50 protein-coding genes (2 of these 50 cut by a window edge) are annotated in these 57353 nt (G+C 72.6%); 13 read left to right on the plus strand and 37 right to left on the minus strand.

The features are described 5' to 3' along the window. The 6 genes in view from paaB to paaN are tightly spaced (at most 5 nt apart) and all read right to left on the minus strand, a layout consistent with a single transcriptional unit that may run on beyond the window. Positions 1–64 carry the start of a 1,2-phenylacetyl-CoA epoxidase subunit PaaB gene (gene paaB, locus AB0B58_RS22170; protein ID WP_360226455.1) on the minus strand. Its footprint begins 233 nt before the window's first position, so 64 of the gene's 297 nt are visible here — the first part of the coding sequence; its start codon is at positions 62–64; its stop codon lies off the left edge, out of view. Further along, positions 61–984, minus strand: a complete 924-nt coding sequence (paaA, locus tag AB0B58_RS22175) for a 1,2-phenylacetyl-CoA epoxidase subunit PaaA (protein WP_360226458.1) — start codon at positions 982–984, stop codon at positions 61–63. Before paaA ends, paaB begins: the two co-directional genes overlap by 4 nt. Continuing rightward, complete coding sequence (locus AB0B58_RS22180) at positions 981–1832, minus strand: 3-hydroxyacyl-CoA dehydrogenase family protein (RefSeq protein WP_360226678.1); 852 nt, start codon at positions 1830–1832, stop codon at positions 981–983. Before AB0B58_RS22180 ends, paaA begins: the two co-directional genes overlap by 4 nt. Positions 1833–1837: 5 nt before the next feature. Further along, positions 1838–2578, minus strand: a complete 741-nt coding sequence (locus AB0B58_RS22185; protein ID WP_360226461.1) for an enoyl-CoA hydratase/isomerase family protein — start codon at positions 2576–2578, stop codon at positions 1838–1840. After that, complete coding sequence (locus AB0B58_RS22190) at positions 2578–3792, minus strand: thiolase family protein (RefSeq protein WP_360226464.1); 1215 nt, start codon at positions 3790–3792, stop codon at positions 2578–2580. The genes AB0B58_RS22185 and AB0B58_RS22190 overlap by 1 nt, the downstream gene beginning before the upstream one ends. After that, on the minus strand, positions 3785–5473 hold the full coding sequence (gene paaN / locus AB0B58_RS22195; protein ID WP_360226467.1) for a phenylacetic acid degradation protein PaaN: 1689 nt from the start codon (positions 5471–5473) through the stop codon (positions 3785–3787). Before paaN ends, AB0B58_RS22190 begins: the two co-directional genes overlap by 8 nt. Positions 5474–5557: 84 nt before the next feature. Between paaN and AB0B58_RS22200 the strand changes: the two genes are divergently transcribed. After that, positions 5558–6208, plus strand: coding sequence for a TetR/AcrR family transcriptional regulator (locus tag AB0B58_RS22200; protein ID WP_360226470.1), 651 nt, complete (start codon positions 5558–5560; stop codon positions 6206–6208). Between the two features lie 274 nt (positions 6209–6482). Then, a complete protein-coding gene (locus AB0B58_RS22205; RefSeq protein ID WP_360226473.1) occupies positions 6483–7163 on the plus strand; it encodes a DUF4190 domain-containing protein in 681 nt (226 codons plus the stop codon). 62 nt (positions 7164–7225) lie between these two features. On the opposite strand, the gene AB0B58_RS22210 is transcribed toward AB0B58_RS22205, so the two are convergent. Genes AB0B58_RS22210 through AB0B58_RS22245 form a run of 8 tightly spaced genes read right to left on the minus strand, consistent with a single transcriptional unit; the run spans position 7226 to position 15105 of the window. After that, positions 7226–8296, minus strand: a complete 1071-nt coding sequence (locus AB0B58_RS22210) for a polyprenyl synthetase family protein (protein ID WP_360226476.1) — start codon at positions 8294–8296, stop codon at positions 7226–7228. After that, positions 8293–9675: a nucleotide pyrophosphatase/phosphodiesterase family protein gene (locus tag AB0B58_RS22215; protein ID WP_360226479.1), complete on the minus strand. Its 1383-nt coding sequence runs from the start codon at positions 9673–9675 to the stop codon at positions 8293–8295. Before AB0B58_RS22215 ends, AB0B58_RS22210 begins: the two co-directional genes overlap by 4 nt. Further along, positions 9672–10823, minus strand: coding sequence for a metabolite traffic protein EboE (gene eboE, locus AB0B58_RS22220; RefSeq protein WP_360226482.1), 1152 nt, complete (start codon positions 10821–10823; stop codon positions 9672–9674). Before eboE ends, AB0B58_RS22215 begins: the two co-directional genes overlap by 4 nt. Continuing rightward, on the minus strand, positions 10823–11671 hold the full coding sequence (locus tag AB0B58_RS22225; RefSeq protein ID WP_360226485.1) for a TatD family hydrolase: 849 nt from the start codon (positions 11669–11671) through the stop codon (positions 10823–10825). Before AB0B58_RS22225 ends, eboE begins: the two co-directional genes overlap by 1 nt. Further along, positions 11671–12288, minus strand: a complete 618-nt coding sequence (locus tag AB0B58_RS22230) for an EboA domain-containing protein (protein ID WP_360226488.1) — start codon at positions 12286–12288, stop codon at positions 11671–11673. The genes AB0B58_RS22225 and AB0B58_RS22230 overlap by 1 nt, the downstream gene beginning before the upstream one ends. Beyond that, positions 12285–13127 (minus strand): sugar phosphate isomerase/epimerase family protein, encoded by an 843-nt coding sequence (locus AB0B58_RS22235; RefSeq protein WP_360226491.1) that lies wholly within the window; start codon positions 13125–13127, stop codon positions 12285–12287. Before AB0B58_RS22235 ends, AB0B58_RS22230 begins: the two co-directional genes overlap by 4 nt. Then, a complete protein-coding gene (locus tag AB0B58_RS22240) occupies positions 13124–13972 on the minus strand; it encodes an SCO3242 family prenyltransferase (RefSeq protein ID WP_360226494.1) in 849 nt (282 codons plus the stop codon). The genes AB0B58_RS22235 and AB0B58_RS22240 overlap by 4 nt, the downstream gene beginning before the upstream one ends. Continuing rightward, positions 13969–15105: an inositol-3-phosphate synthase gene (locus AB0B58_RS22245; RefSeq protein ID WP_360226497.1), complete on the minus strand. Its 1137-nt coding sequence runs from the start codon at positions 15103–15105 to the stop codon at positions 13969–13971. Before AB0B58_RS22245 ends, AB0B58_RS22240 begins: the two co-directional genes overlap by 4 nt. Positions 15106–15337: 232 nt before the next feature. On the opposite strand from AB0B58_RS22245, the gene AB0B58_RS22250 reads away from it, so the two are divergent. Beyond that, complete coding sequence (locus AB0B58_RS22250) at positions 15338–16852, plus strand: GGDEF domain-containing protein (RefSeq protein WP_360226500.1); 1515 nt, start codon at positions 15338–15340, stop codon at positions 16850–16852. A gap of 18 nt (positions 16853–16870) precedes the next feature. Here the strand turns inward: AB0B58_RS22250 and AB0B58_RS22255 are convergent, their stop codons facing one another. Further along, positions 16871–17455: a hypothetical protein gene (locus AB0B58_RS22255; RefSeq protein ID WP_360226503.1), complete on the minus strand. Its 585-nt coding sequence runs from the start codon at positions 17453–17455 to the stop codon at positions 16871–16873. Between the two features lie 102 nt (positions 17456–17557). Between AB0B58_RS22255 and AB0B58_RS22260 the strand changes: the two genes are divergently transcribed. Beyond that, positions 17558–18940, plus strand: coding sequence for a glycoside hydrolase family 43 protein (locus tag AB0B58_RS22260; protein WP_360226505.1), 1383 nt, complete (start codon positions 17558–17560; stop codon positions 18938–18940). Positions 18941–18960: 20 nt separating this feature from the next. Continuing rightward, complete coding sequence (locus AB0B58_RS22265; protein WP_360226508.1) at positions 18961–19794, plus strand: PIG-L family deacetylase; 834 nt, start codon at positions 18961–18963, stop codon at positions 19792–19794. A gap of 45 nt (positions 19795–19839) precedes the next feature. Here AB0B58_RS22265 and yjfF read toward each other — a convergent pair whose 3' ends face one another. From yjfF to AB0B58_RS22285, 4 genes are all read right to left on the minus strand, one after another. Next, complete coding sequence (gene yjfF, locus AB0B58_RS22270) at positions 19840–20853, minus strand: galactofuranose ABC transporter, permease protein YjfF (protein ID WP_360226511.1); 1014 nt, start codon at positions 20851–20853, stop codon at positions 19840–19842. Further along, a complete protein-coding gene (locus AB0B58_RS22275) occupies positions 20850–21881 on the minus strand; it encodes an ABC transporter permease (protein WP_360226514.1) in 1032 nt (343 codons plus the stop codon). The genes yjfF and AB0B58_RS22275 overlap by 4 nt, the downstream gene beginning before the upstream one ends. After that, a complete protein-coding gene (locus AB0B58_RS22280) occupies positions 21878–23401 on the minus strand; it encodes a sugar ABC transporter ATP-binding protein (protein ID WP_360226517.1) in 1524 nt (507 codons plus the stop codon). Before AB0B58_RS22280 ends, AB0B58_RS22275 begins: the two co-directional genes overlap by 4 nt. A gap of 67 nt (positions 23402–23468) precedes the next feature. Beyond that, positions 23469–24467, minus strand: a complete 999-nt coding sequence (locus AB0B58_RS22285; RefSeq protein ID WP_360226520.1) for an ABC transporter substrate-binding protein — start codon at positions 24465–24467, stop codon at positions 23469–23471. Between the two features lie 319 nt (positions 24468–24786). On the opposite strand from AB0B58_RS22285, the gene AB0B58_RS22290 reads away from it, so the two are divergent. Next, the gene (locus AB0B58_RS22290; protein WP_360226523.1) at positions 24787–25806 is read left to right on the plus strand and encodes a LacI family DNA-binding transcriptional regulator; all 1020 of its coding nucleotides are present in this window, start codon (positions 24787–24789) and stop codon (positions 25804–25806) included. A gap of 44 nt (positions 25807–25850) precedes the next feature. Here the strand turns inward: AB0B58_RS22290 and AB0B58_RS22295 are convergent, their stop codons facing one another. From AB0B58_RS22295 to AB0B58_RS22305, 3 genes are read right to left on the minus strand one after another with little or no spacing between them, the layout of a single operon-like run. Then, complete coding sequence (locus AB0B58_RS22295; protein ID WP_360226526.1) at positions 25851–26933, minus strand: lytic polysaccharide monooxygenase; 1083 nt, start codon at positions 26931–26933, stop codon at positions 25851–25853. Between the two features lie 11 nt (positions 26934–26944). Then, positions 26945–29869, minus strand: coding sequence for a glycoside hydrolase family 48 protein (locus AB0B58_RS22300; RefSeq protein ID WP_360226529.1), 2925 nt, complete (start codon positions 29867–29869; stop codon positions 26945–26947). A 28-nt stretch (positions 29870–29897) separates the two neighbouring features. Next, the gene (locus tag AB0B58_RS22305) at positions 29898–32552 is read right to left on the minus strand and encodes a cellulose binding domain-containing protein (RefSeq protein WP_360226532.1); all 2655 of its coding nucleotides are present in this window, start codon (positions 32550–32552) and stop codon (positions 29898–29900) included. Between the two features lie 243 nt (positions 32553–32795). On the opposite strand from AB0B58_RS22305, the gene AB0B58_RS22310 reads away from it, so the two are divergent. Both AB0B58_RS22310 and AB0B58_RS22315 read left to right on the plus strand, forming a co-directional pair. Then, a complete protein-coding gene (locus tag AB0B58_RS22310) occupies positions 32796–34160 on the plus strand; it encodes a cellulase family glycosylhydrolase (RefSeq protein ID WP_360226535.1) in 1365 nt (454 codons plus the stop codon). A 140-nt stretch (positions 34161–34300) separates the two neighbouring features. Beyond that, the gene (locus tag AB0B58_RS22315; protein ID WP_360226538.1) at positions 34301–35878 is read left to right on the plus strand and encodes a tetratricopeptide repeat-containing diguanylate cyclase; all 1578 of its coding nucleotides are present in this window, start codon (positions 34301–34303) and stop codon (positions 35876–35878) included. Here the strand turns inward: AB0B58_RS22315 and AB0B58_RS22320 are convergent. The 6 genes from AB0B58_RS22320 to AB0B58_RS22345 all read right to left on the minus strand — a co-directional run bounded on the left by AB0B58_RS22320 (position 35865) and on the right by AB0B58_RS22345 (position 42582). Then, positions 35865–36635, minus strand: coding sequence for a hypothetical protein (locus AB0B58_RS22320; RefSeq protein ID WP_360226541.1), 771 nt, complete (start codon positions 36633–36635; stop codon positions 35865–35867). The two genes, AB0B58_RS22315 and AB0B58_RS22320, sit on opposite strands and share 14 nt — an antisense overlap. Beyond that, complete coding sequence (locus AB0B58_RS22325) at positions 36622–37146, minus strand: SigE family RNA polymerase sigma factor (RefSeq protein ID WP_360226544.1); 525 nt, start codon at positions 37144–37146, stop codon at positions 36622–36624. The genes AB0B58_RS22320 and AB0B58_RS22325 overlap by 14 nt, the downstream gene beginning before the upstream one ends. Before the next feature lie 311 nt (positions 37147–37457). Then, positions 37458–39455: a beta-galactosidase gene (locus tag AB0B58_RS22330; protein ID WP_360226547.1), complete on the minus strand. Its 1998-nt coding sequence runs from the start codon at positions 39453–39455 to the stop codon at positions 37458–37460. Positions 39456–39475: 20 nt separating this feature from the next. Beyond that, positions 39476–40819: an extracellular solute-binding protein gene (locus AB0B58_RS22335; RefSeq protein WP_360226550.1), complete on the minus strand. Its 1344-nt coding sequence runs from the start codon at positions 40817–40819 to the stop codon at positions 39476–39478. Positions 40820–40830: 11 nt separating this feature from the next. Beyond that, positions 40831–41691, minus strand: coding sequence for a carbohydrate ABC transporter permease (locus AB0B58_RS22340; RefSeq protein WP_360226553.1), 861 nt, complete (start codon positions 41689–41691; stop codon positions 40831–40833). Between the two features lie 3 nt (positions 41692–41694). Continuing rightward, on the minus strand, positions 41695–42582 hold the full coding sequence (locus AB0B58_RS22345; RefSeq protein WP_360226556.1) for a sugar ABC transporter permease: 888 nt from the start codon (positions 42580–42582) through the stop codon (positions 41695–41697). Between the two features lie 169 nt (positions 42583–42751). On the opposite strand from AB0B58_RS22345, the gene AB0B58_RS22350 reads away from it, so the two are divergent. After that, complete coding sequence (locus AB0B58_RS22350; RefSeq protein WP_360226559.1) at positions 42752–43783, plus strand: LacI family DNA-binding transcriptional regulator; 1032 nt, start codon at positions 42752–42754, stop codon at positions 43781–43783. Positions 43784–43898: 115 nt separating this feature from the next. Here the strand turns inward: AB0B58_RS22350 and AB0B58_RS22355 are convergent, their stop codons facing one another. The 6 genes from AB0B58_RS22355 to AB0B58_RS22380 form a co-directional block, all read right to left on the minus strand. Then, positions 43899–46568, minus strand: coding sequence for a DUF6493 family protein (locus AB0B58_RS22355; RefSeq protein ID WP_360226562.1), 2670 nt, complete (start codon positions 46566–46568; stop codon positions 43899–43901). Then, positions 46565–47899 (minus strand): SWIM zinc finger family protein, encoded by a 1335-nt coding sequence (locus AB0B58_RS22360; RefSeq protein ID WP_360226565.1) that lies wholly within the window; start codon positions 47897–47899, stop codon positions 46565–46567. Before AB0B58_RS22360 ends, AB0B58_RS22355 begins: the two co-directional genes overlap by 4 nt. A 45-nt stretch (positions 47900–47944) precedes the next feature. Next, complete coding sequence (menC, locus tag AB0B58_RS22365) at positions 47945–49051, minus strand: o-succinylbenzoate synthase (RefSeq protein ID WP_360226568.1); 1107 nt, start codon at positions 49049–49051, stop codon at positions 47945–47947. Beyond that, entirely contained in the window at positions 49048–49905 is an 858-nt protein-coding gene (locus AB0B58_RS22370; RefSeq protein WP_360226571.1) for a GNAT family N-acetyltransferase, read from the minus strand. The genes menC and AB0B58_RS22370 overlap by 4 nt, the downstream gene beginning before the upstream one ends. A 144-nt stretch (positions 49906–50049) precedes the next feature. Beyond that, positions 50050–51135, minus strand: a complete 1086-nt coding sequence (locus AB0B58_RS22375; protein ID WP_360226573.1) for a glycosyl hydrolase — start codon at positions 51133–51135, stop codon at positions 50050–50052. 301 nt (positions 51136–51436) lie between these two features. Further along, positions 51437–52009 carry a DUF6642 family protein gene (locus tag AB0B58_RS22380; protein ID WP_360226576.1) on the minus strand — a complete coding sequence of 191 codons (573 nt, stop codon included), beginning with the start codon at positions 52007–52009 and terminating at the stop codon, positions 51437–51439. A 170-nt stretch (positions 52010–52179) separates the two neighbouring features. Here AB0B58_RS22380 and AB0B58_RS22385 point away from each other — a divergent pair, with 170 nt between their 5' ends. After that, positions 52180–52350: a hypothetical protein gene (locus tag AB0B58_RS22385; protein WP_360226579.1), complete on the plus strand. Its 171-nt coding sequence runs from the start codon at positions 52180–52182 to the stop codon at positions 52348–52350. Between the two features lie 181 nt (positions 52351–52531). On the opposite strand, the gene AB0B58_RS22390 is transcribed toward AB0B58_RS22385, so the two are convergent. Then, positions 52532–53164, minus strand: coding sequence for a hypothetical protein (locus tag AB0B58_RS22390; protein ID WP_360226582.1), 633 nt, complete (start codon positions 53162–53164; stop codon positions 52532–52534). Between the two features lie 159 nt (positions 53165–53323). Continuing rightward, positions 53324–54208: a diiron oxygenase gene (locus AB0B58_RS22395; protein WP_360226585.1), complete on the minus strand. Its 885-nt coding sequence runs from the start codon at positions 54206–54208 to the stop codon at positions 53324–53326. Positions 54209–54259: 51 nt separating this feature from the next. Between AB0B58_RS22395 and AB0B58_RS22400 the strand changes: the two genes are divergently transcribed. Together AB0B58_RS22400 and AB0B58_RS22405 are read left to right on the plus strand one after the other, a co-directional pair. Then, entirely contained in the window at positions 54260–54946 is a 687-nt protein-coding gene (locus tag AB0B58_RS22400) for a TetR family transcriptional regulator (protein ID WP_360226588.1), read from the plus strand. Further along, positions 54943–55233, plus strand: a complete 291-nt coding sequence (locus tag AB0B58_RS22405; RefSeq protein ID WP_360226591.1) for a DUF4873 domain-containing protein — start codon at positions 54943–54945, stop codon at positions 55231–55233. The genes AB0B58_RS22400 and AB0B58_RS22405 overlap by 4 nt, the downstream gene beginning before the upstream one ends. Here the strand turns inward: AB0B58_RS22405 and AB0B58_RS22410 are convergent. Further along, positions 55187–56203 (minus strand): AraC family transcriptional regulator, encoded by a 1017-nt coding sequence (locus AB0B58_RS22410; RefSeq protein ID WP_360226594.1) that lies wholly within the window; start codon positions 56201–56203, stop codon positions 55187–55189. The genes AB0B58_RS22405 and AB0B58_RS22410 overlap by 47 nt on opposite strands. An 89-nt stretch (positions 56204–56292) precedes the next feature. Here AB0B58_RS22410 and AB0B58_RS22415 point away from each other — a divergent pair, with 89 nt between their 5' ends. Further along, positions 56293–57353, plus strand: the 5' portion of a protein-coding gene (locus AB0B58_RS22415; protein WP_360226597.1) for an NAD(P)/FAD-dependent oxidoreductase. Its footprint extends 391 nt past the window's final position; only the first 1061 of its 1452 coding nucleotides appear in the window; the start codon lies at positions 56293–56295; its stop codon lies off the right edge, out of view.

Genomic DNA, 57353 nt, shown 5'->3' on the forward strand with positions numbered 1-57353 from the left:
GGCCGCGCTTGGCCCGGACGAAGACCTCGAACAACGGCCACTCGTGCTTGATCTCTTCGGTCATGGTGCTACCTCCTGACGGCGGGCGGCGTGTGCCGCGGCCGCCTCGCGGACCCAGGCGCCCTCGGAGTCGGCGCGGCGCCGGTTCTCGATGCGCAGGGCGTTGCACGGGCCGTCGCCCGAGATGACGCGCTTGAGCTCGTCCCAGTCGATGGCGCCGAAGTCCCAGTGCCCGCGCTCGTCGTTCCAGCGCAGGTCCGGGTCCGGCAGGGTGACCCCGAGCGCCTCGGCCTGCGGCACGCTCATGTCGACGTAGCGCTGCCGCAGCTCGTCGTTGGTGTGCCGCTTGATCTTCCAGGCCATGGACTGCGCCGAGTTCGGCGACTGGTCGTCGGGCGGCCCGAACATCATCAGCGACGGCCACCACCAGCGGTTGACGGCGTCCTGCACCATCTCCCGCTGCGCGTCGGTGCCGCCCATCATCGTCATCAGCAGCTCGTAGCCCTGCCGCTGGTGGAAGGACTCCTCCTTGCAGATCCGGATCATCGCCCGGGCGTACGGGCCGAAGGAGCTGCGGCACAGCGGCACCTGGTTGCAGATCGCGGCGCCGTCGACAAGCCAGCCGATGACGCCGACGTCGGCGAAGGACAGGGTCGGGTAATTGAAGATCGACGAGTACTTCTGCCGGCCCTCGATGAGCCGGCGGGTCAGGTCGCCGCGGTCGGCGCCGAGGGTCTCGGCCGCCGAGTAGAGGTAGAGGCCGTGCCCCGCCTCGTCCTGCACCTTGGCGAGCAGGATCGCCTTGCGCCGCAGCGACGGCGCACGGGTGATCCACTCGCCCTCGGGCTGCATGCCGATGATCTCCGAGTGCGCGTGCTGCGCGATCTGCCGGATCATCGTCCTGCGGTAGCCGTCCGGCATCCAGTCCCGCGGCTCGACCCGCTGATCCTTCGCGATGGTCTCCGCGAAAGTAGCCTCGGTCATCGGTTCACCTCCCAGGTGTGGAAGCCCTGTCCGGTCTTGCGGCCCAGCTCTCCACGGGCCACCTTGTCACGCAGAAGTTGCGGCGGCGCGAACCGCTCGCCGAGCTCGCGGTGCAGGTGCTCGGCGATCGCGAGCCGCACGTCGAGGCCGACAAGGTCGGTGGAGCGCAGCGGGCCCATCGGGTGCCGGTAGCCGAGCTCCATCGCCCGGTCGATCGACTCCGCGTCGGCGACGCCCTCCTCGAGCATCCGGATGGCCTCGAGGCCGAGCAGGACGCCGAGGCGGCTGGTGGCGAAGCCGGGCGAGTCGCGTACCAGGATCGCGGTCTTGCCGAGGCCCAGCGCCCAGGAATGGGCGGCGTCGCGGACCGCGTCGGCGGTCTGCGGGCCGACCACGATCTCGACGAGATCGCTGGCCGGCACCGGGTTGAAGAAGTGCATGCCGATCAGGGCCGCCGGGCGGCGCAGGCCCTCGGCGAGGCCGGCGATCGACAGCGAGCTGGTGTTGGTGGCGAGCACGGTGTGCTCGCCAGCGACCGCCTCGGCGGCGGCGAGCACGCGGATCTTGAGGGCCGCGTCCTCGGGCACCGCCTCGACGATCAGGTCGGCGGCCGGCAGGTCCGCGACCTCGCCGGCGAGGCCGACGCGGTCCAGGACCTGCGCGGCGTCCCCGGCGAGCTTGCCCCGCTCGGCGGCGCGGCGCACGCCTGTGCCGACCCGCTCCAGGGCGGCCGCGCCCGCGGCCGGGTCCCGCTCGACGATGGTCACGCAGGCGCCGGCGACGGCGAAGACCTGGGCGATGCCCGCGCCCATCCGCCCGCCGCCGATGACGCCGACGATCTTCGGCACGGCGGTCACGACCGTTCTCCGGACAGGAAGGCGTCCATGCGGGTGTGCTTCTCCTGGGACTCGAATAGGATCGCCTGAGCGAGATCGTCGGTGACCGGGTGGCCGCCCGGCGCGTCGGTGACCAGCTTGGTCAGTCGCAGCGCCAACGCTGAAGAACGCGTCATCCGGTCGAGCAACGCGTGCGCCCGCTTGAGAAGGTCGTCCGCGGGCACGACCTCGGCGACCAGTCCGAGCCGCCAGGCGTCCTCGGCGGTGAGCCGACGGCCGGCGAGCAGGACCTGCTTGGCCACCGAGGCGCCGACGAGGTCGCGCAGCCGCCACGTCGCGCCGGCCGCGGCGAGGATGCCCAGGCCCGGTTCCGGGTTGCCGAACGTCGCCGCCGGCGAGGCCAGCCGGATGTCGCACGCGTAGGCGAGCTCCGCTCCCCCGCCGAGCGCGTAGCCGTCGACCGCGGCCACCGTCGGCATCGGCAGCCGGGCGATGCGGTCGAACAGGCGGCTGTTGATGCCCTGCAGCGCCTGGTCGCGGCCGCGGGCCCGCAGCTCCGCGATGTCGGCGCCGGCGGCGAACACGCCGCCGGCCCCGGTGAGCAGCAGCAGCCTCGGGTTCTCCTCGAGGCCGGCGCAGACCTCGTGCAGCTCGCGGATCATCGCCGCGTTGATGGCGTTGCGGGCCTCCGGCCGTCGCAGCGTCACCACCACCCGGTCGTCGAGTTCCTCCACCGCGATGGTGGCGTGCGGCGTCATCAGACGCGCTCCACCAGCATGGCGACGCCCTGGCCGACGCCGACACAGAGCGTGGCGAGGCCGCGGCGGGCGTTCTCGCGCTCCATCCGGCCGAGCAGGGTGACGGTCAGGCGGGCGCCGGAGCAGCCGAGCGGGTGGCCGAGCGCGATGGCGCCGCCGTCGGCGTTGACCCGCTCCTCGTCCAGCTTCAGCCGCCGGACGACCGCCAGGGACTGCACGGCGAAGGCCTCGTTGAGCTCGACCGCCTCGACGTCGCCGACGCCCCAGCCGGCCCGGGCGAGGGCCTTCTCGGTGGCGGGCACCGGGCCGAGGCCCATGATCTGCGGCGGCACGCCCGCGCTGGCGGAGGTGACGATGCGGGCGCGCGGGGTCAGGCCGTAGCGCTTGACCGCCGCCTCGCTGGCCACCACGACGGCGGCGGCGCCGTCGGAGAGCGGCGACGACGACGCGGCGGTGACCACGCCGCCGGCGCGGAAGACCGGGCGCAGCGTGGCCAGCTTCTCGAGGCTGCCGCCACGGCGCGGGATCTCGTCGGTGGTGACCTGGCCGTCCTTGACCGGCACACCGACGATCTCGGCGTCGAAGCGGCCGGCGTCGATCGCCGCGACGGCCCGATCGTGGCTGCGCAGCGCGAAGGCGTCGCTCTCGGCGCGGGTGATGCCGTCGAGGGCGGCGACCTCCTCGGCCGTCTCACCCATGGCGAGGGTGACCCGGCGGTCCTCGGGACCGGTGCCGGCGCCGCGGTCGTGCGCGGCGAACGCCGGGTTGGTAAAGCGCCAGCCCAGCGACGAGTCGACGACCTCGCCGGGGCGCGCCCACGGCGTGCCGGGCTTGGCCATGACCCACGGCGCCCGGGTCATGGACTCGACGCCGCCGGCCACGATCACGTCGGCCTCGCCGCTGCGTACCGCCTGTGCGGCCGAGACGATCGCGGTCAGGCCGCTGGCGCAGAGCCGGTTGACGGTGTAGCCGGGCACGGCGTCGGGCAGGCCCGCGAGCAGCACGGCCATCCGCGCCACGTTGCGGTTGTCCTCGCCGGCCTGGTTCGCCGCGCCGAGGATCACCTCGTCGACCGCCTCGCCGGGCACGCCGCCGCGGCTGACGGCCGCGGCGACGACGAGCCCGGCCAGGTCGTCGGGGCGCACGCCGGCGAGCGCGCCGCCGTACTTTCCCTGCGGGGTGCGGGCGCCGCCGACCAGGTAGGCCTCAGGCATCGGCCGGCTCCGCGACGTGGTGGCGCGACTGCAGCGTGAAGAAGCGGCCGGTGACGAAGTGCGAGTCGCTCAGCGACGCGGTCGCGGCGGGGTTCGCCGGTGTGCCGTGCAGGTCGCTGAACGCGGCGGTCTGGTTGACGAACACGCCGCCGGTGAGGTTCTGCGACAGATGCACGCCGGCCTCGAGCGCCGCCTCGCGGGCCGCCTCGAGCACCTCCGGCGAGGTGGAGTAGACCGACGCGGTGAGCGCGCCGTGGTCCCGGACGGTCTCGGTGAACAGCTCGAGGCTGTGCCGGGTGGAGCCGGTGGCGATGACGAACGAGATCGGCCCGAACCACTCGCGGGTGTAGGTCTTCTCGTCGGCGGCGTCGATGCGCAGCACGACCGGCGTCCGGATGGTGGCGCCCGGGAACCCCTCGTCGGTCACCGCCGCGGAGGCGCGGATGACGCCGGGCGCGCCGCCGGCCTCGGCCAGCCGGGCCAGCACGCCGTCGTTGACGATCGCGCCGAGGGTGCCGGCCGCCCGCTTGGGGTCGCCGAGCAGCTTGTCCAGCGCGGTCGCGAGGTCGGCGCCGAACTCGTCGACGCTGCGGTGGCCCGCGTCCGTCTCGATGCCGCCCGACGGCACGAGCAGGTTCTGCGGCGTGGTGCACATCTGGCCGCTGTAGAGCGACAGGGAGAAGGCCAGGTTGCGCAGCAACCCCTTGTAGTCGTCGGTGGAGTCGACGATGACGGTGTTGAGGCCGGCCTTCTCGGTGTAGACGACCGCCTGGCGGGCGTTGGCCTCGAGCCAGTTGCCGAACTCGCTCGAGCCGGTGAAGTCGACGATGCGCACGTCGCGGTGGGTGGCGAGGGTGGCGGCGATGCCGTCGCCGGGTTCCTCGACGGCGAGGGTCACCAGGTTGGGGTCCTGGCCGGCCTCGGTGAGCACCTCGCGGGCGATCTGCACGGTGATGGCCAGCGGCAGGACCGCGCCGGGGTGCGGCTTCACGATCACGGCGTTGCCGGTGACCAGGCTCGCGAACAGGCCGGGGTAGCCGTTCCAGGTGGGGAACGTGTTGCAGCCGATGACGAGCGCGACGCCGCGGCCGACGACGGTGCTGGTCTTGGCCAGGCGCAGCGGGTCGGTGCCGCGCTGCGGCTTGCCCCAGATCGCGGTGGCCGGGATGCGGGTCGACTCGGCCAGGGCGACCGCGACGGCCTCCAGGCCGCGGTCCTGCGCGTGCGCGCCGCCGGCCTGGAAGGCCATGACGAACGCCTGGCCGGTGGTGTGCTGCACGGCGTGCGCCAGCTCGAAGATGCGGCCGTTGACGCGGCGCAGGATCTCGGCGGCCACCCCGGCCCGCCCCTGCGGGCCGACGGCGCGCCAGCGCGGCATGGCGGCGCGGGCGGCGGCGACCAGTTCGGCCGGGTCGCCCTTGGGATAACGGACGTCGAGGGCGATACCGTACGGCGAGCGCTCGGTGGCCACGGTGCCGGTCGCGCCGGGCACCTCGATCGGGAAGTCGGCACCGAGCAGCGCCTGGAACGCCCGCTCGCCGGCGGGGGCTGCGTCCTCGCCGTAAACGGATTTGCTGGGCGACTCGGGGTACGCCGACCAGTAGTCACGGGTGGCGGCCGCCTCGATCGCCTTGTCGAGCAGCTCGCGGTGCGTCTCGTAGAACTCGGCGGGGGTTGTCATCGGCGCTCCTGTGCGGTTGGCTGTACCCCATATTTACCGTCCGATCGGTCGGTAATCAAGCCCGGGCGGGAGCCGGAGGAAAATATGGCTCATGAGAACGGTGTGCGCACCGCCGCGCACGAGGTGCCCGAAAGCGCCGCGCCGAGCGTCCGGCCGCGGCGTGGCCGGCCGGGCCACGACCTCGGCGCGGTCCTCGCGGCCGCGGTACGGCTGTTCAACGAGCGCGGCTACGAGGCGACCAGCATGGACGACGTCGCGAAGCGGCTCGGCATCACCAAGTCGAGCCTCTACCACCACGTCGCCGGCAAGCAGGAGCTGCTGCGGATCGCGGTCGACCAGGCGCTGGACGGCCTCGACGACGCGATGGCCGAGGTCGAGCGGGAGGAGACGGCCGCCATCGACCGCCTCGAGATGCTCATCCGCAACAGCGTGCTGGTGCTGGCCGAGCGCCTGGAGTACGTGACGCTGCTCCTGCGGGTGCGGGGTAACACCGCGGTGGAGCAGCAGGCCCTGCTGCGCCGCCGGGTCTTCGACGCCAAGGTCACCAAGCTGGTCGAACAGGCACAGGCCGAGGGCGCCATCCGACACGATGTGGACGCGGCCACCGCCGCCCGCCTGCTGTTCGGCATGGTGAATTCACTGATCGAGTGGTACCGCCCGCGGCGCGGCGGCGCGGCCGAGCTCGCCGACGCCGTCACCATCGTCGCCTTCGACGGCCTGCGCACGAGGAGCTGAGGAACGGACGAGGAGGGTCGTCATGCGGGACCGCACCCGCCAGCGCGGCGCCCACACGACGCGGACGTTCCAATCTGCGCCCTCGGGTGTCGTTACGGAGATCGTTCTCACCCGGCCGACCCTATTTCAACGTGATCGCCGTTGATGGGCGGTACGGCCCGGGTCTCCTCGCCGACCCGCACCTTCACCTTGTTGTCGTCGGTGAGCGTTGACGGGAACATCACGCATGCCTCGTCGCCCCACCTGAGATCAAACTTCCGGTACGGTGCCGGCTGTGAACGAGGGACTCCCCGGCTATCCGGTGCCGCCGCTGCAGCAACGGCCACCCGGTTCGCCGGCTCCCGGCCTCAATGGCTTCGCCGTGGCCTCCTTGGTCTGCGGCATCGTCGGCCTTGGTGCTGCCTTCGGCGTCGTCTTCGGCATCATCGCCATCGCGCAGATCTCCCGGCGCGGCGGGCGAGGGCTGGGACTGGCCATCGCGGGGATCTGCCTGTCGGCCTTGTGGGGAATCGCCCTGGCCTTGGTGCTGATAGTCACCGTGTCCGGCTACCTGTCGGGCGCCGCGGGCACGGCCACCGGCGGCCCACCGTCCGGCACGCCGTCCAGCCCTCCGCCCATCGCGCCGGCGAACGCTGCCGAAGGCGAGTGCATTCTGCGCCTCGACCCTGAACTCGCCGTCGCGGAAATGTCCAAGATTGCGTGCCACAAGCCACACCAGGCCGAGGTGTACCTGGTGTTCGACCTCAAACTCTGGCCTTATCCAGGAGACACGAAGGTCGACGCGGCGGCCGAGAACCGCTGTCGCCGCGAGTTCCCGGGCTACGGGATCGGCCAGTTCTCCAACGGCGAGATGTTCTACGAATTCCCGGCCGAATCGGTCTATGCGGACAGCCGTTGGGTTACCTGCGTCGCCTACGCCGCCACCGGCACCTGGACCGGACAACTCCCCGGCTGACCAGGAGCAACGCCGTCGATGCGCCAGGCAACGGCGTGAATGAGGGCGGGCCGGCGCAAGTCTCAGCGGTGCCGAGCCACCACCGACGAGGCCAGGTCGGCGAGGGCGGCCCGCGCCTCACCGGTCAGCGGCGCGTCCGTCAGCGCCGCCGTCGCCTCCGCCGCCCGCAGCGAGATCAGCTCCTCGATGCCCTGCCGGGCCCCGGTCGCCGTGATGATCGAGCGCAGCTCGGCGGCGCCCGCGTCGTCGAGCTGCGCGTCGCCGAACAGCTCCCGGATCCGGGCGGCCTGCGCCCGGTCCGCCCGGTCGCGGGCCATCGCGACCATCGCCGTCGGCTTGCCCTCGCGCAGGTCGTCCACCACCGGCTTGCCCGTCACGGCCGGGTCGCCGAAGACGCCGAGCACGTCGTCACGCAGCTGGAACGCGTCGCCGAGCGGATCGCCGAACGCCTGCAACGCCGCCTGCAGCCGCTCCGGGCCGCCCGCCAGGGCCGCACCTATCTGCAGCGGCCGGGTCACCGTGTACCGGGCCGCCTTCATCCGGATGACGGTCAGCGCACCCGCCACCGACCCGTCGCCCACCCCCGAGACCAGATCCAGGTACTGACCGGCGATCACCTCGGTGCGCATCACCGTGAAGAGGCGGTAACCGCGGTGTATCCAGTGGACCGGCAGCCCCGACTCGTGCAGCATGTGGTCCGCCCAGGCCGCGCAGAGGTCGCCGCAGAGCAGCGCGGCGCTCTGGCCGTACCGGACGGCCTCGCCGCGCCACGAGTGCCGGGTGTGCACGTCGGCGAAGTGGCGGTGCACGGTCGGCTGGCCGCGGCGCAGCGTGCTGTTGTCCATGATGTCGTCGTGGATCAGGGCGAAGGCGTGGAACAGTTCGAGCGCCGCGGCCGCCGCGACGATCTCCGGGCCGTCCGGCTGCCCCGCGCCGCGCCAGCCCCAGTAGCAGAACATCGGGCGCAGGCGCTTGCCGTCCGCGAGCACGAACCGCCGCACGGCGTCGAGCACGCCCGCCGGGGTGCCGTCGGGCCAGTGTGGACGCTGCCGGTCCAGGTAGCAGATGAGCGCCGACTCGCAGCGCCGGGCCAGGCCCGCCGCGTCGGTCTCCGGCGCCATGCCGACGGTCATGACGGCAGCCCGGCCAGCGTGAGCAGCAGGTCCTTCACCTCGGTGGCGGCGACCGCGTCCCGGGCGAAGGCCGGGTCCGAGCAGATCAGCACGGGCGCGTCGCGCGGGTCCGCCGGCAGCCGCCCGTGTGAGCCGCGGACCGCGCGGGCGCCGGCGTCGAGGCCGACGACGCTCATCAGGTAGCGCATGCCCAGCTTCTTGCGCAGCAGCGCCAGAGCGGCGCGCCCCTTCGCCGCCGCCGGGCCCGCCGGGTCGAAGAACAGCTCGGCGGGGTCGTACCCGGGCTTGCGGTGGATCTCCACCAGCCGGGCGAAGTCCGGTGCGGCCGCGTCGTCCAGCCAGTAGTAGTACGTGAACCAGGAGTCCGGCTCCGCGACCAGTACGAGGTCCCCCGAACGCTCGTGGTCCAGCCCGTGCGCGGCGAGGCCGCCGGCGTCGAGGACCTCGGCGACGCCGGGCAGCACCGCGCAGAGCTTCGCCACGGCGGGTACGTCGGCGGGGTCGCGGACGTAGACGTGTGCGATCTGGTGGTCCGCCACGGCGAACGCCCGGGACGTCCAGGGGTCGAGGTACTCCATCCCGGCCTGGGTGTGCACCCGCAGCAGGCCCTCGGCGCGCAGCAGCCGGTTGACGTCGACCGGGCGCGCCACGTCGGTGATGCCGTACTCGGAGAGCACGACGATCGTGGCGCCGCGGGCCGCCGCCGCGTCGAGCAACGGGCCGAGGGTGGCGTCGAGCTCGGCCGCCGCGGCGGCGGCCTGCGGGGCGGAGGGCCCGTAGCGCTGCAGGTCGTAGTCGAGATGCGGCACGTAGACCAGGGTCAGGTCCGGGTGGTGGGCCGCCATGATCTGTTCGGCGGCCCGGCAGATCCACGCCGAGGACGCCAGCCCGGCGTTCGCGCCCCAGTAGCTGAACAGCGGGAACGTGCCCAGCTTCGCGGTGAGCTCGTCGTGCAGCGCCGGCGGATCGGTGTAGCAGTCCGGGTCCTTGCGGCCGTCGGCGTGGTAGACCGGACGCGGCGTCACCGTCCAGTCGACGTCGGCGCCCATCGCATACCACCAGCAGACGTTGGCCACCGTGTAGCCCGGCGCGCGGGAGCGGGCCGCGTGCCACAGCTTCTCGCCGCCGACCAGCGCGTTGTGCTGGCGCCAGAGCAGCACCTCGCCCAGGTCGCGGAAGTACCACCCGTTGCCGACGATGCCGTGCCCGGACGGCAGCTCGCCGGTGAGGAACGTGGACTGCACCGTGCAGGTGACGGCCGGCAGGACGGTGCGCAGGTGCGCGGAGAATCCGGTGCCGGCGAGCCGGGAGAGGCGCGGCATGTGGTCCAGCAGCCGCGGGGTGAGGCCGACGACGTCCAGTACGACCACGGGCTTCACGGCGTGACCCCCTGATGAGCGGTGAGACCCAGCGCGGTGAGCTGGGCCCGGGCGAAGAAGAGTTCGGAGGCGATCCCCGACGCCAGCTCGGCCGGGTTGCCGGGGCGCGAGGTCGGCGGCAGCACGTTCCAGGTGTACGTCTCCACCTCGTAGTGGTCGCAGAGCGGCTCGGGGCCGCCGGCCAGCAGCGCCAGCGACTCGGCGAGCACCCCGACGGTGGTCTGCAGCGGCGGTACGGGCGGTGCGTGCAGCGGCACGTGGTAGTGCACCCGCCAGGGCTGGTCACGCCCGCCGGGCACGGCGAGGGCCTCGTCGAGGTCGTCGGCGGACAGGCCGTCGGGGCCGCGGGTCTGGTGCAGGAAGCGCGGCTCGACGTACTCGCCCAGCACCGCGGCGTCGGCGCGCGGGTCGGCGCTGGCGAGCGCGGCCGAGACCTGGACCTTGACGATCGGCAGCCCCGCGCCGGCGAGGTTGCGCAGCGCGTCCCGCGGCTCCTCCCAGGCGCAGGCGAGGTGCGCCAGGTCGAGGCAGACGCCGAGCCGGCTGGTGTCCACGCCGGAGAGCAGGTGCGCGGCCTGCGCGGTGGTCTCGATGACGCAGCCGGGCTCGGGCTCGAACGCGACCCGGATGTCCCGTTCGCCCATGGCAAGCGTGCGGGCCAGCTCGTCGAGGTGGTGCCGGCAGGCGTCGGCGCGTTCGGGGTTCCACGGTTCGCGCCAGGCGAGCGGCAGCGTGGAGATCGATCCCCGCGCGGCGCCGGCCGGCAGCAGGTCGGTCAGCACCCGGGCCAGATCCAGGGTGTACGAGAGCCGCTGCGCGGTGGTCCAGTCGGGCTGGTAGACGGCGTGCTTGACCACGGGCGCCTGGAACGCCTGGTACGGGAAGCCGTTGAGCATGACGACCTCGAGCCCGCGCACGTCGAGTTCCCGGCGCAGCCGCTGCCGGCCGGCGACGTCGGCGGCGAGCCCGGCCGCGACCGGCGCGGCGAGCCACATGCCGAGGCCGAGCACGTCGGTGCCGAGCCGCTCGCGGATCGGCACCGCGTACGTGTCCAGCTGCTCCAGGATCCCGGCGAAGTCCTCGGCGGGGTGCACGTTCGTGCAGTACGACAGGTGCACGACCTGCCCGCCGGGGTGCCGCAGCCGCATCAGCCGCCTCCCCGCGCGATGGAGCTGCCGGCGAACGTCGACGCCGGCGACCGGTCGGTGAGGTCGAGGCGCCCGGACTGGCCGTAGAACTCGACCGGGTTGCGCCAGAGCACCCGGTCGACGTCGTCGGCGGTGAACCCGGCCGCGAGCAGCGCCCGGCCGGTCTCCACGGTCAGCAGCGGGTCGGAGTGGCCCCAGTCGGCGGCGGAGTTCACCAGCATCCGCTCGGTGCCGTACGTCTTGAGGATCTCGACCATCCGCTGCGGCGACATCTTGGTCTCCGGGTAGATGGAGAAGCCCATCCAGCAGCCGGAGTCGCGGACCAGCCCGACCGTGACCTCGTTGAGGTGGTCGATCGCCACCCGGCCCGGCTCGATGCCGGACTCGGCGACGACGTCGAGGGTGCGCCGGGTGCCCGCCGCCTTGTCGCGGTGCGGCGTGTGCACGAGCGCCGGCAGCTCGTACCCGACGGCCAGGGCGAGCTGCACGGCGAAGGCGTCGTCCTCGGCCGGGGTCATCGAGTCGTAGCCGATCTCCCCGACCGCCACCACGCCGTCCTTGTCGAGGTAGCGCGGCAGCAGGTCGAGCACGCCGCGGCAGCGCGGATCGTTGGCCTCCTTGGGGTTCAGCGCGATGGTGGCGTGGTGCCGGACGCCGAACTGCGCCGCACGGTACGGCTCCCAGCCGATCAGCGAGTCGAAGTAGTCGGCGAACGAGCCGGGGTTGGTGCGCGGCTGCCCGAGCCAGAACGCCGGCTCCACGACGGCCTGCACGCCGCCGGCGGCCATCGCCCGGTAGTCGTCGGTGGTCCGCGAGCTCATGTGGATGTGCGGGTCGAAGATGCGCATCAGGCCTGCTTCCTCGAGTGGTTCGCGACGGTGAGCCGGTTGAGCAGCGCGAGGGCGTCCGGCGGCATGCGGCGGTCGGCGGCGGCGCGCTCCTGCGCGAGGGCGCCGAGCATGGCGGCGAGCTGCGGGTCGGCGCGTTCGTCGAGGCGGTCGACGGCGCTGAGCGGTATGCCCATGAAGACGCACTTGACGACGCCCTGGCGCCAGCTCGCGGCGTCCAGGTGCGCGGCGTACGGGCCCAGCGCCGCGGCGACGAGCCGGGCGTCGTTGCTGCGCAGCGCGTCGTGCAGCAGCGGCACCAGTTCGGGGCCGGCGTCGATGAGCGGCAGCGCGGCGAGCACCGCCAGCCGCTCGGCGGTGTCGCCCTGCTCGTACAGGGTCGTGGTCCGCCGGGTGTCGGCCACCTCGGCCAGCAGCAGCGCGCGCCCGGCCCGCCCGGCGGTCCACGGGCTGTCCGGGAACAGCGGCTGCCGACCGAGCCTGCGCTCGGCCCGCGCGAACAGCGGCCCGATCGCGTCCGGGTCGGCGCGGACGCGGGCCAGCGCGTCGTCGAGCCAGTCCCGCTGCGGTACGCCGGCGAGCGCGGTGCGCAGTTCGTCGATCATCGAGTCGCTCACTGTCCCTCCTTCTCGGCCGCTCGCAGGAACGCCAGCGATTCGCGGGCGACCGTCGGCGCCGCGTGCGAATGCCGGGGCAGTTCGACGGCGACCAGGCCGCGGTAGCCGCCGTCGATCAGGGCCCGCAGTACGGGCGGGAAGTCGATCTCGCCGGCGCCGAACTCGAGGTGCTCGTGCACGCCGCGCCGCATGTCGTCGATCTGCACGTTGACCAGGTGCGTGGCGACCGCGGTCACGCAGTCCGGCACGGAAACGGGCTCGAGGCAGCGGCAGTGCCCGATGTCGAGGGTGAGGCCGAACCTGCCGGGCGCGCCGAGGGCGGCGTGCAGGCGGCGCCAACCGGCGATGTCCGCGACCTCCATGCCGGGCTCGGGCTCGAGGCCGAGCGGGACCCCGGCGGCGGTGGCCGCGGCCGTGACTTCGGCGCAGCCGTCGACCAGCCGGCGCCAGGCGGTGCGGTCGTCGACGCCGTCCGGCCGTACGCCGGACCAGAGGGAGACCGCCTCGGCGCCGAGGTCCGCGCCGACGGCGACGGCCCGGTGCAGGAAGTCGAGCCGCACCTTGCGGTCGTCGTGCAGCAGCGTCGGCGCGTGTTTGCGCCAGGGGTCGAGCAGGTAACGGGCGCCGGTCTCGACGACGACGCCGAGCCCGAGGTCGCGGAGCCGGTCGGCGGCCGCGGCGACGCGCCGGGCCAGGCCGGGCGCGAACGGGTCGAGGTGGTCGTGGTCGAGGGTGAGCGCCACGCCGTCGTAGCCGAGGCCGGCGACGACGGCGAGGGCGTCGCTCAGGCGGTGGTTGGCGAAGCCGTTGGTGCCGTAGCCGTACCGCAGGGCGGTCATGTGGGTGACACCTTGCGGGCGAGCAGCCGGGCGAGCGGGGCGGCGGCCGCGACGGCGAGCCCGGCCCAGGTGTGGCCGGCCCGGGCGGCGAGCGCGCCCTGCAACGCGGGCAGCGCGGTGATGCCGGCGCCGACGGCGGCGCGGACCCGCGGCGCGGCGGGGTCGGCGAGGAGCCGGGCCTGCGCGCGGCCGTAGCTGGTGGCGTACTCGCCGGCGAGCGCCGCGGTGACGGTGCCGCCGCGCGCGGCGACCGCGGCGGCCAGCCCGGCGGTCGCGGCGAGGGTGGCCGCGGGGAGTGCCGCGCCGCCGCCGCCGGCGACCTCGCGGCGGGACAGTTCGGTGACCGTGTACGTGTGCGCCGCGACGGCCAGGGCGGCCGGCATCGCCCGTACCGGGTCGCCGGCGCTCGCACCGAGCAGCACGTCGAGGGCGCGGCAGGCGGCCATCCCGGCGGGCCCGGCCGCGGTGTTCTTGAGCCGCAGGTCGTAGGCCCAGACCGCGGCGGCGAGCGGCACCGCCACGGCCAGGGCGCGGGCGCCGCCCGACCGGGCGGCGAGGCCCAGGCCGGCGGCGGTGAGCCCGGCGGCGATGCCCAGCGCGGCGGGTGCGGAGATCCGGCCGGACGGTATCGGGCGTTCCGGGCGCTCGACGGCGTCGAGGTCGCGGTCGGCCCAGTCGTTGGCGGCCATACCCGCCCAGTAGAGGCAGACTCCCGCGCCGGCCAGGCCCGCCGTGCGCGGGCTCAGCGAGCCGGCCGCGGCGGCACCGGCGACCGCGTCGCCGGGCACGGAGAGCGCGGCCGGCGCGCGGACCAGGTCGACGAGGGTACGCAGCGGCGCCTTCACGGCCGCAGGCCCGCCGCGAACGCCGCGAGGGCGGCCCACTGCTCGGCCAGCGCGGAGGGGCCGTCGCCGAGCGGATCCTTGAAGAAGAAGCCGAGTTCGGGCAGCGGACCGCTTCGCCCGGCGCGGTGCGCGGCGGCGGTGAGCCGGGCCAGGTCGAGCACGAGCGGAGCGGCCAGGGCGGAGTCGCAGCCGTGCCAGGTGAACTCCATCCGCATGCCGGTGCCGAGGAAGCCCTCGAACGTGATCAGGTCCCAGGCGGTCTTGAAGTCGCCGATCTCGGCGACGTGGTCGATCCGGCTGGTGCCCTCCGGCTGGTATCCGAGCGCGTCACCGAGCACCCGCTGCTTGCTGGCGACCTTGGCGGCGTTGGCGGCCGGGTCGGCCAGGTTGGCGCCGTCGCCGCCGCCGAGCAGGTTGATGCCGGACCAGCTGCGGACCCGCAGGTTGCGCAACGCGAACATGGGCGCGAGCACCGACTTGACAAGCGTCTCCCCGGTCTTTCCGTCGTTGCCCGCGTACGGCACGGCCTGCCGGCGGGCGAGCTCGGCGAGGGCCGGCAGGCGCGCGCCGGTCGACGGGGTGAAGTCGACGAAGGAGCAGCCGGCGGTGAAGGCCGCGTACGCGGCGAGGGCGCTCGGCGGAAGGACCGGGCCGGGCCCGGCCAGGGCGGCCGTGAGCCCGGCGAGATCCGTGTGCGCGGGGTGCGGCGCGGCGGCCGGCTCGGTGGTGGACACGTTGACGACCACCACCCGGTCCAGGGCGTTGCGGTCGCGGAAGTCGCGCAGGTCCGCCGAGATCCGGTGCGCCGTCGCGGCCTGTGTCTCGCCGGCCGGCAGCGGCCGCAGCTCGTGCTCGACCGCCGCGAGTTCGTCGGCGAGCGCGACGACGAGGCGGCCCGGCAGCACCCCGGCGGCGGCGAGCGCGTCGGCCTTCTTCAGCACGGGGGTGGTGACGATGTCGTGGCCGCCGAAGACCAGTTCGGACCAGCCCGCGAGCGCCGGGCCGCGCAGCACCGGCAGCTCGGTGACGCAGCCGGTCGGCGCGACGAGGCGGGCCCGCAGCGCCGCGGCGCCGACGATGGAGGTGACGGCGACGGAGCCGCGTGCACCGACCAACCAGATTCCGGTACGCATGCGCGACCCTCCCCATGACCCGACTCGAACCCAGGCATAGACGCGTGTCTCAATAACACGATGTGTCTCCCGTGTTACGTGAGGCGACGCTAACCCAGGCTCCGGGACAAAGGAAAGGCTCGATAAAGAGAAACTTCTCGATCCGTACCCGAAACTTATCCTCGGTCCGTACGAAAGTGCGGCCGAGGCGGTTCGCGCCCGGGCGAGACCCGTGACCGTTAGATTGCTATTTGTGAACATCGAGGTCGCGGAGCTGGAGCTGCGGCCGGTAACCGACTTCCGGGCGACCGCCGCCGCGGCCGCCGCGCTGGAGCGCGACGGCGACGAGCGGACCGCCGTCCGGGCCCGGCTGATCCGCGCGGACGCCGCCCTGCGCGAAGGCCGCACGGCCGAGGGCGGCACGCTCGCCCAGCAGGTCAACGCCTGGGCGCTGCAGCACGACGACGGCTACGTGCTGGCCTGCAGCCACCGCACGCTGACCCACTTCCACTACTACATCGGCGACCTGGCCGGCGCGCTCGGCAACGCCGTGCAGGCGGTCGCGCACCTGACCGACGACGATCCGCCGGCGATCCGCGTCCGGCACCTGATGACGCTCGCCGTCGTGCTCGGCGACGGCGGCTCCCCCGAGGAGGCGGCCCGGCGGTACCGCGAGGCCCTCGACCTCGCCGCGACCATGGGCGACCAGCAGCAGATGCTGATGATCCTCGGCAACCTGGCGAACCTCGCCAACAACCAGAACGACCACGCGGCCGCGGCGGCGGCGGTCACGCAGCTGACCGAGCTGCACGACCGCAGCGGCATCCCGCTGGACGGCCCGCAGCTGATCACGATGGCCCGGGTCCGGCTCGCGGCGGGCGACTACCCGGCGGTGGAGGAGATCCTGCGGCCGCTCACCCAGAACCAGGAGTACGTGCAGAGCACCGGCGCCGCCCTGCCCGAGGCCCTGCTGACCCTGAACGAGGCGCACCGGCTGGCCGGGCGCTTCGCCACCGCGCAGGCCGACCTGGACCACGTCCGGCGACTGGCGCTGGAGCGTGACCTGCGCAGCGCGCAGGCCGCCGTGCTCGAGCAGCAGGCCGTGCTCTACGCGGCGATGGGCCTGCACCGCGAGGCCTACGAGGCGCACGTCGCGTTCCACCGCTTCTTCGCCGACCTGCAGTCCGCGCAGCGCGACGCGCAGGCCCGCACGCTGCAGGCGGTGTTCGAGGCGACGGAGGCCCGCCGGCTCGGCGAGCACTTCCGCGAGCTGGCACACCGCGACGCACTGACCGGCCTGCACAACCGGCGCTACGCGGATGAGCGGCTGCCGGCCCTGCTGGTCGAGGCGGTGGCCCGCCGTCGCCCGCTGGCCGCGGCGATCGTGGACCTCGACCACTTCAAGCGGATCAACGACACCCTCTCGCACGATGCCGGGGATCTGGTGCTGCAGCAGGTGGGCCGGCTGCTCGCCGAGGCGACACCGGAGCCGGCGTTCGCGGCCCGCCTCGGCGGCGAGGAGTTCCTGCTCGTCCTGCCGGGCACCGGGCTGGCCGAGGCGGTGCGGCGGTGCACGGAACTGGGCGACCGCATCCGCGACCACGACTGGGTCCCGATCACCGGCGCCCTGCCGGTGACCGCCAGCATCGGCGTGACGGTCACCTCGCAGGACCCGGTCACCCCGGCCGTCCTGCTGTCGCACGCGGACCACCACCTGTACGCGGCCAAGCGGGCCGGCCGGGACCGGGTCGTCTCCGGCCGGCCGTAGGGGCACGGGCGCGCCGGCTCACCCGGCCGGTGGCCGGCGCCGGTGATCTCGACCCGCGGGGAACGCGGCCTCGGTGATGACGGCCGCGCCGCAGACCGCGCGGCCGTCGTGCATGGTGATCGGGTCGCCCGGCCCGAGGTGGCGCCAGTCGGCCGCGGTGAGCGGCGCCAGCCGTACCGAGCCGCGCCCGCCCGGCGGCAGGTCCGGCGCGAACTCGACCCAGATCAGCGCGACGGCGAGTCCGGGCTCGCCGGCCGGTGTGACCAGCCCGATGTTCCACAGCGACCGCAGCCGGCCGGCGCCGGGGATCGGGTGCCTGCGGGCGCCGGGCAGCAGGCGCAACTCGGCCCGGATGACCCCGTGCAGCACCTCGCGCCGGCGCCAGGCGCACCAGGCGGCGCTGCGGTCGAGCCGCATCCCGTGCGCGGCGTCGCCGAGCGTGCGCCAGAAGGAGGTCGTCGCCGGGTGGGCGTCGCCGAGGTCCAGCAGCACGTCCAGCGCGGTCTCCCACTCGCCGTGCGCGAGATAGGAGTCCACGTCGGCCACGGGCAGGCCGGCCGGGACCTGACGGGCCGCCTGGCGCAGCAGTTCGGGGACATCCACGCCGGCGATTGTCCCCGTACCGGCCGGCGGCGTCTGCCGCGGCTTGTCCACCGGACGGTGTTAACGGTAACATCGATCTCTCTCGATAAGGAGCGTGCGCCGATGAAGAGACGTGGTTTCATGGCGGCCGGCGGGGCGGTCGCCCTCGGATCGGCCACCGGGTCGCTGCTGGGCCCCGGGGCGGCCCGGGCCGCCACCTACGCCGGGTACGCGATGGCCTACTTCACCGAGTCGCCGTCCATGACCGCCGCGAACTACGCCCTGCACCTGGCGGTCAGCACCGACGGCCTGAACTGGACCCCGCTGAACCAGAACGCCCCGGTGGCCACCCCGACGCTGGGCAGCCGCGGACTGCGCGACCCCTTCATCCTGCGCAGGCAGGACGGCACCTTCGTCGTGCTCGCCACCGATCTCAACGGCACCGACTGGGCGTACCAGAGTCAGTACCTGCACGTCTGGGACTCCAGCGACCTCGGGACCTTCCGCAACTACCGGCTGCTCAAGGTGCACTCCCTGGCGACGCACGCCTGGGCACCCGAGGCCGTCTGGGACGCGGCCCGCGGCCGGTACGCCGTGGTGTACTCGGCCGTGGTCGGCGGGCACAACGTCCTGCTGGTGAACCACACGACCGACTTCGTCACCGCCTCGGCGCCGCAGACCTTCTTCGACCCGGGCTACGACGCCATCGACGGCAGCTTCGTCACGGTCGGCGGCGTCGACTACCTGTACTTCAAGAACAACACCAATAGCACCCTGCTCGGCGCCCGGTCCGGCTCGCTGAACCCCGGCAGCTTCGGCGTCTACACCGGCGCGATCGGCCCCGGCCGGGGAGTCGAGGCCCCGCAGATCGTCAAGTCCAACACCGCCGAGCTCTGGCGCATGTGGGGCGACACCTGGAGCCCCAACGGGCGGTTCTTCTGCTGGCAGACCGGCAACGTCGCGGGCGGCGCCTGGACGCTGCTCGGCGACCGGGAATACACCCAGCCGCTCAACTCCAAACACCCGGGCATCACGGCGATCACCGCGGCGGAGCTGTCCGGCCTCACCAGCGCCTGGGGCGTTCCGGCCTGGAACCGGCTCAAGTCGTACAACTTCCCGGATCGCTACGTCCGGCATGCGAACAACGTCGGCCGCATCGACAGCTACCCGTTCGAGCCGTACCAGGATCAACTGTGGACGCTGGCGCCGGGCCTCGCGGACCCCGCGGGCGTCTCGCTGCGCTCCGTCAACCTGCCCACCCGGTACCTGCGGCACTCCGACTACGCGATGGTCCTCGGCGCCGACGACGGCAGCGGCGTCTTCAGGGCGGACGCCACCTTCTACCGGGTCCCGGGCCTTGCGGACGCGAGCTGGACGTCGCTGCGTTCGTTCAACTTCCCGGACCGCCACCTGCGGCACTCCAACTACGTGCTGCGCATCGATCCGATCGGCAGCGGCTCCCCCGCCACCGACCGGCAGGACGCCACCTTCAAGATCACCTACTGAGGTGATCGTAGGGTGACGTCATGGCCGATCACCCCCTGACCTTGATGACGGTTCATGCACATCCCGACGATGAGGCCTCGAGCAGCGGCGGCGTCCTCGCCCGTTACGCCGCCGAGGGGATCACGACCGTGCTCGTCACCTGCACCGACGGTCGCTGCGGCGACGGACCGGGCGGGGTCAAGCCCGGCGAACCGGGTCACGACCCGGCGGCGGTGGCGGCGCTGCGCCGCGCCGAGCTCGAGGCCAGCTGCGCCAAGCTGAAGGTCACGCACCTGGAGCTGCTCGACTACGCCGACTCCGGAATGATGGGCTGGCACACCAACGACGCGCCCGGCGCCTTCTGGGGCGCCCCGGTCGCCGAGGCCGCGGATCGGCTCGCCGGGCTGATCCGCCGCTACGCGCCGGACGTCGTCGTCACCTACGACGAGAACGGCTTCTACGGGCACCCGGACCACATCCAGGCGCACCGGATCACCATGGAGGCGGTCGCCCGGACCGGCATCCCCGCAAAGGTTTACTGGTCGACCGAGCCGCACTCCGGGATGGCCGCCTTCGGCGACGCGCTGCGCGAGTCCGGGGTCGACTGGGAGGAGGACCGGATCGCCGGGGACGCCGGTGCTCCGCGGATCGGCCTGCCCGACGAGGAGATCAGCACCTGGGTGGACACGCGGGGCTTCGGCGTGCAGAAATTCGACGCGCTGGCCGCGCACGCGAGCCAGGGCGAGAACGCCATGTTCCTGCGCATGGGCCGGGAGCGGTTCACCGAGCTGATGGGCGTCGAGACCTTCCTGCGGGTCTACGACAGGACCGGGGCGCCGCTGCCCGAGGACGACCTGTTCGCCGGGCTGCGCTGACCCGGCCACCGCCGCCGGAGCGGTTCCGGCGGCGGTGGCCGGTGTTCAGCCGGTGCGTCTGGTCACCAGGCGCTGCAGGACGATGAAGGCGAAGAGCAGGATGCCGATCACGATCTTCGTCCACCAGGAGCTGAGGTCGCCCTGGAAGGTGATGACGGTCTGGATCATGCCGAGCACCATGACGCCCAGCACCGTGCCGAAGAGGTAGCCGGACCCGCCGGTCAGGATCGTGCCGCCGATGACGACGGCCGCGATGGCGTCCAGCTCCATGCCCTGCGCGTGCAGGCTGTATCCGGAGAGCATGTAGAAGCTGAGCAGCACGCCGCCCAGCGACGAGCAGAACCCGCTGACGGTGTAGACGGCGATCCGGGTCCGGCCGACCGGCAGGCCCATCAGCAGCGCCGAGTCGGCGTTGCCGCCGATCGCGTAGACGGTACGGCCGAAGCGCGTGTAAGCCAGCACGTAGGCGCCGATGAGCACCACGACCAGGGCGATCACCACGCTTGTCGAGATGAAGATCCCGGGCGCGAACCGGATCCGCTCCTGCGCCATCGCCGTCCAGAACGGATCGGTGATCGGAATGGAGTTGCGGTTGATGAGCAGCGACAGCCCGCGGGCCAGGAACATACCCGCGAGCGTGGCGATGAACGGCTCCACCTTGAAGTAGTGGATGACCGCGCCCATGCCCAGCCCCAGCGACGTGCCCATGAGCAGCACCAGGGGCAGCACCACGATCGCGGGCCAGCCGGCGTCGAGCAGCGTGGCCGCGACCACGGTGGTCAGGGCGACCACCGCGCCCACCGAGAGGTCGATGCCGCCGGTGAGGATCACGAAGGTCATCCCCGCCGCCACGACCAGCAGGAACGCGTTGTCGACGAAGATGTTCAGGAAGACCTGGGTGTCCGAGAAGTTGTCGTAGTTGGCCACGCCCAGGCCGTACATGAAGGCGAACAGGCCCAGGGTGGCCAGGACCGGGATGTGCCGCCGGTCGAGCCCGCGCCGCCGGCGCGGCGTGACCGCGGCGGTCTCGGGCTGGGGTGGCGCGCTGATGTCGATCATGCGGAGACCTCGGCTGCGGGAGTGGCGGGGGCGGTGCGGCGGCGGCGGAACACCGCGGCGCGGAAGGCGGCGGACTGGCTCAGGCAGAGCACGACGACCACGACGGCCTTGAACAGCAGCGTGGTCTCGGCCGGCACGCCGATCGTGTACGTGGTGATGTCCAGCGCCGAGATCAGCACGGCGCCGAGCACGCTGCCCGCGATGGAGAACCGGCCGCCGGTCAGCGCGGTGCCGCCGATGACCACCGCCAGGATCGCGTCGAGCTCGATGAGGTTGCCCGCCGCGTTGCTGTCGGCGCTGGCCACGTTGGAGGCGAAGATCAGGCCCGCGATGCCCGCGCAGAACGCGGCGAAGACGTACGCCGTGATCGTCAGCCCGCGCGCACGGATTCCGGCGAGCCGGCTCGCGGTCGGGCTGGCCCCGACGGACTCGATCAGCACGCCGAGCGCGGAGCGGCGCACCAGCAGCACCGAGGCCGCCACCACGACGGCGACGATGATCACGGAGACCGGGATGCCGAAGAGGTAGCCGGCGCCGATCACCCGGAACGGCGCCGAGGAGACGTTGATGATCTGCCCGTCGGTGATCAGCTGGGCTATGCCGCGCCCGGCCACCATCAGGATCAGGGTGGCGATGATGGGCTGGATGCCGATCACCGAGACCAGCACGCCGTTCCAGACGCCGAGCAGCGCCGACAGGACCAGGGCCACGCCGACCGCGACCAGGACGCCGCCCACGCTGTTCTGGTCGGGCAGGTCGCCGATGAGCAGGCAGGCCACCGCTCCGGCGATCGCCATCACCGAGCCCAGCGAGAGGTCGATGCCGCCGGTGGCGATGACCACGGTCATGCCCAGCGCGACCAGGGCGAGCGGGGTCGCCGAGCGCAGGATGTCGATCAGCGAGCCGTACAGGTGGCCGTCCTGCAGGGTGATGGTGAAGAAGCGCGGCGCGAAGAAGACGTTGCTGGCCAGCAGCAGCACGAGGACGGCGGCGGGCCAGAAGAGCCGGTGCCGGGTGGGGTTGGTCACGGGTTCGCTCCGCTCGCGATCGCCTGCATCACCCGGTCGGCGTCGACGCCGCCGCCGGTGTTGTCGAGCTCCTCGACGAGGTGCCGCTCGCGCAGCACCTCGATCTTGTGGCTGAGCCGGAGCACCTCCTCGAGCTCGGCGCTGACGAACAGGATCGCCATGCCCCCGTCGGCGAGCTCGACCAGCAGCCGCTGGATCTCGGCCTTGGCGCCGACGTCGATGCCGCGGGTCGGCTCGTCGACGATGAGCAGCCGCGGCTCGGTGATCAGCCAGCGGGCCAGCAGCACCTTCTGCTGGTTGCCGCCGCTGAGGTCGCGGACGGCGATCTCCGGGTCGGCGGGCCGGATGCCCAGGGTCTTGATGTAGCGGGCGACCAGTTCGTCCTGCCGGCGCCGGGGAATCGGCCGGGACCAGCCGCGGGCCGCCTGCATCGCGAGGATGATGTTCTCGCGGACGCTCAGCTCGGCGACGACGCCCTCGGTGCGGCGGTTCTCCGAGGAGAACGCGATGCCGTGGTTCATCGCCGCCCGCGGGGTGCGCAGGGTGACCGGTCCGCCGTCGATCTCCAGCCGGCCGTGATCGGCGCGGTCCGCGCCGAAGAGCAGTCGGGCCAGTTCGGTACGCCCGGAGCCGAGCAGCCCGGCCAGCCCGACGATCTCGCCGCCGCGCACGGTCAGGTCGAAAGGTGCGATCGCCCCGGACCGGCCCAGTGCGTGCGCCTCGAGTACCGGCTGGGCGTCGACGCCCGCGGCGACGGTGCGCGGCTCCTCCTCGAGCCGTTCGAGGACCGTGAGCTCCTTGCCGATCATCTTGGTGACCAGCTGCATCTGGGTGAGCTCGGCGGTGGCGTACTCGCCGATGAGCCGGCCGTTGCGCAGCACGGTCATCCGGTCGGCGACGGCGTACACCTGGTCGAGGAAGTGGGAGATGAACAGGATCGCGACGCCGTCGCGCTTGAGCCGGCGCATCACCTCGAAGAGCCGGTCCACCTCGGAGGCGTCGAGGCTGGAGGTGGGCTCGTCCAGGATCAGCACCTTGGCGGAGACGTCGATCGCCCGGGCGATGGCCACCATCTGCTGGATGGCCAGCGAGTACGCGCTCAGCGGGGCGGTGACGTCGAGGTGCAGGTCGAGGCCCTCGAGCAGCGCGGCCGAGCGGCGGCGCATCTCGGCCCAGCGGATCTTGCCGAGGCGCCGCGGCTCGCGTCCGATGAAGATGTTCTCGGCCACGGAGAGGTTGGCGCAGAGGTTGACCTCCTGGTAGACCGTGCTGATCCCGGCGTGCTGGGCCTGCAGCGGCCCGGCGAAGCGCACCGGGGCGCCGTCCAGCCGGATGTCGCCGGCGTCGATGCCGTACACCCCGGTCAGCACCTTGATCAGCGTCGACTTGCCGGCGCCGTTCTCGCCCATCAGGGCGTGCACCTCGCCGGGCCGCAGGGAGAAGTCCACCCCGTCCAGGGCGACCACCCCCGGAAAGGACTTGCGGATGCCGGTCATCCGCAGGATCGGCGGGTCACCCATCGTCGTCTCCTTCGCCGACGGCACCGTCCCGGCCGGCGGGCCGGGGCGGTGCCGCGCTTACGGTGTGTCAGTACTTGCGGTCGGGCAGGGCGGCGGTGGCCTGCTCCTGGTTGAAGGTGGTCTCCTCGGTCAGCACCCGGGCCTCGACCTGCTCGCCCGCGTTGACCTTCTTGGCCAGATCCATCAGCTGTGGGCCGAGCAGCGGGCTGCACTCCACGATGAAGTTGATCTTGCCCTGGGAGAGCGCCGTCATGCCGTCCTTGACCGCGTCGACCGTGATGATCTTGATGTCGGTGCCGGGCTTCTTACCGGCCGCCTCGATCGCCTCGATCGCACCCAGCCCCATGTCGTCGTTGTGCGCGTAGAGAACGTCGATGTCCGGGTAGGTCTTGAGGAAGGCCTCCATGACCTCCTTGCCGTCGGTGCGGGTGAACTGCCCGGTCTGCGACGCGACCGTCTTGAACTTGGGGTCGGCCTTGATGACGTCGGCGAAGCCCGCCTTGCGGTCGTTGGCCGGCGCGGCACCGGGCGTGCCCTGCAGCTCCACAATGTTCACCGTCTCGGACTTGCCCTCGTACTCCTTGACCAGCCACTCCCCCGCCTTCTTGCCCTCGAGCACGAAGTCGGAGCCGATGAAGGTCTTGTAGAGGGTGGTGTCCGCCGAGTCGACGGAACGGTCGGTCAGGATGACCGGAATGTTCGCGTCCTTCGCCTCCTTGAGCACGGGGTCCCAGCCGGACTCGACCACCGGCGAGAACGCGATCACGTCGACGCGCTGGGCGATGAAGGAGCGGATCGCCTTGATCTGGTTCTCCTGCTTGCCCTGCGCGTCGGAGAACTTGAGTTCGATCCCGGCCGCGGCGGCCGACTCCTGAATCGACTTGGTGTTCGCCGTCCGCCAGCCGCTCTCGGCGCCGACCTGGGAGAAGCCCATGGTCAGCTTGTCGTCACCACCGCCGCCACCGTCGCCGTCGCCACCGCAGCCGGCGAGAGCGCCGACGGCCAGGGCACCGGCCAGGACCGCCGCGGACCAATTCTTTCGCACAACGTCCTCCAGGGATCTCATTTGTTAGCGTTCACAATCTGAACTACGTGGGTGCCGGTGGATTCTCGTCAGGGAGGGGGGTTCGGCGACGCCGCCGCGCCGGGGGTATGAGCGCGCGGAGCAGCCTGACGACGGCCGTTCTGCTGCGATGCAGTGGCTGCCGTCACATGGGGCGTTTCAGGAGTGTTACCGTTCCCAAACGCGGCGTCAAGAGATGATCGCTGATTGACGCGAGAAAGCGTCGGACACCGCGGCGAAACCCAGGTCACGAGGACTGTTCGGAAACCTCCAAGACCTACACTGTGGTCGACAACAGCGCCACAGCGACAAGGGGAACTGCGTGGCATCGAAGAAGCCGGTGGCGGTCATGCGGGACGTCGCCAAGCTCGCCGGCGTGTCGCACCAGACCGTGTCGCGGGTGCTCAACGAGCATCCGAACGTGCGGCAGGAGACCCGGGAACGCGTCCTCGAGGCGATGGAGTCGCTGGACTACCGCCGCAACCTGGCCGCCCGGACCCTGGTCACCCGGCAGTCGCACACGCTGGGCATCATCGGCTTCGAGACCACCCTGTTCGGGCCGGCCTCCATGCTCTACGGCATCGAGGACGCCGCACGCACCGCGGGCTACCTGGTCAGCATCGCCATGGTGCGCAACCTCGACCGGCGCCCGGTGCTCGAGGCCGTCGACCGGCTGCGCCAGCACGCCGTCGACGGCATCATCGCGATCGCTCCCAAGCCGGCGGTGACCAACGGCCTGCTGCAGGCCCCCTCGGATCTCTACTGTGTCGCGGTCGGCGGCGCCGGCGAGACCGAGGCGGTGCCGACCGTGCGCATCGACAACGCCACCGGTGCCCGGCTCGCCACCGAGCACCTGCTCGCCCTCGGCCACAGCACCGTGCACCATGTGGCCGGGCCGGCGGACTGGCCGGAGGCGCAGGAACGCATCGCCGGCTGGCGCGACGCGCTGAACCGGGCCGGCGCCGTCGTGCCCCCGATCGTCCCGCAGTCCTGGAACGCCGAGTCGGGCTACCTGCAGGGCCAGCGGCTGGCCCGCGACGAGTCCGTCACGGCCGTCTTCTGCGCCAACGACCGGATCGCGCTGGGCGTGCTGCGCGCCCTGCACGAGGCCGGCCGCAGGGTGCCCGAGGAGGTCAGCGTCGTCGGCTTCGACGACATGCCCGACTCGGGCTACTTCCTGCCGCCGCTGACCACGGTGCGCCAGGACTTCGCCGAGCTGGGCCGGCGCAGCCTCACCCTGCTGCTCGAGCACATGGCCGGGCCGGACGACGCGGAATCCCCGGCTCATGTCACGGTCACCCCCGAACTCATCGTCCGCGGCAGCACCGCGGCACCACGGTAAGGGGCCCGGGAGCGCCCTATCGCTCCCGGGCCCCGTTCCTCACCTCAGGGTGTGGTGCAGGTCAGGTTCTGTACGGTCGTCGGTGCGGTACCGCTGCCGAGGAACCCGAAGGTGGTGTGGCTGTTCGCGGCTATGGAGCCGTTCCAGCTCTCGTTCTTCACCGTGGCCAGTGACCCGCTGCCGGTGTATTTGCCGCTCCACAGCTGACTGACCGTCTGCGAACCCGGGAACGTCCACGACACCGTCCAGTTGTTCACCGGCGTCGATCCGGCGTGCACCATGACCTCGCCCTGGAAACCGTTGCTCCAGGCGCCGGTGATCGAGTACATCGCCGAGCAGCCGGCGCCCGTCGGCGGCGGCGTGGTCGGGCCGGTCGTCGGCGGGGTCGTCGGCGGGGTGGTCGGCGGGGTGGTGGTGCCGTCCCCGACGCCGGTCACCTCACCGTTGCCGCCGTCGAAGGTCACGTCCGAGCAGCCGTAGAACGTCTCCTGGCTGTCCGATCGCGACCACACCGAGTAGATCAGGTGCCGGCCGCTCTTGCCCGACGGCAGGTTGCCCGTCCACGAGTAGCGGCCGTCGTTGGTGCCCGGACCGCCGACCGACTCGGGGTTGACCACCTGGGAGAACGGGGTCGACTCGAGATCGCTCCAGGCCAGCGCCCGGGTCGGGCTCCAGGTGTTCTTGGTGATGTACAGCGAGAACGTGCCCGGGTGCTTTGCCCAGTTGTTGTAGTCGAACCGCATGCTGGCGCCCGCCGTGAGGTGGGTGACGGGCCAGTCGTTGCGGGGCAGGTTGTAGCCGGTGAAGTCGTACGGGCCGCCGGTGCCGCCGCTGCACAGCTGCCCGTCCGGAATGAAGCCGGCCATCCGGCCGCCGCCGTCCGAGCGCAGCACGGCGAACCAGTTGTAGAGCGGTGTGGTGCCGCTCTGCGCCACCGCGGCGGCGCAGGCCGGGTTCTTGGGAATGATCGCTCCGTTGGTGCCGGACAGGCCGTCCTTCCAGCAGAAGTACGTGCGGCTGCCGGGCACCATCATCGCGCCGTGTGCCGACGCCTGGTTCTGCAGCACGGTGACGCCGACGCCGGTGACCAGCAGCACCACGGCCGCGTACAGGAATCTCTTTCTCATGACAGGTCCCCTCAGCCGTTCGGGAAGAGGCGGGCGAAGTCCGCGTAGCCGGTGGCCACGTCGACCTGTGCCCAGAAGCGGTGGTAGTTGAAGGTCGGTGCCGCGCCGCCGTTCAGGTAGTTCTGCACCTTCGGCCAGTCCGGGTCGTTCTTGTAGAAGGAGCGGATGTCCAGGAACGACTTGCCGGGGGCGATCACGTCGCCGTTGGGCATCTTGCCGGTCCAGCCCGGCGGGATGTAGAGGCCCTGGCCGGTGGACGCGTTGTAGACGTCGTCGAACCGGTTGTAGTCCGCCCGCGTCTCGGTCACCGAGACACCCTTCGCGTCCTTCTTCGTCCAGATCGCGTCGAGCAGGTTCTTCGCCGCCGTCTTCGCCGCGGCGTTGCCGGACTTCGCGGCGTAGTAGGTGAGCAGCTTGGCGAACGAACCCGCCACGCCGAGGTCCTGGCCCTTGCTCGTCACCGTGACGTGCAGGTTGGTGTTGGGGGCCGGGTTCGAGGCGTTCCAGGTGGCCGGCGCGCCCGTCCACTCCATGTCCGACGGGATGGAGAAGTCGGTCGCGCTGATGGTGCTCTGTCCCAGGGCCCAGGGCACCCACTTGTCGAGCACCGACTTGGCCTTGGCGTCACCGGTCAGGTAGTAGTACTCGGCCAGCCGCTCCAGCGACCAGGTCTGCATGCCGAACCAGCGGTTGGACGGCGGGTCCTCGTAGACCGGCGCCACGACGTAGGCCATGCCGTAGAACGTCGGGGTGCCGGACGGCGGCGCCGAGTAGTTGCCGTTCCAGCTGTTGGTCGCGCCGCCGGCGATGGCGCCCTCGGACGACTGCAGCCACTGGTAGAACTCGAGCTGGCGGTTGAGGCTGGCCTGCCAGTCCGCCTTGGCGGTCGGTGACTTGGGCGCCATCGCGCCCACGTTGGACAGCACGTACGCCGCCATCGGGTTCTGGTATCCGAAGTGGCTGGTGCTGGAGCCGATCCGCCACGCCCAGCCGGCCTGGGTGTCGGTCGCGCCGCCCCAGGCGTAGTACCAGGACATCAGGTTGCTCGAGCTGCTCTTGCCGGTTCCCGGCGTGCAGGACGTCGAGGTGCAGCCCGGGTTCTTGAAGTACTTGTCGTAGAAGGAGTAGCGCAGGTAGTCGCCCATCTTCGCGGCGTTGGCGACGGCCGCGGAGATCTGCGACGCCTTGCCCTGCGCGGTCGCCCAGGTCAGCGCCCAGTAGGCGGCCTGAACGGCGCGCGAGTCCGCGTCGGGTGCGTTCGTGTACTTCCACTGCTTGGCGTACGACGAGTCCTTGGTGAACAGGTCGAGGTAGCCGTTCGGGCCGCCGTGCGCGAACGTGTCGCAGGACGGCTGCGGCACGGTCTCCCAGGTGGACTCCTGCGGCCCGCGCTGGAAGGTGTTGATGTAGGTGACCCGGCTGGTGCCGTCACCGCAGTGGCCGAAGCCGTAGACGTTGTCGACGTCCAGCAGCCAGTGCATGCCGTAGATGTCGGAGGTGCCGTAGGCGCTCTTGAGCTCGGCCGCGAGGGGGTCCGAGCCCACCGAGACACCGGACTCCAGCTGCGACGGGTACTGCGAGGGCAGCGGGTGCTCGGCCGCGTAGGTTGCCGGCTTCGAGGCGTCGTACTTGTCGTTGGTCGGCTGGTCGGCGTGCGACGGGATGATGTACTTCTCCATCGTCGACCAGGCCGAGTTGAACGGCGCCCAGTCCCCGGTCGCCTGACCGTGCTCGGCCTCCAGCCACAACCAGTAGCTGAACGCCTCGGAGGTCGTCTCATGGCCCTGGTCGGGCGCCTCGTCGATTAGCGTCTCGATCGAGTGGTACGGCACGCCCTCCGGGCTGAAGTAGCCGTTGGACGGGTTCTTGATGTCGTTGTAGAGCTGGGTGAACCGGGCGTTCGCGCTGCCCTGTTCGAGGACGGTCGCGGTGACGGTCGCCGCCGTGTGGCCGGTGGCCGACGCGGTGAACGTGGCGGTCGAGTTCAGTGCCGCCGCGGCGGTCGCGGCGACGGTCACCGTCTGCGCGGTGTTCCAGTTGGCCGTCGTGAACGTCAGCGACGCCGGGGTCGCCGACACCGTGGTGGCACCCGCGCTGCGGGCGACCGCGACGGTGGTGCTCGCCGTCGGCGCCTTGGACAGCGCCACCTTGAACGTGCTGGACCCGCCGGGCGCAACCGTCAGGGACGTGGGGTCGGCGACGACGGCCGGTGTGGTCGAGGCGTCGACGAAGACCGGCACGTCGGCGGTCGCGCTCTTCACGCCCGCCGAGTCGTACGCGATGGCCTGCAGGTGGTACGCCGCGGTCTGCGCCGGGACGCTGCCCCAGGTGAACGCGTACGGTGCGGCGGTGTCGGTGCCCAGCAGCAGGCCGTCGTGGTAGAACTCGACCTTGCTGATGGTGGCGCCGCTCGCCGCCGCCGCGGTCGCCGCGATCGGGATCGAGGCGGGCGCGGTGTAGCGGGTGTTGGCGGCCGGGCTGGTGATGGAGACCGTGGGCGCGGCGGCGGCCCCGTTGCAGGGCGTGCCGTTGAGGGTGAACGCCGTCGGCACCGGGTTGGCGGTGCCGAACGTGCCGTTGAAGCCGGTGCTGACCGTGGCGCCGGTGCCGAGGTTGCCGTTCCACGCCGCGTTGTTGACCGTGACGTGCCGGCCGCTCTGCGTGTATACGCCGCTCCAGCCCTGCGTGACCCGCTGCGCCGCGTCGGGGAAGTCGTACTCGAGGCGCCAGCTGGTCACCGGGTCACCGGCGTTGGTGATGGCGATGTCGCCGGTGAAGCCGCCGCTCCACTGGCTCTGCACGCGGTAGACGACCGTACAGGCGGCGGCGGCCTCCGCGGGCGACGAGCCGGCTACGACCATGCCGGCGCCGAGGAGGGCCGCCGCCGACGCGGCGAGGCCGCGTCGAAGTCGGGTTCTCCGGGACAGAGATCTCATCGCTGGTCCTTCCTGGGGGTGGGGAGGGTCATGACGTGGCCGCACAGGTGATCGGCGCGGGGACGGGGTTGCCGCCGGTCCACGAGGCGATGAAGCCGAATGTGGCGGTGGCGTTCGGGGCCACGGCACCGTTCCAGCCGGCGTCGCGGACGGAGACGGCGGTGCCGGTCTGGCCGCCGGTGGCGCTCCACACCTGGGACAGGGTCTGCCCGGCGGTGAAGTTCCAGCCGACGGCCCAGGTCCGGGTGGCGGCGGTGCCGCTGTTCCTGACGGTCACCTCGCCCTGGAAGCCGCCCTGCCAGGATCCGGTGACCCGGTAGGTGGCCGCGCAGCCCGTGGCGGGTGCCGGCGTGGAGGACGACGGGGACGGGGACGGCGAGGAGGTGGACGGGCTCGGCGACGGCGTGGACGTGCCGCCCAGGCGGTCGGCGTAGAGGATGCCGCGGCCGTTGGTGCCGAGGTAGACGCGGCCGTAGACGCGGGGGTCGCCGGCCAGCGCGTCGCCCGCGTTGCCGTACCGGTGTGCGTCGTCGTTGATCCGCACCCAGGACGAGCCGCCGTCGTCGGACCGGAACACGCCGGCCACGCCGCCCGCCGTCCCGACCAGGAAGACCGCCGGGTACGCGGCCCCCGGCGCCGCCTTGCCGAAGGCGACGTTGACGCCCGAGCCCACCCCGGCCACCGCCGCGAAGGTGGCGCCCGCGTCGGTCGAGTGCAGCAGCCCGGTCCCGCCGGCCAGCCAGACGTCGCCGGCCCTGCCGGGCACGGCGTGGAAGTTGACCCGGCCGGTGGACGGCATCGCCGCGGCCGAGGCGGCGAAGGTCGCGCCGCCGTCGGTGCTGACGTAGAACCTGCCCGACGCGTACCCGTAGAAGGTCTTCGGGTCGACCCGGTCGCTCTCCACCTTGGCGCCGGCCGGCAGGCCCGTGGACCTCGTCCAGGAGCCGCCGCGCGTCGTCGAGTAATGCACGTCCGCGCCGGCCGGCGCCCAGACGACGGCGTTCGCGTCGGCCGAGACCGCCACCGAGCCGCCGCCGGTGACGCCGGCGGGCTCCTGGCCCGCGTACCAGTTGCGGCCGCCGTCGCTGGAGACGCCGATGTGCGGCGCCGCGTCCGCGTTGCCGACCCGCACGAAGACCGCGGGGTTGAGCTCGGCGAAGTCGAGACCGGTGTTGCTGCCGAGGCTCGGCGCGTCGTGGAAGGCCGGCGGCACGGCGTCCAGATCGGCGTGGTGGAAGCCGCCGATGTCGCCGAGGGCGCTGACCAGCGGGGCGCCCGAGGGCGGGCTGGCGAGGTCGAGGACGGCTGTCTCCTCGAGGCCCTTGGCCATCGGCCTGATGGTGAACGTGGTGTCGCCGTCCCAGTTGGTGAGCTGGGTGGTGCCGTAGACCGTCGCGCCGGTGCCGTAGAGCATCCGGTCGGAGTCGAGCGGGTCGATCTCGACGGACTCGTTCATCCAGCCGAGCTTGGGTGTCGCCTCGGGCGGCTGCGGATCGGTGTTGAAGTCCAGCCACGGGTTCGCCGAGATGTCCATGGTGTAGCGCTTGGACCGGCTCGGATAACCCGCCCAGTCCCAGATCCTCTTCCAGGTGGCGCCGGAGTCGGTGCTCCGGAAGAGGATCGCGTCCGGCCACCAGGAGATCTGGGTGGCGGCCACCAGCGTGCCGGGCCGCTGCCGGTCGACGGTCAGGCCGGAGTAGCCGAAGTAGAGCTCGTCGCCGGCGCTGAGCTTGACCGGGCTGACGTCGGTCCACTCCCCCGTCACGGTGTCGTACCGCGCGACCTGGCCCTTGCCGCCGTCGTACGGGCCGCCGGTGTCGCTGGTGGCGACGTACAGGTGGTGGTTGACGGAGTCCAGCACGCCCTTGTGCGCCAGGTAGCCGGTGGGCTGCCCGGCGATCCGCGACCAGGTGACGCCGCCGTCGGTGGAGCGGTATACCGGGTTCGCCTTGTCGGCTACGCCGACGTAGACGTCGCGGGTGACGTCGTCGAAGGTCACCCAGGTGAGGCCCTGGTTCTGGCTCAGGTAGCCGTTGGTGTCGTCCGGGTCCTGCACGTAGTTGCCGGCGTTCGGGAACGCGGTGACCTTCGCCCAGGTGACGCCGTGGTCCGTGCTGCGCCACAGGCCGTTGCCGCCCTCGGCGGCGAAGAAGACGTGGCTGTTGTCGTGCGGGTCGACGGCCAGCCGCTCGCCCATGCCGCGGCCCGGCATGTTGCCGCCGTTCTTGAACGGCAGCCTGGTGATCTGCCAGGTGGCGCCGCGGTCGGTGGAGCGCAGGATGGCGCCGTTGTTGGGATCCCAGCCGTTGGTGTACATGCCGACGGCCGCGTAGACCCGGTCGGGGGCGACCGGGTCGGTGGCGATGCTGAGCACTCCGTTGTAGCCCCAGTCGTCCTGGCCCACCCAGTCGAGCAGCGGCACCCAGTTCTGGCCGGCCTGGTTCCAGCGGTATGCGCCGCCGATGTCGGTGCGCGCGTAGATCAGGTTCTTCTCGGTGCGGTTGAAGACCAGGCCGGGCACGAATCCGCCGCCGTCGATGCGCACGTTCTTCCAGGCGTACGTGTCGGCGGACGCGGCCGCCGCCGCGCCGGCGGCCGGAGGACGGCCGGCCGCCTGCGCCACGAAGGTCGTCGCACCGAGAAGCAGTGCGGCGACCGCCAGGATGATGAATGGGCGTCGCAAAGGGATTCCTCTCCGAGCACGCCATCGACGGACGTCTCTCGTGGGAGCGCTCCCATGAATGTGGCCCGCCGTCATTTCGTTGTCAAGAGCTCGAAACATTTCGATGTAACGGGAAGGTTTCCTGCGTGTTGACACAACTGAACCGAGTAGGTAGGAAGATGCCTGTCGATCCATCGTGGGAGCGCTCCCGAAAACCTTCACCCGAACGAACGGCGCCGCGTGCGCCGCCCGAGGAGGACACCCGTGAGACGACGCAGACTGTTCGGCGGCCTGGCCGCCCTGTTGGTGGCGGTGGCCGGCGTGGTCGCCGTGACGGCGCAGCCGGCCCAGGCCGCCGCCGGGTTCACCGTCAGCGGAAGCCGCATCCTGGACGCCAACGGCAACGCCTTCGTGATGCGCGGCGTCAACCACGCACACACCTGGTACGCCGACAAGCTCGGCTCGCTCGCCGACATCAAGGCGCTTGGCGCCAACACCGTCCGTGTGGTCCTCAGCAGCGGCGACCGCTGGACCCGCAACGACGCCGCCGACGTCACAAACGTCATCACCCAGTGCAAGGCGAACCGGCTCATCTGCGTCCTGGAGGTGCACGACACCACCGGGTACGGCGAGGAGTCCGCCGCCACGACCCTGGCCCGGGCCGTCGACTACTGGATCGCGATCAGGAGCGCGCTCGCCGGGCAGGAGCGCTACGTCATCCTGAACATCGGCAACGAGCCGTACGGCAACACCGGCACCGCGGGGTGGGTCGCGGACACCAAGAACGCGATCACCCGGCTGCGCGCCGCCGGCTTCGAGCACTCGATCATGGTGGACGCGCCGAACTGGGGCCAGGACTGGTCCTTCACGATGCGCGACAACGCCGCCTCGGTCTTCGCCACCGACCCGCAGCGCAACACCATCTTCTCGATCCACATGTACGGCGTCTTCGACACCGCGGCGGAGATCGACGACTACCTGGGCCGGTTCATCACGGCCGGGCTGCCGATCGTGGTCGGCGAGTTCGGCCACAACCACTCCGACGGCAACCCCGACGAGGACACCATCCTGGCCACCGCGCAGTCCCGGGGCATCGGCTACCTCGGCTGGTCCTGGAGCGGCAACGGCGGCGGCGTCGAGTACCTGGACCTGGTCACGAACTTCAACGCAAGCGCGCTGACCTCCTGGGGCCAGCGGCTCTTCAACGGCGCCAACGGCATCAAGGCGACCTCCCGCGAGGCGTCCGTCTTCGGCGGCACCCAGCCCACCACACCGACGAGCCCGCCGACCTCGCCGTCGGTTCCCCCGAGCTCGCCCCCGCCGACCGGCCGGCAGTGCACGGCGACGTACGCGGTGACCGGCTCCTGGGGCGGCGGATTCCAGGGTGCGGTGACCGTCACCGCCGGCGGCGCGGCGATCACCTCCTGGACCGTGACCTGGACGTGGCCCAGCGGCCAGCGGTTCACCAACACCTGGAACGCCGCGGTCACCTCGTCGGGCTCCGCCGTGACGGCCCGCAACATGTCGTACAACGGCTCGGTGCCGGCCGGCGGCAGCACCAGCTGGGGCTTCACCGCCAGCTGGACCGGCACGAACACGGCGCCGACACCGACCTGCGCGGCCGCCTGACCCCCGTAACCGACCCCACCCGAGGCCCCGCGGCCCGGCCCGTCCCCCGGGCCGGGCCGCAACCCGTCCGCAACCTCGACCGCACCCGTCGCGCTCCTGCGGCCAGCAAATCTGGGCACCTGCCCACCGTCAGGAGCACCGTGACCACGACACACGCGCCGGCCTACGCCGACCGCCTGGCCGAGGAGCTGCTGACCCTGGAGATCGGCAGCACCGCGACGCTGCACACCGAGACGGCCTACGCCCAGCGCGTCGAGCGGAAGGCCGCCGCCGCCGGACGGGCCGACCTCGTGCTGCGGGCGCGGCTCGTCCGGGCCGTCGTCATGCTGCGGGAGGGCGACACGGTCGCCGGGGGGCGCGTCGCCCACCTCGTCTACCCGGAGGCCGTCGAGCTGGGCGACGACTATCTGCTGGCCCGCTGCCACCGCGCCCTGTCGATCTTCTTCCGCCAGCTCGGCGACAACGCCACCGCGCTGGAACACGCCGTGCAGTGCATGTCGCACACCGCCGACGACGTCGTGCCGCCCATCCGGGCCCGCCACCTGATGTGCCTCGCCGTGCTGCTCGACGAGACCGGCTCGCCGGATGAGGCACTGCGCAACTTCGACGAGGCGCTCGCCCTCGCCGCCGCCATCGGCGACGGCGAACTGGCGATCAACTTGCTCAACAACATGGCGTACACCGCATGCGAGCGCGGCGACCTGCGTGCCGCGGAGGACCTCGAGCGGAAGATCCGGGCGACCTCCGACAGCACCGGATTCCCGTTGACCGGCACCATCCTGGACACCATCGCCCGGGTGGCGATGCTGGCCGGCCGGCATGCCGACGTCGAGAACATCCTCGGGCCGCTGCTCGCCGACGACGTACCCCGGTACCTGGTCGACGAGGGCAACGCCATCGAGGAGGGCCTGCTCACCGCCGCCGAGGCCCAGCGCGAGCTCGGCGAGATCGCCAGCGCCCAGGCGATGCTCGACCGGGTCCTGCTGCTGTGCGCCGAACACGGCCTGGCCGGGCTGCAGGCCCGGGCCCGCGAGCAGCAGGCCCTCGTGTACGCCGCCGCCGGGCGCTACCGGGAGGCGTTCGAGGAGTACCGCCGCTTCCACGTCGAGACGCGGGTGCTCACCTCCGCGGAGCAGGACGCCCGGTCCCGGGCGCTGCAGGCGGTGTACCAGGCGGAGGAGGCGCGCCGCGCCACCGACGAGTTCCGCGAACTGGCGCACCGCGACGCGCTCACCGGGCTGCACAACCGGCGCCACGTCGACGAGGAGCTGCCGGTGGCGCTCGCCGCGGTCGGCGCGGAGGCGGGGCCGCTCTCGGTCGTGCTGATCGACCTGGACCACTTCAAGCGGATCAACGACACGCTGTCACACGCGACCGGGGACGTGGTCCTGCGGCGCTTCGCCGCCCTGCTGACCGCCACCGCGCCCGACGAGGCGGTGGTCGCCCGGCTCGGCGGCGAGGAGTTCGTCGTCCTGCTGCCGGGCGCGGACGAGGCCGCGGCCTGGATCACCGCGGAGACCATCCGGATGGAGGTGGCCGGGCACGACTGGGCGCAGGTCACCCGCGAGCTGGGGGTGACCTGCAGCATCGGGGTCACGACCGTGTCCGGCGCCGGGCCGACCGCGGGCGCGGTGCTGGCCGCCGCCGACCGCAACCTCTACGCCGCCAAGCGCAGCGGCCGCGACCGGGTCTGCGGCGACCCGGTCACCCAGCCCTGAACACCCCAGAGACCTGGGCGTCCCCGCCCGCGGCCGTCGCCTCGGCGGCGTAGGTGTCGCCGGCCGCGGAGCGCCGGCCCGCGGCGTGGTTGAACTGCACCGCGAAGGTGTAGCTGCCCGGGGCGAGCACCGCGCCCCTCACCAGGGTGAAGCGGAACACCAGCAGGTCGCCCTTGCGGGCGCTGGTGACGGTCAGCAGGTTCGCCGGCACGGTGCTGAACCGGCCGGTCTCGACCAGACCCGGCGTCATCGCGACGTTGACCGTGACCTCCAGCGCGGTCAGGGTCCTGGTGTTGGTGAGCACCACGTTGCCCTGCGCCCAGCCGTCGTTGGAGTTCCGGTCTACCGCGCCCGCCGAGGACAGGAACCCGTCCCGGCCGGGCTCGGCCCGCGGCGGCTCCTTCGTCTTCGTGCTGGTAGCGCTGCTGACCGACGCCCGCGGGGACTCCGGCGGCCGGGTGGCCGGCGTCGCGGAGGCCGGCGGCGCGACGGCGGTCGGCGCGGCCACCGGTGCGCCGTCCGGCTCCGGGCCCCGGTCGGCGATGCGCACGCCGGCGATCGCCAGCACGAGCACCACCGCCACCGCGAGCGCCGCGGCCGCCGGCCGCAGCAGCGCGAGGACGCGCCCCTTCGGCCCGGGTGCGTGCTCGGCGCGGCCGCGGGCGATCCGGTCCAGCATCGCCCCCCGGTCCGGCCGGTGCCGTTCCGCCTCCTCGCGCAGCACGACGCGGAGGTCGCGCTCATCAAGCTGACGCACTCAGTCCTCCCGTCGTGACCGGCAGTTGCTCGAGGTACCCGGACAGCTGCGCCGCCCCACGCGACGTCAGGCTCTTCACCGCGCCGACCGAGATGCCGAGGATCTCGGCGACCTCGCGCTCCGGCACGTCGAACGCGTACCGCAACACCACGCACTCGCGGCGGCGCAGCGGCAGGTGGCGCAGGGCCGCCCGGACGTCGAGGACCGCCGGCGTGTCGGGCTCGGCGCGGTCGCGGCGCAGCAGGCCGAGGCCGAGCAGGCCCAGCCGCTCCCGGCTCTGCCGCTTGATCCACTGGCGGGCCAGGTTGGCCAGGATGCCGCGGGCGTACGCGATCGGGCTGTCGGCGGCCTCGACCCGCTCCCAGTGCCGCCACACCTCGACGAACGCGTCGGCCGCCAGGTCGTCGGCCACGCCGGAATCGCCCGTGACCAGGTAGGCGAGCCGCGACAGGTCCGCGTGGTGCTGCTCGAAGAAACGCCGGAAGGCGCGCTCGTGATCGGTGTCCCTCACACGGTCCTTCCTGTCGGTGGGTGGAAACCGGCTGCCCCGGCTGTGGGGGATAACGGAACCGGAGCAGCCGGGGTTCAGCCGGACGCCTGGCGAATATCGCGGAGGTGCCGGGGCGCCCGGTGCCCTCGCCGGCGGCGGAACACGATGTCGCTTCGAGGGCCGTCGATCAGGAACCCGCGGGGAGGCCGGTTGAGGTCCTGTTGGAACGGCCTCCCCGCGGATCACTTGCCCCCTCAGTGGGCCGCGGGGCCCGAAAGGTTGCCCGCCCGGCGGGAAAACTTTTCAGGTGAGCGGCGAGGGGACCCCGCCCGTCACGCCGGGCGGCGCAGGACCGCGACTCCCCCGGGCTCGAGCAGCGCCGCCGAGCCGTGCAGCGGCTCGCCGTCCAGGCCGGTCAGCTCGGCCGGCTCGGCCGTGCGGTTGATCAGGAACCAGAAGTCCTCCCGGACCGCGAGCTCCACCCGGCCGCGCAGCGCCGCCGGCAGTTCGCTGCCGATCCCGGCTCGGGTCAGCAGTTCGCCGAGCACCCCGGCCAGGCCGTCCGGCCCGAGCCGGGTCGAGATGTACGCGGCCGAGCCCGTTCCGGCCGCCCGGCGGGTGATGGCCGGGCGCCCGTCCCGGTACGACGCGAGCACCTCGACGTCCGCGCCGGTGACCCTGAGCCGGTCGGTCCAGAGGGTGCCGATCAGGCCGTTGTCGAGCTCGGCCCGCTCGTCGTCCATCAGCGGCGCGAACTCCTCGATGCGGATGCCGAGCAGCTCACGCAGCGGCCCCGGGTAGCCGCCGAGCCAGACGTGGTCGTGCTCGTCGACGATGCCGGAGAAGTAGGTGGTCACCAGGTTCCCCCCGCCGTGCACGTACGCCCGCAGCCGCTCCGCCAGCGCGGCCGGGACGACGTGCAGCACCGGCGCGACCACCAGGCCGTAACCGGTCAGGTCCGCCGCCACCGGCACCACGTCCGCGCGCACGCCCAGGTCGAGGAACGCCGAGTACCAGTCCAGGGCCTCCTGGCGGTAACGCAGCCGGTCGGTCGGGTGCGAGTCCTGCTCGCTGGCCCACCACGACGTCCAGTCGAAGACGATCGCCGCCCGCGCCGGGCTCCGCGCCGTACCCGAGACCGGGGCGAGCCGGCGCAGCGTGTCGCCGAGGGCGACCACCGACCGGAAGACCTCGCTGTCCCGCCCGGCGTGCGGCAGCATCGCCGAGTGGTACTTCTCCGCGCCGGCCGCGGACTGGCGCCACTGGAAGAAGCAGACCGCGTCCGCGCCGTGCGCCACGTGGGTCAGCGAGTCGCGGGCCAGCTCGCCGGGCTTCTTCGCCACGTTGACCGGCTGCCAGTTCACCGCGCCGGTCGAGTGCTCCATCAGGAACCACGGGCGGCCGCCCGCGAGGTGCCCGGTGAGGTTCGCCGAGAAGGAGAGCTCGTCGAGGGCGCGCGGGCCGCGCCGCACGTAGTGGTCGTTGGAGACGAAGTCGACCTCCGCCGCCCAGTCCGCGTAGTCCATCGAGTTCTGCTCGCCCATGACCATGAAATTCGTCGTGGCCGGAACGTCCGGGGTGAGCTCGCGCAGCACCTCGCGCTCGGCGCGCAGGTAGTCCTTGAGCGCGTCGGACGAGAAGCGCTTGAAGTCGAGCTGCTGCGTCGGGTTGGGGTGGGTCGCCGCCCGGCGGGGCGGCAGGATCTGCGCCCAGTCGCCGTAGTGCTGCGACCAGAACGCGGTGCCCCAGGCCGCGTTCAGCGCGGCGAGATCGCCGTACCGGGCCCGGAGCCAGGTGCGGAACGCGGCGGCGGCGTCGTCGGAGTAGTCGTAGACGTTGTGGCAGCCCAGCTCGTTGGAGATGTGCCAGGCGGCCAGCGCCGGGTGGTAGCGGTAGCGCCCGGCCATCGTGCGTACCAGCCGCAGCGCGTGCTCCCGGAAGACGGGCGAGGTCGGGCGCCAGTGCTGGCGGCCGCCCGGCCACATGGTCGCGCCGTTCCGGTCCACCGGCAGGATCTCGGGGTGCTTCGCGGTCAGCCACGGCGGCGGGGACGCCGTCGCCGTGGCCAGGTCGACCGCGATGCCGCCGGCGTGCAGCAGATCCATGACCTCGTCGAGCCAGCCGAAGTCGTGCTCGCCCTCGGCCGGCTCCAGGCGCGCCCACGAGAAGATCGCGAGCGAGACGACGGTGATCCCGGCGGCCCGCATGGCCCGGACGTCGTCGTCCCAGGTGGAGCGCGGCCACTGCTCCGGGTTGTAGTCCGCGCCGTACTCCAGCCGGGGCGCGGCCGCGGGGTCCGGCCGGCGCAGCCAGCGGTACGGGGTCTCCACGCGATCTCCTCGGTGCGGCGTCACTTGACGGTGAAGCCCTGCTCGGTGCCGTACCTGGCGCACTGCTCCTGCCACGCCCTGAGGCCGTCCGCGAGGGTCGTCGACGACACGTACGCCTTGCCGACGGTGTCGTTGAAGACGCTGTTGGCGTAGACCTGGAACGGCAGGTACGACCAGCCGGTCACCACCTGCTGCGCGGACCGGGCGAAGATCTCGTTCGCCTTCTGGCCGCCGAAGTACTCGAACCCGGCGCCGAGGAACTCCGGCGACCGCAGGTGCGCGGTGGTCGCCGGGAAGGCGCCGTTGTCGATGCGGACCTGCACGCCGTCGCCCTCGGCGGCGTACCTGATGAAGCCGTACGCCAGGGTCTTGGCGGCGGTCTTCTCCGGTATGGCCAGCGAGCTGCCGCCGTTCTCCGCGCTCGCCCCCGCACCCGCCTGCCACTGCGGCAGCGGGGCGACGCGCCACTTGCCGGCGCCGCTCGGCGCGCTCGAGGTGAAGTTCGCCGGCATCCAGGCGCCTGTCGCCAGGGTGGCGATCGAGCCGTTGCCGATGCCCTGGAACCACTGGTCGCTCCACGAGGCGATCGGCGCCAGCAGCTTCTCGCTGATCAGCGCCGACCAGACCCGGACGAACTCGGTCGAGCCCGGGTCCGTGAAGTCGATTGTCACGTCGGTGCCGTCCACCCGGTACGGCTTGCCGCCGGCCTGCCAGATCAGGCTGGTGGTGAAGCCGGCGTCGCCGGTGTCGTTGATGATGTACGCCTTCGGGTCGGCCCGGTGCAGCCTGCGGGCGGCGTCCAGGTACTCCGCCCAGGTCGCCGGGATGGCGATGCCGTGGGAGTCGAGGACCTGCTTGTTGTAGAACAGTGCCATCGGGCCGGAGTCCATCGGCAGGCCGTACACGCCGTCGCCGCTGTGCACCGACGCCCACGGTCCGGGGGTGTACCTGTCCTTCAGCGACCCGGCCGAGAACCGGCTCAGGTCGGTGACCGACTTGGCGAGGGCGAACTGCGGCAGCGCGAAGTACTCGAGCTGGGCGACGTCCGGAATGCCCGAACCGGCCGCGATCGCGTTCTGCAGCGCGGTGTACTGGTCGTTGCCGGTGCCGGCGTTGACGAGGTTGACCTTGACGCTCGGGTACGCCTGCTGGAATTCGGCGACGACCTGTTTGAGGGTGGGCTCCCAGGCCCACACCGTCAGGGCGCCGCCCTTCCGCAGGGCCGCCTGGACGTCGGCGTCGGAGACGGCGCCGTTCGTGGAACTCCCGCCGCCCTCGTCGTCGTCGCCGCACGCGGCGAGGGCGAGGGTGGTGGCTGCGGCCGCGGCCGCCGCGATCAGGTGCCGCCGGGTGAGAGTGGGCATGGGGGTCCCTTCTACTGCTTGACGCTGCCGGCGGCGAGGCCGGACTGCCAGTACCGCTGCAGCAGCAGGAACGCGGCGAGCAGCGGGAGGATCGTGAGGAGCGATCCGGTGATGACGAGGTGGAAGACGGCCGTGCCGCCCGCGGTGGCGGCCTGCTCGTTCCAGGCGTTGAGCCCGAGGGTGAGCGGGTACCAGTCCGGGTCCTTGAGCATGATCAGCGGAAGGAAGTAGTTGTTCCAGGTCGCGACCATGCTGAAGAGCAGGACCGTGACGATGCCCGGCGCGAGCATCGGCACGCAGATCGTGAAGAAGGTCCGCGACTCGCCCGCCCCGTCGACCCGCGCCGCCTCGAGGATCTCGTCCGGGATCGCCTCGGCCGCGAAGGTCCACATCAGGTAGAGCCCGAACGGCGTGATCAGCGACGGGACGATGACCGACCACGGGGTGTTGGTCAGGCCCATCCGGCTGAACATCAGGAAGGTCGGCACGGCGAGCGCGGTGCCGGGCACGGCGACCGCGCCGATGACGGTGGCGAAGACCGCGCGCCGGCCGGGGAAGTCGAACTTCGCCAGTCCGTAGCCGGCGAGCACGGCGAGGAACGTCGCGCCGCCGGCGCCGGCGATCACGTACAGCACGGTGTTGCCGAGCCAGCGCAGGAAGATGCCGTCGTCGTAGGTGAGCGTCTCGCGGACGTTCTCCCAGAGCGCGAAGCGCCCGTCGTCGAACCACAGCCCGAAGGACGTGAACAGCCCGTCCTGCGTCTTGGTCGCGTTGATGACCAGCCAGGCCGGCGGGATCAGGCTGTACACCAGCACGATCGCGGTGAGCGCGGTCAGTACCGCGCTCCTGGGGCGGCGCGCCCGCTTCGCCACGGCTCAGCGCTCCCTCGTGCCGCGCAGCTGCACGGCGTACGCGATGACCATGGTGATGACGCCCATGACGATGGCGACGGTGGCGGAGTAGTTGTACTGCTGCCCCGAGAAGGAGAGCGAGTACGCGTACAGGTTCGGGGTGAAGTAGGTGGTGATCGCGTTCGGCGCGAGGCTCTGCAGGATGCTCGGCTCGTTGAACAGCTGGAAGCTGCCGATCACCGAGAAGATGGTGGCGACGACCAGGGCGCCGCGGATGGCGGGCAGCTTGATCGCCTGGATGATCCGGAACTCGCCGGCGCCGTCGATCTCGGCCTGCTCGTAGAGCGTGCCCGGCACCGTGCGCAGCGCCGAGTAGAAGATCAGCATGTTGTAGCCGACGAACTCCCAGGTCACGATGTTGCCGATGGCCGCGAGCACCCAGGCGGGCTGCAGCGGGTCCGGCAGGCTCGTGCCGAGGGTGTCGTTGATGTTGCCGATCAGGCCGAAGCGGGAGCCGTACATGAAGCCCCACATCAGCGTCGCGACGACCGCCGGTACCGCGTACGGCAGGAAGATCGACACCCGGAAGAAGCCTCTGCCGTAGAGCCGGCCGCTGTCGATCGCGAGCGCGACCAGCAGGGCGAGGAACAGCATGACCGGCACCTGCACGACCAGGAAGAGCGAGACCCGCCCGAGCGCGGACCAGAATCTCGGGTCGGTGAGCGCCTGCTGGTAGTTGTCCAGGCCGACGAACGAGTTGCCGCCGACGAGCCGGTTCCGGAACAGGCTCAGATATATCGAGTACGCGATCGGCGCGAGGAAGACCAGCGCGAAGACGGCCATGAAGGGCGCGACGAACCGCCAGCCCACCCAGGACCGGCGTCGTGTGGCAACCATCGCCGTCTCGGCCATCGCGGTGTCACCCCTCCCGCCAGATCGTCGATGTTTGCGTAAACATCCCGTACCGCACACCATCGGTTGGCCGGCGGTTTCCAGGAGATGAGCAACGTCATGTTTGCGTTAACATCGCAGGTGATAGTTTCACCGCCGGTTGCGGATCGTCAAGAAGGAGTTGCCGCCGATGACGGCTGGCCGGACCCGGCGCCCCGGGCGGGCGGTCTCGATGGCCGACGTGGCCCGGCTGGCCGGCGTCTCGTCGCAGACGGTGTCACGCGTCTCCACCGGGCACCCGGGCGTCGTCGAGTCGACCCGCATGCAGGTGCTCGCCGCGATGCAGGAGCTGGGCTACCGCCCCAACAGCGCCGCGCGGGCGCTCAAGCTGGGCGAGTTCCGCACCATCGGCGTCATCCTCTTCACCCTCGCCACCACGGGCAACAGCCGCACGGTAGAGGCCATCGCCGGCTACGCGGCGCAGGAGGGCTACGCGATCACGCTGATCCCGGTGGCGGTGCCGACCCAGGACGGCGTGCTCGGTGCGTTCACCCGGCTCGGCGAACTCGCGGTCGACGGCATCATCGTGATCATGGAGGTGCACCTGCTCGACGCAGCGAACCTGACGCTGCCGCCGGGCGTGCAGGTGGTCGTCGTCGACTCGGACGCCGGCGACCGCTACCCGGTGGTCGACACCGACCAGGCCGACGGCGCGCGCCAGGCCGTGCAGCACCTGCTCGACCTCGGACACGAGACGGTGTGGCACGTGACCGGGCCGGCCGAGTCGTTCGCCGCCGAACGCCGCACCCAGGCGTGGCGCCGGACGCTGCTGGAGTCGGGCCGCTTCGTGCCGCCGGTGCACCGCGGCGACTGGTCGGCGGACTCCGGCTACCGCGCCGGCCTGGCCCTGGCCAGGGAACCGCGGTGCACGGCGATCTTCGCCGCCAACGACCAGATGGCGCTCGGGGTGCTGCGGGCGCTGCACGAGCACGGCCGCGGCGTCCCCGGCGACGTCAGCATCGTCGGCTTCGACGACATCCCGGACTCCTCTTCGTTCATCCCGCCACTCACGACGGTGCGCCAGGACTTCGCGGAGGTCGGGCGCCGCTGCGTGCAGGGCCTGCTGCGCCAGATCCGCAACGAGCCGGCGGGCCCGGGAACGGTCCTGGTACCGACCCGGCTGGTGCGGCGCGACAGCACCGCTCCCCCGCCCGCACCCTGATCCACGCCCCTGCCCGCCGCCCGACCCTGCATGCGAACGCTGCGGTGGCGGTGGCGAAGTCGCGTCCGCCGGGGCGGCGTGCGTCGGCCCGGCGCCGGTGCGCGTCGACGCCCGTTCAGGTCATGAGCACTGCCCGCAGGCGCCTCGCCTCCTTGATCAGCCGCGTGCTTCCCGGCCTGCCGGCCACCGCGGCGAGCTGCGCGATCTCGCCTCGGGCGCCGGTCTCGACGGCCACCCGGCTGGCGAGCTCCAGCAGGTCCGGCAGGCCGCGCGGCGCCCTGGGCAGCAGCAACGGGATGGCGGCGGCGAGGACCTCCCACACGGCCGCGGAGGCTCCCGCGCGGTGGGCGTCGGCCAGCGCGAGCACGACGCGGTTCAGCTTCACGATGCCGTCGCCGCACAGGTCGCCCAGGTCCGCACCGGCCGCGGCCGCGAACGGTTCGTCCCGCGCGGCGAGGATCAGGAAGGCGTCGACGGCCGCAGCCCGGTCGGACTCGTGCCGGGCGCCGCACAGGTAGGCCAGCGCGAGAGTCATCGCCGGCCCGATCGGACCCGGGCCCTCCGCTAGCCGCGGGACCAGGGTCCCGCCACCGAGGCCCGCCTCATCCTCGAGAGCGGCGATGCCGAGCAGCGCCCACGCCGCGACGACCTCCCGGTGGTGCGGCAACACCATGGCGAGCACGTCGGTGTCATCGACGAGGTCCCTGCTGAAGTAGTCGGTGCTGGACCGGTGAGCCAGCGGGATCAGCTGCTTCTCCAGACGGAGCCCGCCGGCACGCACCGGCTCGAGGTTGGCGACCACCCGCCGCGCCACGGGCGGCGGAGCGTAGGCGGGGAAGCGTTTCCCGGTGGACCGCTGCTCGAAGCGGGTGCTGACCGGGTCGGGCAGGCCACCCGCGGCCAGCCATTCGGCGAACTCCTTGCCCACGGGCGTGGTCAGCTCGCCCGCACGCCGGCGAAGCCCGGCGCCGGCGTCGCGGTGCACCCGCAGCAGCGCCTGCTCGAAGTCCAGCCGCCACGGCTGCCATCCCTCTGCCTCGGCCCGCAGCAGCCGTTGCAGCAGCACCTCGGCGTCGAGGCCGCCGTCGACGTGGGTCGGTGTGGAGACCAGCAGCGCCACCGGCGCCTTCGCCGCCAGGACCGAGATCTCGGCGATGCGCAGCGACAGGATGCCCTCGGGCGTGTCCGCCAGCGCCGACCTGACACCCTGCCAGGCCGCGCGGACGCCGGCCAGCATGGCGGGCCGGCCGCCGCCGAGCCGCGGCGACTCGATGACGGTGCGGATCGCCTCGCCCAGGAAGCCGATCCGTTGCCAGTGGCCCCAGTGATGCTCCGCGAAGTGGTGCTCGTGACCGTCGAGCACCGGCCCGAGCGCCGCGGCGAGCGCGGCGGTCTCGCCGGCGGCCCGCAGCGCCACCAGGCCCGCCAGCACCCGCTCCCAGCGGACGGCCGAATGGTCGTAGAGGAGCGCGACCACCTCATCGGCCAGCTCGGCGGCGTCGGCGATCGGCGGCGGCATCGCGGCCGGCGGCATGGGCCGCGTCAGCGCGGGTGCGACCGGCGGACCCGCCTCGGGCGCGGCCCCGCCGAACAGCGCCGCGGCGCGGGCGGGCAGGTCGCCGCCGAGCCCGGTGGCCGCGTCCGCCAGCCGCGCGAGGGTGTCCGCGGGTAGCCCCGCGACCCGCCGGTCGATCTGCGTCAGCGCGCGCTCCTGGATGTCGAGCGCGGGGTGGGCGAAGGCTTCGGCGACCGTCTCAAGCACCTCGCCGGCGCGTTCCGGTTCTCGACGTGCGGCCGCTTCCAGGAGCGCGAGCTGCGCCTTCACCACGTTCTTCTCCTTGCGCACCAGCGTGGGCCGGCTCGCCTCGAGCAACGTGTCGAGCTCCAGCCGGCCGGCGTCGCCCACGGCGCGCAGGGCACGCTGGGCGAGGGTGGCCACCGTGGACGGCGCGTCCGGCAGGAGCCGGGCGTAGTCGCGAGCGTGCTCGGCGAGCTCGTCCACGGTGAGCGTCAGCGCGTCGTGCAGCAGCACGAACGGGCGCAGGAAGGCCGCACGGTCACCGCGGACGAGGCGGTCGACGGTGGCGGCGACGATCGTGCCGCGGTCGAGCCGGCCCTCGGCGACGAGCTGGGCCACGGCGGCGGGGAACCGCAACGTGGGGTCCCAGCCGGACGAGCCCGCGGGGTAGAAGCCGCCGTTGAGCTCCGCGCCGAGCCCGTCGATGTCGAACACCGACGGCAGCAGCACGTCGAGGAACGGGTGGGCGCGCATCCGGTCGGCGTACCGCGTGAGGCTGTCCCGGTCCGCGTTCAGCTCGCCGAGCCACCCGCGCAGCACCGCCTCGGTGGCCGGCGGGGCGAGCTGCGCCGCACGCAGCAACGCGGACACGAACGACCAGCCTCCCCACCGGGCGTTCTGCGCCGACAGGCGCTCGACCAGCCGGACACCGAGGTCGCCCAGCCAGGACAGCTCGCGGTGACGCGCGATCCGCAGGAACCGGTCGGCCGGGATCGCGCTCCACCGATCGCGCATGTCACGCCGGCAGAGCAGCGCGGCCGCCCGGGCGCCGGACGGCATGCAACCGATCACGGCGAGGGCGTAGCCGCCCGCCCGGTCGACCCCGGAGGTCCACCAGTCATCGGCCCGGGTGGCCTTGATCCGGGCCTCCACCCGCGGTGCGAGCGCCAGGCGCTCCTCCTCGGTGGCCGCCAGCAGCAGGCCGGTGACCGCGGCGTGCTCGGCCTTCTGCAGGTGCCGGTCGAGCAGCTCCCAGTCCAGGCTCACGCCGTCGCCTCCGCGCGGTCGGGCTCGCCCGCGCGGACCATGCGCACCGCGAGCGCGTGCCGGCACGGACCTCGTTCGCCCCGGTGCCTCGCCCACCACCGGCAGGTGCAGGAGAACGCGCCGTCGGCGTGGCGCACCCGGTAGGTGTCGTCGGCGCCGCGGACGGTCGCGAGATCGCCGGTGACGCTGACCGCGCCGGCCTCGACCAGCGCCCGGGCGCCGGCGAGCCGGGGATTCATCGTCGCGACGACGTCGGCCGCGTAGGGCAGCGTGCGGTGGAAGTAGCCCGCCTCGGCCGCGTCGAAGCCGACCCGGCCCGCGGTGCCGAGCGCGGTCAGCGCGGCCCGGACCCGTGCGGAGTCGAGGCCCGCCGCGTCCGCGAGCGCGTGGACGTCGATCGCCGGATCCCACGAGAGCAGGGCGCTGATCAGCTCGGCGTCGTCGGCCACGTCGTCGCTCGACAGCGCCTCGAGCACCGCGCCCTCACCGGAGAAGCCCCGGTAGGGCTCGGGCGAGAGCGTCAGCGAGAGCCGCAGGCCCGGCATGCCGAGCTCCCACGTGCCGGCCACGGGACCGCTGCCGGCGGCGACCGGCGGGCCGTAGACCCGCAGCACCGTGGCATGGCGCAGGAACGGCCGCAGCGCGGCCAGCCGCCCGGCGCCGGCCAGGCAGACGGCGCCGGGCACCGGCCGGGACGTGATGCGCAGCGAGCGCCCGGCCGGTACGGCCCACAGCACCGCGGTGCCGCCGGCGGGCAGCCGGTTGAGCAGCGCACGCGCCTCGGCGACGCCGAGCTCGGCGCGCAGGTCGAACCGGGAGGTCAGCACCTGCGCCTCGGCGAAGCCGCGCAGCCAGCGCGACGGCAACGGCACCTTGCGCTCGACGAGCGGGCCGCCGAACGTCGTGACGGTGAGGTCGTCCGGCCCGACCGCGAGGTGCAGGGGATCGGCGCGGCCGACGCGGCCGAGCGCGCGCTGCAGCGGCAGGTTGACGTCGACGTTGGTGGTGCCGTGGGCGACGATCTCCCCGTCGATGCCGGCGGGCAGCACGTCGAGCCGGGCATAGACGCCGCAGCAGCCCGAGAAGGACTCGAAGCGCAGCCGGTCGGAACCCGCGGTCACCACCGGGTCGAGGCCGGCCGGGCTCACCGGCCGGAAGTAACGGGTGCGGGCGACCTCGGCGACCGCCAGCAGGCCGGTGGCCGCGGCGCCGGGATCGGTCAGGAATCCGGTGAAGAACCGGGGATGCGCCGCCGGGCCGCCGGAGGTCTGCAGGCGGAGGCCGTCCGCCAGCGCCGAGGAGCCGAGATACGAGTACGCCGCCGAAACCATGCGCAGAACATAGTGAGGGGGTCCGACAGATTCACGGCCGCCCGGCTACAGCGAGATCCACTCCGTCGCCGTGGTGACCTCCCGCAGGATCTCCGGTACCGGCTCGACGCCGAGGCCGGGGCCGGTCGGCACCGTCAGGTGGCCGTCGCGCAGAACGAACGGCGCGGTGATGTCGGTGCGGTAGTAGCGCTCGGAGGCGGACGTGTCGCCGGGCAGGGTGAAGCCCGGCAGCGCGGCCAGGGCCACGTTCGCGGCCCGGCCCAGGCCGGTCTCGAGCATCCCGCCGCACCAGACCGGCACGCCGTGCGCGGCGCAGACGTCGTGGATGCGGCGGGCCTCCAGGTAGCCGCCGACCCGGCCGGGCTTGACGTTGACGATCGCCGCCGCGCCCAGCGTGATGGCCGCGGCGGCCGTCCGGGCGGAGGTGATCGACTCGTCGAGGCACACCGGGGTGCCGATCCGCCGCGCCAGCTCGGCGTGCCCGAGCAGGTCCTCCTCGTCCAGCGGCTGCTCGATCAGCAGCAGGCCGAACGGGTCGAGCCGGGCGAGGTGCCGCGCGTCCGCCAGGGTGTACGCCGTGTTCGCGTCCACCTGCAGCGGCACGTCGTCGCCGAAGCGCTCGCGTACCGCGCGGACCGGCTCGACGTCCCAGCCCGGCTCGATCTTCAGCTTGATCCGCCGGTAGCCGGCGTCGAGGTAGCCGCCGACCGCGTCGAGCAGCTCTGCGACCGACGACATGATGCCGACCGAGACGCCGCACGGCACCCGGTCGTGCACGGCTCCGAGCTCGCGGGCGAGCGGCCGGCCCTGCCGGCGCAGTTCGGCGTCGAGCACGGCCGTCTCCAGCGCGGCCTTGGCCATCCGGTGACCCTTGAACGGCGCCAGGGCGGGCCCCACCGCGTACGCGTCCAGCCGCTGTACCGCGGCCAGCGCAGGGATCAGGAAGCGGCGCAGCACGTCGGCGGCCGCCCCGGTGTACTCGGGCGAGTACCGCGGTTCGTCCATCGCCACGCACTCGCCCCAGCCCTCGCCCGCGGCGGTGACGACCCGCACGAGCAGGATGTCGCGGGCGGTCTCGGTGCCGAACGAGGTGCGGAACGGCGCGACGAGCGGCATGCTGACGCGGCGCAGCTCGACGCCCTCGAGCCTCAAGGGCGCCGGCCCTCGGCGGCGCGGGTGAGCACGTACCAGCCGTCGCGGTCGAAGCCGGTGAACCGCAGGCCGTCGCCGAGCAGGGTCGTCAGGGTGTCGCGGACCGCGACCCGCCACCGCCGGGCGACGCCCGAGGCCTCCCGGCGCAGCGCCTCGACGTCCTCGGGGACGGCGACCAGCACGGTCCGCCCCTGCGGGGAGCCCGGCTGGGGGCCGCCGTCGGCGCCACGGCGCAGCGCCACGGTCGCGGTCTCCGGGCGCGCGCAGCGGTGCCGCCGCCCGGCGCCCGCCGCGACGACCGCGGGCGCGAGGAGATCCCAGTACACGAGCAGCCGGTCGCTGTCGTCGTCGCCGTTGATCCGGTCGTGCATCGCGCCGTAGAAGTTCGGCAGGTACGCGGCCGGCACCGCGGCGAGCTTCGCCAGGTTGAAGTAGGCGTTGCGGGCGACGAGGGGGTCGAAGGTCCAGCTGATCACGGTGGCGCCCTGTTGCAGGGCCCAGGCCCGCTGGTGCAGCTTGAGGGCGAAACCGACGCCGCGGCCGGCACCGGCGCGGCCGACGCCCGCGATGTGGCTGTGCAGCTCGCGGTTCGCCGGTGCGGAGAAGAACGCGACCGCGGCCCCGACCGGGGTCGCGCCGTCGTACGCGCCGGCCACGTAGTTGCCGGACTTCGCCAGGGCCCGCAGCAGCTCGGTGGTCAGCAGGGGGCTGTCCGGGTCCTCCTGCCAGATGCCGGCGAGCAGCCGGTCGAGGGACTCGAGCTCGGCCAGGCCGGACACCGGCCGGATCACGACACCCGCGGCCCGGGCCGCCGACTCGGCCGCCTCGAGGGCCGAGGCGATGGCCCGGCTCACGGTCGCGGCGCCGGAACGGGCACATCGGACGGTATACCCCGCCGGGTCATCTGGGTCACGAGACCCATGTCAGCACACCTGCCGGGCGGCACGCACCCCCGGATGCCCACCCACATCGCCGCGCGCGGAAACTCCCGCGCCGGCTCAGCCGGAGAATCTGTCGCTGCGCGCCATCGCCCGGTACGCGGCCAGCGCCTTGCGGTCCGTGTCGAACCGGAAGTTGTGCGCGGAGTCCTCCTGGGTGTCGGTGTCGAACCAGACCACCGCGCCGACCGCCGGGGTGTCCTCGACCCAGGACGAGAGCTTCGCGATCCACGCCGCCTTGCTGATGCCGCCGGCGTCCACCGCGGCGGTCTCGCTGAGGATGATCGGCTTGCGCTTGCCGTAGGCCGCGCAGACGGCGGTGAACAGGGTCTTCGGCGTCTCGTTGTAGAAGTCGTAGCCGGACACGCCCACCCAGTCGACGTAGTCGTCGCCGGGGTAGTAGCGCTGGAAACGGTTCCAGGACACGTTCGGCCCCGAGTTCCAGTTCGGGCTCCAGACCCAGGCGACGTTGTCGGCACCCTGCTCGCGGAAGATCCGGTGCATCCGGCGCCAGGCCTTGACGTACCCGGCGGTGTCCCGGCCGTTGTGCGTGCCGTCCCACTCGAACCAGTCGCCGTTCATCTCCCAGCCCCAGCGCAGCAGGATCGGCCGCTTCATCCCGGCCAGCTTCCGGGCGACCCGGGCGATGTTGCGGTCGGACGAGCCGTCGTTGATCCCGGCGTACGGCGCGCCGTGCCACGAGACCATGAGCGTGCTGGAGCGGGCGACGGCCGGCTCCGACGAGGGCACGTACCCGTCCCAGGGGTAGAAGACGTGCACGATGCTCTGGTCGCGGCCCAACTGGTCGCGGCGCAGCGCGAGGCTCTCCTTCAGCGACTTCCCGCCCAGCGAGAGGTACGAGCCGAGCATGGCCCGGCCGGCCCGGAACGGCACGGGTCCGCCGCGTCCGGCCGCCGCCTTCGTGGTGGCCGACGGCGACGGCGACGGCGGGGCGGAGACGGACGGGACCGCGGCCGGCGTGGCCGGTGCCGCCGAGCCGGCGACGGACGGCGGCGGCGCCGGGTTCGCCGCGACCCGGTCCGTCGCGGCGGGGTCCGCGGCGCACCCGGCCAGCAGGGCGAGCACGGCGAGGGCCGGCAGCGAGCGACGAGGCAGCCCGCGGCCGCCGGGGTTCTCGGCGGTCATGCCGGCTCCCTTGAGGTGATGGCGGGACGCGACGGTCGCGTCCGGCTCCCACCCTGCCTCCCCGATCCGCCGCCCGGTGTCGTCCGTTCGCCTTCGTCACCGCGCTGACCAGGCCTTTTGCGGTTCGCATCCGGCGCACGGGCACCCTGTGAAGCAGTAAGGCGACGCCCGGAACCGATGGGGCGAAGGGGTCATACCCGACCCTCGTCACCAGTGCCTCACGAAGGCGGCTTTCTCACCACGCGATCACGTCGGCACCATCAAGTCCTGGACCCTCAACCTGTAGGCACCCGGCGGCCCTTCAGCGCCCGTTCGCGTACACCGCGCGGAAGCCGAGATGGTCCGAGAGCGCCGTCCAGCGCGACGAGCGCATCAGCCGCTCCGCACTGTCGATCTTGCCGCCGTTGACCAGGGCGTTCAGCACGACCGTCTCGAAGGCCGCCGACTCCACCCAGTCGATCGACTTGGTGAAGCCGCACAGCATCGCGGCCTTGGTCTCGTGCAGGAAGTCCTGCAGCACCCGGTCCGAGGCGCGCAGCACCGAGCAGCTGCCGAAGTACAGCGTCCGCCCGCCGCAGCGGCCCGACATCCAGGCCGCGACCTCGTCCAGCTCGACCGTCTGCTTGCTGGTCAGGCAGAGCTGGGTCGGCTGGCCGTGCAGGGCGAAGAAGCCGACCTTGAAGTCCGCGTACTTGCGCGACAGCCAGCTGTCCAGGTAGTAGTGCAGCTCCTCGGTGGTGGCCGTGTCCCGGTGGATGAAGCGGATGCTGCCGAGACGTTCGAGCAGCTCGAGGGTGGGCAGCACGGAGCCGCGACTGGTCAGGTCGTCCTCCCACTGACCTTCGACGCAGAACACTCCCCCCGTCTTGCCCACTGGCCCTCCCCTCGGTTCGGCACGAGAGGACGACGCTAGCCGACCTCGTCCGATCGGGTGGGGCCACCCGACGTAAGGTATATAAGCCTCATAGCGCCACCATCGCGGCCGACACATCCCCTCGGACCGCCGCCGGAATCCCCCCGGCGCCGGGTACGCGGAGGTCACTGGTGTTGAGGACGCGATGGGCTCGATGGACGGCGATCCCGTTCCGGGGTACGGCCGCGCTGGTCGGCTCCCGCACGGTCTGCATCTACGCCCAGGCGACCGGCAACGCCAAGAAGAAGATCAAGTGCGGAAGCGGCACCGTCACGGCGACCTACCGCCCGAACCGGCCGTAAGCCACAAAAAAATGGATCTTGTAGGCGGTGGGTGCGAATGCACCGTCGCCTACAAGATCCAGAGGTGGTGAGGTGGCTGGCCGGTCGCCACCCGCGGCAGTCCCGGTCAGCGGTCGCCCACGCCACTGCGGCCGGTGACCGCCCTTGGTGGTCCGGCCGGTCACCGCCCGCGTCGATGGGCCTAGTCTTCGGCCGCGGCGGCGCGGCGACGCTCGGCGAGTTGCCATTCCAGCAGGTAACGACGCACCTGCTGGGCCTGGGACTCGGCCAGCGTGTAGGTGATGACCACCTCGGCGTCGTCGCCGGCCGCCTTGTTCGACTCGCGGGTGAGCAGCACGGTCCCGTTCACCTCGAGGCTGTCGTCACCCAGCGAGACCCGCGCGTGCACCGGGTCGCCCTCGATGAACTGGAGGTCGGTGACGTAGCAGCGCAGCGCCGCCTCGCTGACGTCCTCGACGGTCGCGGAGTGCCAGCCCCTGTCGCCCTCGTGGCGAAGCTGTGCCGTCTCGCCGCCGCCGCCCCGGAAGAAGGTTCGGCGGGTGACCGGCTCCGGTTCGCTCAGGACGCGCAGCCGCCAGCGCGACTGCGAGGAGGCGACCAGCTCCGTGCGGACCCGGTAGCGGTGCGGCGGGCGGTTCCACGCGATGTTGATCACGTCGTCGTCCGCCGGGACGCCGATCTCCAGCTCCGGTGGCGGCGCGGGGATGACCAGCAGGTCGTCCTCGTACTCCTCGACCCGGGACTCCCACTCGATTCCATGGGTCTCCGGGTTGACCACGGTCGCCACCGTGAGCCGATCCCTGTCTCGTCGCACCACACACCTCGCATGTCAACCGGCCGAATCAACGGGCTGCTGCCTGACGAGCCGTCCGCGAAGGCACATATCGTCAAAGTGGGGCTGCACGCCAGAGGTTTGGGCCGTATACCCGCTGCGACCTCCGCCACAATCCGGCGGCGGAGCGCGGCGGACCGGTCAGAGCAGCAGGGAGCGGCGCCACAGGGCCAGGCCGGGGCCGCCGATCAGGTCGAGGTCCCGAAGGTAGCCGACGACCCGCTCGCCGGCCCAGCGCATCGTCTCGCGGTGGTTCGGGTTGGCCAGCGCGGCCCGGCGGCCGGCGGCCGGGTCGATGCCGACCGAGCGGTACGCCGCCGGGTTGACGAGCCGGCGGCCGGTCAGGTACGCGGCCCGCGCGATCACCAGCCGGTCGAACGCCAGCCGGCGGGTGCCGGCCGCGCGCACCTGGCGGGCGAGTTCCTCGCGGGCGTAGCGGACGTGCCGGGCCTCCTCGATGACGTGGATCCGCGACACCATCCGGACCAGCGGCTGGACGGTCTCGTCGGCCGATGCCTCGCGCTGGAGGGCGTCGAGGATCTCCTCGGCGATCAGGATGGCCGCGTACATCCGGGGGCCGGTCGCGGTGGCCGCGATCCACTTGCCGAGGGCGTCGTCGAACCCGCCGGGCCGGTAGACCGGACAGCCCAGCTTGTCGATCATGCGGCCGAACATCACCGAGTGGCGGCACTCGTCGGCGATCTCGGTCAGGGCGTACTGGGCGTGCGCGGCGGTGGGGTCCTGGCGGTAGTACTCGCGGATCAGCAGCTGCATCAGGATCGTCTCGAACCAGACGCCGAGCGAGGCGATGCTGGCGACCTCGTGGCGGGTCAGCGTGATCCGCTGCTCCTCGCTGAGCGTGTCCCACAGGTCGGTGCCGTAGAGGGTCGAGCGGTGCTGCGGCGTGAACCAGCGGCCCTCGACCAGCGGCGCGTCCCAGTCGATCTCCACTTCCGGGTCGTACGAGTGCTCGGCCGAGGAACGCAGCAGCCGGGTCGCGGTCTGTGCCCGATCGGAGAGGACCATGGGGGGCTCCTAGGGTTGACGTTACCGGAAGTAACAGCTACTTCTAGTACTATGAACTCGGTCGATAAAGGCGTCAACCGTCCCGACGGGCGCAGCCGCCGCTGGGCCGACCATCGCGAGCGGCGCCGCGGCGAGCTGGTCGAGGCCGTGATCGAGGCGATCCGCGAGCTCGGGCCGGACTCCGGCATCGACGCCGTGGCCGCGCACGCCGGGGTGAGCAAACCCGTGCTCTACCGCTACTTCACCGACCGGTCGGGGCTCTGGCTGGCCGTCGGGCGGCACGCGGCCGGGGCGGTGGTCGAGGCCATCGCACCCGCGGTCGCGGCCGTACGGGAGGAGCGCGAGGTCGTCGCCGCCGCGATCGACGCGTACCTGTCGTTCATCGAGGCCGACCCGCACGTGTACCGCTTCGTGGTGAAACAGCGCGGCATCGCCCGGGACGCCGACGTGGTCGCCGACGCGATGGGCACCGTGGCCGGCGGGCTCGCCCGGATCCTCGGCGACCGGCTGCGCGCGCTGGGCCTGGACTCGGGGCCGGCGCTGCCGTGGGCGTTCGGGCTCGTCGGCTACGTGCAGAGCGCCGGCGACTGGTGGCTGCGGGAGCGGCAGCCGATCAGCCGCACGGCCCTGGCGGACTACCTGACGGCCTTGATGTGGGACGGCATCTCGGGCATCCGCCGGGCGGCCGACACCCCGGGCGGGCTGGCCGCGATGGCCCGGGCGGTGGATGGGCGATGAGCGAGGACTACCGGGGCGAGGTCACGATCGAGGCCGGTGACGTCGCCGTCACCGCCGTGGTGCGGCTGTCGGTGCGGTTCGAGCCGGTCGAGGGGCGGTACCGCTGGGCCGGCCGGGCCGCGCCGGACGAGGCACTCACGGCGCAGTTGCGGGCCGGGATCCGGGAGGCGACCGTGCGGATCGGCGACGGCCGCGCCCGCGCCCGGCTCGGCGAGCCCGACCCGTGGGGCGGGATCCGACTCACCGGTACGGGTCCTCCCCCGTGGCCCGCAGCTCCCGTGGCGTGACGCCGAACCAGCGCCGCACCGCCCGGCTCAGCGCCGACTGCTCGGCCAGCGACACCATCGCGGTGACCTGGATGAACGGCAGGTCGGTCTGGGTGATGAGCCGCGCCGCGGTGTCGCGCCGGACGTCGTCGAGGATCGTCTCGAAGGTGGTCTGCTCGGCGGCGAGCCGGCGCTGCAGCGTACGGGGATGGGTGCGCAGCAGCCGGGCGATCGCCGCGACCTCGACCGGCGACGAGCCGAGGGCCTGGGTCAGCAGCAGGTGCACGCGGCCGGAGAGTGCCCGGCCCGGCGCCGGGAAGTGGCTGGTGATGTAGTCGAGCGCGATGTCGCGCAGCACCTGGTTGCCGCCCGGCACCGCGGTGGAGGCCAGCGCGGCGGGCACCCGCAGCACCGCGTCCGCCCGGTCGAAACGCACGTCCGCGCCGAAGAAGCCGGTGTAGCTGTCTATCGGGGCCAGCGGCGCGTGCGGCAGGTGCACCGAGCGCAGCCCGTACGATCCGCCGTGCAGCAGCATGATGATCCGGTGGAACAGGCCCAGCCCGAGGTCGACGACCTGCGGCGGCAGCGTCTCGCCGGTGCCGCGGTAGAGCAGCCCGACGACGCCGGCCCGCCCGGCCGGGTCGGGGATCTGCGAGACGGTCAGCGCGGGGCTGTGCACGAACAGGAAGCGGTTCGCGGTGTCGAGCGCGTCGCCGAACGTCGGCGAGTTCTCGATGGCCAGGGCGAGCGGGCCGAGCACTGTCGCGTTCTGCTGCCCGGCCAGCCGCAGGCCCAGGTCGTAGGCGCCGAGGTCGGCCGCCGCGGTCTCCAGGACGCGCCCGGCCGCGGTCGAGCCGATCACGGCGTCGTCGGAGTCCAGGGCGGCGAGCGGGATCCGGAACTGGGCGAACAGGCCCGCGCCGTCGCCGCCGAGCGAGTCGACGAGCTCCGGCAGCCCGCGCAACGACGCGCCGCGGACCATCGAATCCATGAGGCACGGTAGCGGATTTGTCGCACAGAGGTAAATCTGTGTCGTGTCAAAGCAAGTTCCGGGACGTTGCGTGCCCGAGACTGTCGGCTATGGCCGAACACTTCGACGTCCTGATCATCGGCGCCGGCCTGTCCGGGATCGGCGCGGCCTGGCGGCTGCGGCGGGAGCGCCCCGGCACCACCTTCGCGATCCTCGAGGCCCGGGACGCGATCGGCGGCACCTGGGACCTGTTCCGCTATCCCGGCGTGCGCTCGGACAGCGACATGTTCACCCTCAGCTACCCGTTCCGGCCCTGGCAGGGCCGGGAGTCGATGGCGCCGGGCGCGAGCATCCGCCAGTACATCCGGGACACGGCCGACGAGGGCGGCATCACCCCGCACATCCGCTTCGGCGCGACCGTGGAGCAGGCCGGGTGGTCCGACGGCCGCTGGAGCGTGCGGCTGGCCGGCGGCGAGACCCTGACCTGCGGCTTCCTGTACGCGTGCGCCGGATACTACGACTACGCCAAGGGGCATCAGCCGGACTTTCCCGGGCTGGGCGACTTCGCGGGCCGGTTCGTGCACCCGCAGGCCTGGCCCGAGGACCTCGACTACGCGGGCAGCCGGGTCGTCGTCATCGGCAGCGGCGCGACCGCGGTGACCCTGGTGCCCGCGATGGCCCCGACGGCCGGGCACGTGACGATGCTCCAGCGCTCCCCCTCGTACCTGACCGTGCTGCCGGAACGGGACGTGGTGGCCGACGCGCTGCGCCGCGTGCTGCCCGCCCGGGCGGCGCACAAGCTGGCCCGGGTCAAGAACATCCTGCTGTCGCAGGGCTTCTACCAGCTCGCCCGGCGCCGCCCCGAGCGCGTCAAGGCGATACTGCGCCGCTTCGCACTGCAACACCTGCCGGATCCGGCGTACGTCGACGAGCACTTCACCCCGGCGTACCAGCCCTGGGACCAGCGACTCTGCGTCGCGCCGGGCGGCGACCTGTTCAACGCCGTCGCGGCCGGCACGGCGTCGGTGGTCACCGACCACATCGACCGGTTCGTGCCCGAGGGGATCCGGCTGCGCTCGGGCCGTACGCTCCCCGCCGACGTCGTGGTCTGCGCGACGGGCCTGTCCCTGCTGCCGATCGGCGGGGTCACGCTGACCGTCGACGGGACCGT

The organism is Actinoplanes sp. NPDC049118 (assembly GCF_040648555.1).
GTDB lineage: Bacteria > Actinomycetota > Actinomycetes > Mycobacteriales > Micromonosporaceae > Actinoplanes.

Bases quoted from the DNA above. Each gene is read 5' to 3' on its own strand.
- paaA (WP_360226458.1), bottom strand. From the start codon at position 984: ATGACCGAGGCTACTTTCGCGGAGACCATCGCGAAGGATCAGCGGGTC.
- AB0B58_RS22185 (WP_360226461.1), bottom strand. From the start codon at position 2,578: ATGACGCCGCACGCCACCATCGCGGTGGAGGAACTCGACGACCGGGTG.
- AB0B58_RS22190 (WP_360226464.1), bottom strand. From the start codon at position 3,792: ATGCCTGAGGCCTACCTGGTCGGCGGCGCCCGCACCCCGCAGGGAAAG.
- paaN (WP_360226467.1), bottom strand. From the start codon at position 5,473: ATGACAACCCCCGCCGAGTTCTACGAGACGCACCGCGAGCTGCTCGAC.
- AB0B58_RS22200 (WP_360226470.1), top strand. From the start codon at position 5,558: ATGGCTCATGAGAACGGTGTGCGCACCGCCGCGCACGAGGTGCCCGAA.
- AB0B58_RS22210 (WP_360226476.1), bottom strand. From the start codon at position 8,296: ATGACCGTCGGCATGGCGCCGGAGACCGACGCGGCGGGCCTGGCCCGG.
- eboE (WP_360226482.1), bottom strand. From the start codon at position 10,823: ATGCGGCTGCGGCACCCCGGCGGGCAGGTCGTGCACCTGTCGTACTGC.
- AB0B58_RS22225 (WP_360226485.1), bottom strand. From the start codon at position 11,671: ATGCGCATCTTCGACCCGCACATCCACATGAGCTCGCGGACCACCGAC.
- AB0B58_RS22235 (WP_360226491.1), bottom strand. From the start codon at position 13,127: ATGACCGCCCTGCGGTACGGCTACGGCACCAACGGCTTCGCCAACCAC.
- AB0B58_RS22245 (WP_360226497.1), bottom strand. From the start codon at position 15,105: ATGCGTACCGGAATCTGGTTGGTCGGTGCACGCGGCTCCGTCGCCGTC.
- AB0B58_RS22260 (WP_360226505.1), top strand. From the start codon at position 17,558: ATGAAGAGACGTGGTTTCATGGCGGCCGGCGGGGCGGTCGCCCTCGGA.
- AB0B58_RS22265 (WP_360226508.1), top strand. From the start codon at position 18,961: ATGGCCGATCACCCCCTGACCTTGATGACGGTTCATGCACATCCCGAC.
- yjfF (WP_360226511.1), bottom strand. From the start codon at position 20,853: ATGATCGACATCAGCGCGCCACCCCAGCCCGAGACCGCCGCGGTCACG.
- AB0B58_RS22280 (WP_360226517.1), bottom strand. From the start codon at position 23,401: ATGGGTGACCCGCCGATCCTGCGGATGACCGGCATCCGCAAGTCCTTT.
- AB0B58_RS22285 (WP_360226520.1), bottom strand. From the start codon at position 24,467: ATGAGATCCCTGGAGGACGTTGTGCGAAAGAATTGGTCCGCGGCGGTC.
- AB0B58_RS22295 (WP_360226526.1), bottom strand. From the start codon at position 26,933: ATGAGAAAGAGATTCCTGTACGCGGCCGTGGTGCTGCTGGTCACCGGC.
- AB0B58_RS22300 (WP_360226529.1), bottom strand. From the start codon at position 29,869: ATGAGATCTCTGTCCCGGAGAACCCGACTTCGACGCGGCCTCGCCGCG.
- AB0B58_RS22335 (WP_360226550.1), bottom strand. From the start codon at position 40,819: ATGCCCACTCTCACCCGGCGGCACCTGATCGCGGCGGCCGCGGCCGCA.
- AB0B58_RS22345 (WP_360226556.1), bottom strand. From the start codon at position 42,582: ATGGCCGAGACGGCGATGGTTGCCACACGACGCCGGTCCTGGGTGGGC.
- AB0B58_RS22350 (WP_360226559.1), top strand. From the start codon at position 42,752: ATGACGGCTGGCCGGACCCGGCGCCCCGGGCGGGCGGTCTCGATGGCC.
- AB0B58_RS22360 (WP_360226565.1), bottom strand. From the start codon at position 47,899: ATGGTTTCGGCGGCGTACTCGTATCTCGGCTCCTCGGCGCTGGCGGAC.
- AB0B58_RS22375 (WP_360226573.1), bottom strand. From the start codon at position 51,135: ATGACCGCCGAGAACCCCGGCGGCCGCGGGCTGCCTCGTCGCTCGCTG.
- AB0B58_RS22395 (WP_360226585.1), bottom strand. From the start codon at position 54,208: ATGGTCCTCTCCGATCGGGCACAGACCGCGACCCGGCTGCTGCGTTCC.
- AB0B58_RS22400 (WP_360226588.1), top strand. From the start codon at position 54,260: ATGAACTCGGTCGATAAAGGCGTCAACCGTCCCGACGGGCGCAGCCGC.
- AB0B58_RS22405 (WP_360226591.1), top strand. From the start codon at position 54,943: ATGAGCGAGGACTACCGGGGCGAGGTCACGATCGAGGCCGGTGACGTC.
- AB0B58_RS22410 (WP_360226594.1), bottom strand. From the start codon at position 56,203: ATGGATTCGATGGTCCGCGGCGCGTCGTTGCGCGGGCTGCCGGAGCTC.